The sequence below is a fragment of the Streptomyces sp. NPDC003284 genome (assembly GCF_053589675.1).
This window is the reverse complement of sequence record NZ_JBSFSI010000003.1, coordinates 626,657-683,500: the sequence shown is the minus strand read 5'-3', so window position 1 is coordinate 683,500 and position 56,844 is coordinate 626,657. Positions and strand designations below refer to the sequence as shown.

Below are 56,844 nucleotides of genomic sequence, written 5' to 3'. Positions count from 1 at the left end.
GCACGGCGCCGCGGTCGCCATAACGGAACGGCACGGCGGCGACGTACCCGCCGAGCACGCGCAGTTGCTGGCGCTGCCCGGCATCGGCGAGTACACGGCGGCGGCGGTCGCCTCCTTCGCGTACGGGCAGCGGCACGCCGTGCTGGACACCAACGTCCGCCGGGTGCTGGCCCGCGCCGTCACCGGGGTGCGCTACCCGCCGAACGCCACCACCGCCGCCGAACGGCGGCTGGCCCGCACCCTGCTGCCCGAGGACGAGCGCACCGCCGCCCGCTGGGCCGCCGCCTCCATGGAACTGGGCGCGCTGGTGTGCACGGCGAAGAACGAGTCGTGCCACCGCTGCCCGATCGCCGCGCACTGCGCCTGGCGGCAGGCGGGCAAGCCGGAGCACGAGGGGCCGCCGCGCCGGGGCCAGACGTACGCCGGGACGGACCGGCAGGTGCGCGGCAAGCTGCTCGCCGTGCTGCGCGAGGCCCGCACGCCGGTGCCGCAGGCGGCACTGGACCGGGTGTGGCACGAACCGGTGCAGCGGGCGCGGGCCCTGGACGGGCTCGTCGCGGACGGACTGGTCGAGCCCCTGGCGGGCGGCCTGTACCGGCTGCCGCTCACCTGACGGACCCCACCTGGCGGACCTCTCCCGACGGATCTCTCCCGGCGGACCCCGCCTGACGGTCCGTCACCGCACAGCCGCGTCACAGCCTCAGGGGGCGCCGCGGGTCTCTGTGTCACAGACCCGCGCGCCGATCTGGGGGGCAAATCACCCCATATCCACGCCAACCGGCCCGGTTCTCTACCCCGTTACGCCGTCCGTTACACAACCGACGTACAGCCGCGCGCTTTCCGCAGGCTGCTTCGGACAACGCCGTGACAAGCCCTCCGTAGCTTCATCTTCGTGCCCGACAGGCACCGGGCGGCTGCCGACCACAGCCCGCCCGCATCACAGGCTCGGGGTCCGGCGGGAAACAGGCCGGGAAACGGGGAGCGGAGGCGGTTGATCATGGCGCAGGGTGAGGTGCTCGAGTTCGAGGAGTACGTGCGTACCCGGCAGGACGCGCTGCTGCGCAGCGCACGCCGGCTGGTGCCGGACCCGGTCGACGCCCAGGACCTGCTCCAGACCGCGCTGGTGCGGACGTACGGCCGCTGGGACGGCATCGCCGACAAGCGGCTCGCGGACGCCTATCTGCGCCGTGTCATGATCAACACGCGGACCGAGTGGTGGCGGGCCCGCAAGCTGGAGGAGGTCCCCACCGAGCAGCTGCCGGACGCCTCCGTCGAGGACGCCACCGAGCAGCACGCCGACCGCGCGCTGCTCATGGACATCATGAAAGTTCTCGCTCCGAAGCAGCGCAGTGTCGTCGTGCTGCGACACTGGGAGCAGATGTCCACCGAAGAGACCGCCGCGGCACTCGGCATGTCAGCGGGAACGGTCAAGAGCACGCTGCACAGGGCGCTCGCCCGGCTCCGCGAGGAGCTGGAGGCCCGCGATCTGGACGCACGCGCGCTGGAGCGTGAGGAGCGGGAGCGTTGCGCGGCCTGACCGGCAGGGCTGGTACCGGCCCTGAGCCCACCGGGGCTCCAGGGACCCTCCAGGCGGTGAGTACGGCGGTGGCCGTGGTCACCGCCCTCGGGCTTTTGGTGTCCGCCTGCGGCACCGGCGGCACCGGCGCCCGCGACGAGGGACCCGCCGACGCCCCTTCGGTGGCGGGCACCCCGGCCGCGCCCTCGCCCAGCCCGAGCGAGACCCCGCGCGCGGTGGACGCGGTCCGGCTGATCAAGGACGACCCGAAGGTCTCGCCCGCCGTCAGGAACGGCCTCAAGCCGTGCGTCGCCGACGAGTACCCTGTCGACGTGTCGTACGGCAAGCTGACCGGCACCTCCGTCGAGGACATCGTCGTCAACGTGCTGACCTGCGGGGACGCGGTCGGGCTCGGTGCCTATGTGTACCGTGAGCGCAAGCCGGGCGACGGCTACGAGAACGTGTTCTCCGCCGAGGAGCCGCCGGTCTACGCCGAGATCGACCGCGGGGACCTCGTCGTGACCAAGCAGGTGTACGAGCGCGGCGACCCGGTCTCGAACCCCTCGGGCGAGGACGTCATCACCTACCGCTGGTCCGGCAGCGGGTTCACGAAGGCGTTCAGCACCCGCAACGAGTACAGCAAGACCGTCGGCGGGGGCGCGAAGGCGACGCCGCCCTCGGAGCCGGAACCGGAACCGGCCGAGCCGTAGCACCGGCGGCTCCGGTCGCGACGGCCCGCCGGCGGCGTGAACCGATCGGGCCGCCCGGTCCGAACACCCCGTGAACGCGGTGCCCCGGCGGCCCCGGCCCGTCGGCGGCGCCCGGCGGACCGGGGCCCGCCGGGCGGACCCCATGAACGCAGCACCGACCGGGTAGGCGCCGCACGGACCCGCTCCCCGCGGGACCGGCGCGGCACCGGCGGGCACGGCACCGCTGAACGCACCACCCGTCCGGTGCGTCCACCTCCGTGGACGCGCCTGAAGCACAGAGGACTGAGAGCACCGGGATGGCAGACCAGACCCATGTCCTGTTCGTCGAGGACGACGATGTCATCCGCGAGGCCACCCAGCTCGCCCTGGAGCGGGACGGCTTCGCGGTCACGGCGATGCCCGACGGACTGTCCGGCCTGGAGGCGTTCCGGGCGCGGCGGCCCGACATCGCGCTGCTGGACGTCATGGTCCCCGGCCTCGACGGCGTCAGCCTGTGCCGCCGCATCCGCGACGAGTCCACGGTGCCGGTGATCATGCTGTCGGCGCGCGCCGACTCCATCGACGTCGTCCTCGGCCTGGAGGCGGGTGCCGACGACTATGTGACCAAGCCGTTCGACGGCGCCGTCCTGGTCGCCCGGATCCGCGCGGTGCTGCGCCGCTTCGGGCACGCCGGCGGCGACCGCGCCGAGGCGGACGCGGCCGGGGTGGACGGCGCGGTGCTGACCTTCGGCGACCTGGAGGTGGACACCGAGGGCATGGAGGTGCGCCGGGCCGGGCTGCCGGTGGGCCTCACCCCCACCGAGATGCGGCTGCTCCTGGAGTTCTCCTCCGCGCCGGGCACCGTGCTGTCGCGGGACAAGCTCCTGGAACGCGTGTGGGACTACGGCTGGGGCGGTGACACCCGGGTCGTCGACGTCCATGTGCAGCGGCTGCGCACCAAGATCGGCCAGGACCGCATCGAGACGGTCCGCGGCTTCGGCTACAAGCTGAAGGCCTGAGCGGGGCGGGCATGCGGGGGAACACGCGGCGCCGGATTCCCGGGCGCCTGGAGCACGCGAAGATCCGTACCGGTCTGCGCTGGAAGCTGAGCGCGGCCATCGCGCTGGTCGGCGCGCTGATCGCCGTCGCGCTGAGCCTGGTCGTGCACAACGCCGCGCGGGTGTCCATGCTGGACAACGCGCGCGACCTCGCCGACTCACGGCTCGTGTACGCCCAGCCGCTCTACGAGCGTCCCGGGCACCGGCCGACCTCCACGATCATCAAGCTCGACGACCCGATGCTGCCGCCCGCGCTCCAGCAGAAGGTCCGGGAGGGCCGCCGGGCCACCTATGTCTCCGACCACCGGGGCGGGGTGCCGGACATCTGGGCGGCCATGCCGATCAAGGGCGGCCATGTGCTGTCCGTGCACACCCACTTCACCGACCGCAGCGCGAACATCCTCCGGGACCTCGACCAGGCCCTGGTCATCGGCTCGATCGCGGTCGTCCTCGGCGGCAGCGCGCTGGGCGTGCTCATCGGCGCCCAGCTCTCGCGGCGGCTGCGCAAGGCGGCCACCGCCGCGAACCAGGTCGCCAACGGCGAGCCGGACATCCGGGTGCGGGACGCCATCGGCGGTGTCGTACGGGACGAGACCGACGATCTCGCGCGTGCGGTGGACGCCATGGCGGACGCCCTCCAGCAGCGGCTGGAGGCGGAGCGGCGGGTCACCGCGGACATCGCGCACGAGCTGCGCACCCCGGTCACCGGGCTGCTGACGGCGGCCGAGCTGCTGCCGCCGGGACGCCCCACCGAGCTGGTCCTGGACCGGGCGAAGGCCATGCGCACGCTGGTCGAGGACGTCCTGGAGGTGGCCCGGCTGGACGGCGCCTCGGAGCGGGCCGAGTTGCAGGACCTCATGCTCGGCGAGTTCGTCGCCCGCCGGGTGGCGGCGAAGGACCCGGACGTCGAGGTGCGGGTGGTGCACGAGTCGATGGTCACCACCGATCCGCGGCGCCTGGAGCGGGTGCTGTTCAACCTGATCACCAACGCGTCCCGGCACGGCAGGCCGCCGATCCAGGTGACCGTCGAGGGCCGGGTCATCCGGGTCCGCGACCACGGTCCCGGCTTCCCCGAGGCGCTGCTCGCCGAGGGCCCGAGCCGGTTCCGCACCGGCAGCGCGGACCGCGCCGGGCGCGGCCACGGCCTCGGTCTGACCATCGCCGCCGGGCAGGCCCGGGTGCTGGGCGCCCGGCTCACCTTCCGCAACGTACGGCCCGCGGGCGCTCCCGAGCACGTACCGGCCGAGGGCGCGGTGGCCGTCCTGTGGCTCCCGGAACACGCGCCGACCAGCACGGGCAGCTACCCGACGCTGCCGGAGTGACCCACCGGTCCCCTCAACGGCGAAGGCCCCCCGGCGGACGGCCGGGGGGCCTTCGTACGGCATGGGCGGCGGCGCGTCCGGGCCGCCGCTGCCGCTACATCTGCGCCTCGACCGCCGTCTCGGCCGGGGCCGGTCCCGCGCCCTTGAGCGGCACCTCCTTGACGAACACCGCCGCGACCAGCGCGACGACGCCGACCACGGAGCCGAGCAGGAACGCCGAGTGCGTACCGGAGGACACCGCGTGCTGGTAGGCCTCTCGGGCGGCGGCCGGGAGCTTGGCCAGGCTCGCCGCGTCGAGCTGCGCGGACTTCTCGGTCATCTTCGAGCCCGCGGCACCGGCCCGCTCCGCCATCTCGTGCTGGACCCGGTTGTTGAACAGCGCGCCCATGATCGCCACGCCGAAGGACGAGCCGAGCGTACGGAAGAGGGTGGTGGACGAGGAGGCCACGCCCATGTCCTTCATCTCCACGCTGTTCTGCGCGACCAGCATGGTGATCTGCATCAGACAGCCCATGCCCGCGCCGAGGACGGCCATGAACAGGCCCGAGGTGAGCCGGGTGGTGCCGGTGTCCATCATGGACAGCAGATAGAGACCGACGACCATGAGGACGCTGCCGACCACCGGGAAGACCTTGTACTTGCCGCTGCTGGTGGTGACCCGGCCCGCGACCATCGACACCACCAGCATGGCGCCGAGCATCGGCAGCAGCAGCAGTCCGGAGTTGGTCGCGGAGGCGCCCTGCACCGCCTGCTGGTACAGCGGCAGGAAGAGCACCGCGCCGAACATCACGAAGCCGGTGACGAAGCCGATCAGCGACATCAGGGTGAAGTTGCGGCTGCGGAAGATGTGCAGCGGCACGATCGGCTCGGCGGCCCTGGTCTGCCAGAACACGAACCCGATGAGCGCGACCACGCCGATGGCGATGAGTTCCATGATCCGCGCGGACGTCCAGGCGTACTCCGTGCCGCCCCAGGTGGTGACCAGCACGATGGAGCTGATGCCGAGGGTGAGCAGCGCCGCGCCCACGTAGTCCACGCGTGCCTGCGCGCGCTTCTTCGGCAGGTGCAGCACGGCGCTCACCGCGACCAGCGCCACCGCGCCGAGCGGCAGGTTGATGTAGAAGGCCCAGCGCCAGCCCCAGTTGTCGGTGATGGTGCCGCCGACCAGCGGGCCGCCGATCATCGCCAGCGCCATGACACCGGCCATCATGCCCTGGTACTTGCCGCGCTCCCGGGGCGGGATCAGGTCGCCGATGATGGCCATCACGCCGACCATCAGACCGCCGGCGCCCAGGCCCTGGATGGCGCGGAAGCCGATCAGCTGGCCCATGTCCTGCGCCATGCCGCTGAGCGCGGAGCCGGCCAGGAAGATCACGATCGAGGTCATGAAGGCGCCCTTGCGCCCGTACATGTCGCCGAGCTTGCCCCACAGCGGTGTGGCCGCTGCGGTGGCGAGCGTATAGGCGGTCACCACCCAGGACAGGTGCTGGAGCCCGCCCAGCTCGCCGACGATCGTCGGCATCGCGGTGCCCACGATCATGTTGTCGAGCATCGCGAGCATCATGGCGATCATGAGCGCGAGCAGGACGACCCGCACGCTCCTCGGTTGTGGACCGGCGTCCGCGCCGGTCTTGGTGTCCGCTATCGCTGTGTCCGCCATCGTTCCCCAGCTCCCCCAGGTGCCTGCCTACTTACTTGCCGACCGGCAAGTTACTACACTCGGGAAGGTAGAGCTTCACTAGCCGGGCGTCAAGTAAGTTTCTGCTGGCTTGTCGGCAGGTAAGTTTCCCGGACAGCGCAAGGAGTACGAGGATGGGCGTCACGATGGACGGCACGAAGCAGCAGCGCCGCGGCAACACCCGCCAGCGCATCCAGGACGTGGCCCTCGAACTCTTCGCGGAGCAGGGCTACGAGAAGACGTCCCTGCGCGAGATCGCCGAGCGCCTGGACGTCACCAAAGCGGCTCTCTACTACCACTTCAGAACGAAGGAAGAGATCGTCGTCAGCCTCTTCGAGGATCTGACGCAGCCGCTCCAGGACCTGATCGTGTGGGGCCGGGAACAGCCGCGCACACTGGAGACCAAACAGGAGATCGTCCGCCGCTACAGCGCAGCGCTCGCCGGGGCATCACCGCTGTTCCGCTTCATGCAGGAGAACCAGGCGACGGTACGGGAACTGCGCATCGGCGAGAGCTTCAAGGACTGGATGCGCGACCTGCGGCACATCATCACCGACCCGGAGGCGAGCCTGACCGACCAGGTCCGCTGCATCAGCGCGCTCTTCACGCTGCACGCCGGCATGTTCGTGATGCAGGACATGGAGGGCGACCCGGAGGAGCGGCGCAAGGCCGTCCTGGAGGTCTCCATCGATCTGGTGACCCAGGCCCACCGGGGCACGCACGGCGGCTGAGCGGCCCGGACGGCGGACAGCACCGTGCCGCCCCGCCGCGGAAGCGACGGGACGGCACGGTGCTGAAACGTTCAGCCAGGCAGGCTCGGGGCCCGGCGGGCCCTCGGCCGGTGGCTCAGACCTTCACGCCGTGGGCGCGCAGGAAGACGACCGGGTTGACGGCGGAGCCGTAGTTCGGGGTGGTGCGGATCTCGAAGTGCAGGTGCGGGCCGGTGCTGTTGCCGGTGTTGCCGGACTTGGCTATGTGCTGCCCGGTGGTGACGACCTGGCCGACCTTCACGTCGATGCGGGAGAGGTGGGCGTACTGGGAGTACAGCCCGTTGGCGTGCTTGACGACGATGGCGTTGCCGTAGGCCGGACCGTCACCGCCGCCGTTGGGGCCGGCCTTGACGACCGTGCCGCCGTGCGCGGCGACGACGTTGGTGCCGATCGGCACGGCGAAGTCCTGGCCGCTGTGCTTGTGGGCCCAGTGGCTGCCGCCCTGGTTGAAGCTGGCGCTCAGGGTGTAGCTCTTGACCGGGTCGACCCAGGCCGCCGCCGACTTGGCGACGGTGGCGGTCGGGGCCGCCATCTCGGCGGCCGACGCGGCGCCCGCACCCACTGCGGCGGTCACTCCCAGGCCTGCGGCCAGGACGGCGGCACGGGTACGGAGCTTGGTCGCACGGGAAGAACGGACGGTGGCGCGCTGGAACATCGAAACCTCTGAGGGTGGGGGACATGTGGACCACCCGGGACGCAGGTGCTGCGCCGGGCGGGGCCCCACCTTGGTAACCCCGCCGGTCACCGGCCCTCAAACACCCCCACTACGACACGAACTAGTAACAGCGGGCAGTGATGCAGCTCTCTTGACACCTCGGGCATCTGGGACAAAACCGCTGTAAAACCCCCACACTCCTCCACCCTGATGGACGAAATGTCCGATTTAAGGGTGCCTGTCCCCTACTAGGCGCCTTAGTGCGGGAGAAAACGCCTGTGCCCCATGTCACCGGTGAACCCCCCTGGCGCCCCCTTTCCTGTGACCGGGCTCATGTGGTGCCCGTCTCAGCAGAGTTACCCGCAAGTAATCATTCGGTTCCCCTCCCGCCACCCGGGCGCACGAGCATGCTCCCAGCCCATCCCCAGCGCTGAGCACGCGAGAGGACCCCTCCATGACCCCAGGCACCTGGACGCGCCGCACCGGTACGACCGCCCTGGCCGCGGTCGCCGTCGCCGCACTGGCCGTCCCGGCGGGCGCCGAGGCCGCGGCCGGCGCCCCGGCGCCCGCCCCGGCCGCCACCACCACCGCGACCGCCCGCGCCGTGGCCGCCCCCGCGACCGCCTCCGCCGTGTCCGGGAAGGTCGACCACGCCACCTGGCAGCGGGACTGCCAGGCCGTGATGGACCAGGCCCTGCCCTATCTGAAGCAGCGCATCGCGCACGGCGCCCCCGGCGAGAAGCGGGCCGTCGTGTTCGACGTCGACAACACCACCCTGGAGACGGACTTCGGCTTCACCTGGCCCCAGCCCGCCAACAGGCCCGTGCTGGAGGTCGCCCGGTACGCCCAGGAGCACGGCGTCGCGCTGTTCTTCGTCACCGCCCGCCCCGGCATCGTCAAGGCCCCGACCCGGTACAACCTGGAGCACGACGGCTACCGCGTCGACGGCCTCGCCGTGCGCGGTCTGTTCGACCTGTTCAAGAACGTCGCCGACTACAAGACCGCCCAGCGCGCCGGCATCGAGGCCGACGGCTACACGATCATCGCGAACATCGGCAACAGCGCCACCGACCTGTCCGGCGGCCACGCCGAGAAGACGTTCAAACTGCCGGACTACGACGGCCAGTTGTCCTGATCCTCCGGCCAGGGCATAGGCTCCACCCGTTCGCGACATCACGGGGGGTGCGGCGGATGGAGCCCATGGCACTCGGCGGCAGACTGGCGTCCAGCCTGATCGCGCCGCTGGTCAGGAAGCTGTTCGTGGCGGACGGGCCGGGCGCCGCACTGGTGGACCGGCCCGTGCGGATGAGCGACCTCGTCTCCTTCCGCGGCGAGAAGCGCTCCCTGGGCGAGAAAGAGGTGCACAGGCTCGCCGGACGGCTGGTCGGCGGCGCCGCGGACCGGCCGGGCGAGCCGCCCTTCGAGCCCGCCGAGCAGGACGCCGTCACCGCCGCCCTGGCCGCGCGCCTGCTCGCCCTCGGCGACCTCGGCACGGACGACGTCCAGGCCGTACGCCTGGGCCACCGCGAACTCGCCCGGCGGCTGTCCGAGGCCGCCCCCGCCGCCCACGGGCTGTCCGCCGACGCCGCGTACTTCCTGGACAGCGCCACCGAATGGGCCTGCCTGCACATCCTGGAGTTCTTCACCCGCCGCTCCACCTTCGTCGCCCGCACCCTGGTGGAGCAGACCCGGACGCAGTCCGAGCTGATCGCCCGGATCGACGAGCTGATCGTCCGCACCCCGCGCCCCGACGCCCGCGACACCGCCTTCGAACGCCGCTACCTGCCCCACCTGGCCCAGCGGCACAACCACATCACCATCTACGGCATCGACCTGCGCGACTCCCCCGACCGCTGGCCCCTGGAAGTGGCCTATCTGAGCCTGGAGGCCACCGGCGCCCAGGAGGACGCACCGGTCCCGGCACCGGAGGAGCACGCGGTCGCCGACGCCGCCCGGCTGCCGGCCGAGGAGGCGCTGCGCACCGCCCCCCGCGTCCTGCTGCGCGGCGACGCCGGGTCCGGCAAGACCACCCTGGTGCAGTGGCTGGCCGTCACCGCGGCCCGCGACGGCGACCGCGTCCCCTTCGTGCTGCCTCTGCGCACCCTGGCCCGCACCGGCCCCCTCCCCGCCCCCGACGGCTTCCTGAAGGCGGCCGGCTGCCCGCTCGGCGAGCCGGAGGGCTGGGCCGAGCGCGTCCTCACCGCGGGCCGGGCCCTGGTCCTGGTGGACGGCCTGGACGAGATCCCCGCCGCCGACCGCCACCGCACCCGCGACTGGCTGAGCGCCCTGCTCGCCGCCTACCCCGGCAACCAGTGGCTGCTGACCTCCCGCCCCACCGCCGTACGCCCCGACTGGCTGGCCCAGGAGGGCTTCCGCGAACTCACCCTGGCCCCGATGCGCGAACCCGAGGTCGTCACCTTCGTCCACCGCTGGCACCAGGCCGCGCACGCCCCGGAGTACGCGGGCGCGCTCCTCGACTCCCTGCGCACCAAACGCGATCTCGCGCGCCTGGCCACCAACCCCCTCATGTGCGGCCTGATCTGCGCCCTGCACCGCGAGCGGCGCGGCTATCTGCCCACCGGCCGCAAGGAGCTGTACGACGCCGCCCTCGCGATGCTGCTGACCCGCCGGGACCGCGAACGCGGCCTGGCCGGCACGGACGAGGTGGACCTCGGCGAGGAGGCCGCCCTCGAACTCCTCCAGCGCCTGGCCTACGCACTGGTGCTGAGCGGCCGCACCGAGATGGACACCGAGACCGCCGAGGGCATCGTGGAGCGCCGCCTGCCCTCGCTCACCCTGCCCGCCGACCCCGCCACCGCCGCGGCCGTCCTGCGCACCCTGCTGCTGCGCAGCGGACTGCTGCGCCGCCCGGCCGAGGGCGCCGTGGACTTCGTGCACCGCACCTTCCAGGACTACCTGGGCGCCCGCCACGCCGTGGAGGAGGGCCACCTCGACCTGCTGGCCGACCGCGCCCACGAGACCCAGTGGGAGGACGTCGTCCGGATGGCGGTGGCCCACGCCCGCCCCCGCGAGCGCGCCTCGGTGCTGCGGCGGCTGCTCGGCCGGGGCACCCCGCGGCTGGCCCTGCTGGCGCTGGCCTGCCTGGAGCACACCCCGGCCCTGGAACCGAGGGTGCGCGCCGAGGTGGAGGCCCGCGCCGCCGCACTGATCCCGCCGCGCACCCCCGAGGACGCCAAGGCGCTGGCCGAGGCGGGCCCCCTGGTACTGGAGCTGCTGCCGGGGCCCGAGGGACTGACCGACGCCGAGGCACTGGGCGTCACGGTCACCGCGTCGGTGCTCGGCGCGGACGAGCCCGCGGGCGCCCTCGGTGTGCTGCGCCGCTTCCGCTCCCACCCGGACCTCGGCGTCCGGCGCCAGCTCGTCGGCACCTGGAGCCGCTTCGGCACCGAGGAGTACGCGGCCGAGGTCCTGGACCACCTCGACCGCGACGGCCTCCTGATCACCTGCGAGACGGACGCGCAGCGGGCGGCACTGGCCCGGATGCGGCCCTGGCAGCGGGTGACCTTCCGGGGCGCGCACCCGGCCGCGGAAATGGCCGCTGCCGTCCCCGGCCGCGACGGCGTACGCCTCCTCGATCTGTGCGACAACCCGCTGATCGACGACCTGGGCGCCCTGCTGCCGTTCTCCGGGCTCGACGGCCTGTGGCTCAGGGGCTGCGGCTGGGCCCACGGCCTGGACCGGCTCGCCCCGCTGCCCCTCACCGACCTCGCCTTCGGGGAGATCGCCGATCTGTCCGGGCTCGCCGCGCTGCGGCGGCTGCGGCGGCTCTCCCTGGACCAGCTCCTGCCCGACGGCGACCTCACCGGCGTACTGCCCGCGGGCGCCCCGCTGGAGCACCTGCACCTCGGCACCGTCGCCCTGATGCGCGGCCACGCCCTGCGCGGGCTGAGCGCCTGGCCCACCCTGGCCTCGCTCAGCCTCGGCGACCCGCACGGGTTCACCGGGGCCGACTGGCGGGAGGTGGCCGCGCTGCCCGCGCTGACGAGCCTCGTCCTGCGGCGGCTCACGCTCGAACACGGCCTCCGGACCATGCCGGAACTGCCCGGCGTACGGGACCTCAGGCTCACCTCGCGCCACGACGCGCACCTCCTGCGCGTCCTGGCCGAGCGGCTGCCGCACGTGCGCCGCGTCGTCTTCCGGTCCCGCTGGGACTACGCCGACCCGCGCGAGCTGCACGCCCGGCTCTTCCCGGCAGCCGAGATCACCTACCTGCGCTCCTGACCGCGCCCGCACACGGAAAGGGCCGGTGCCCGAAGGCACCGGCCCTTTCCGTCACGCGTCGTCCCGCGGGATCACGCGTCCTTGCTCAGGTTCGGCCCGGCTCCACCGGCCGCCTGCTCGATCGGCGGGGCGTCGGGCAGCGCCGACTTCTCCTCACCCCGGAAGGTGAAGGTCTTCTCGTCGCCCTCGCCCTCGGTGTCCACGACCACGATGTGACCGGGGCGCAGCTCGCCGAAGAGGATCTTCTCCGAGAGCGTGTCCTCGACCTCCCGCTGGATCGTCCGGCGCAGCGGCCGGGCGCCCAGGACCGGGTCGTAGCCCTTCTTGGACAGCAGCTCCTTGGCGGACTGGGACAGCTCGATGCCCATGTCCCGGTCCTTGAGGCGCTCGTCCACCTTGCCGATCATCAGGTCGACGATCCGCAGGATGTCGTCCTGGGTGAGCTGCGGGAAGACGACCACGTCGTCGACGCGGTTGAGGAACTCGGGCCGGAAGTGCTGCTTCAGCTCGTCCGAGACCTTGTTCTTCATGCGCTCGTAGTTGGTCTTCGTGTCACCCGTGGCCGCGAAGCCCAGGTTGAAGCCCTTGGAGATGTCCCGGGTGCCGAGGTTGGTCGTCATGATGATGACCGTGTTCTTGAAGTCCACGACCCGGCCCTGGGAGTCGGTCAGGCGACCGTCCTCCAGGATCTGCAACAGCGAGTTGAAGATGTCCGGGTGGGCCTTCTCGACCTCGTCGAAGAGGACGACCGAGAACGGCTTGCGGCGCACCTTCTCCGTCAGCTGGCCGCCCTCCTCGTAGCCCACGTAGCCGGGGGGCGAACCGAAGAGCCGCGAGACCGTGTGCTTCTCGCTGAACTCCGACATGTCGAGGGAGATCAGCGCGTCCTCGTCACCGAAGAGGAACTCGGCGAGCGCCTTGGACAGCTCGGTCTTACCGACACCGGACGGACCGGCGAAGATGAACGAGCCACCGGGACGCTTCGGGTCCTTCAGACCGGCGCGCGTACGGCGGATTGCCTTGGACAGCGCCTTGACGGCGTCGACCTGGCCGATGACCCGCTTGTGCAGCTCGTCCTCCATGCGCAGCAGACGCGAGGACTCCTCCTCGGTCAGCTTGAAGACCGGGATGCCGGTGGCCGTGGCGAGGACCTCGGCGATCAGCTCGCCGTCGACCTCGGCGACGACGTCCATGTCGCCGGCCTTCCACTCCTTCTCCCGCTTGGCCTTGGCGGCCAGGAGCTGCTTCTCCTTGTCGCGCAGGGAGGCGGCCTTCTCGAAGTCCTGCGAGTCGATCGCGGACTCCTTGTCGCGGCGCACGCCCGCGATCTTCTCGTCGAACTCGCGCAGGTCCGGCGGCGCGGTCATCCGGCGGATGCGCATCCGGGAACCGGCCTCGTCGATCAGGTCGATCGCCTTGTCCGGCAGGAAGCGGTCCGAGATGTACCGGTCGGCCAGCGTGGCGGCCTGCACCAGGGCCTCGTCGGTGATCGAGACGCGGTGGTGCGCCTCGTACCGGTCGCGCAGACCCTTGAGGATCTCGATGGTGTGCGGCAGGGACGGCTCCGCGACCTGGATGGGCTGGAAGCGGCGCTCCAGGGCCGCGTCCTTCTCCAGGTGCTTGCGGTACTCGTCCAGCGTGGTGGCGCCGATGGTCTGGAGCTCACCGCGGGCCAGCATCGGCTTCAGGATCGAGGCGGCGTCGATGGCGCCCTCGGCGGCACCCGCACCGACCAGCGTGTGCAGCTCGTCGATGAACAGGATGATGTCGCCGCGGGTGCGGATCTCCTTGAGCACCTTCTTCAGGCGCTCCTCGAAGTCACCGCGGTAGCGGGAGCCGGCGACCAGCGCGCCGAGGTCCAGGGTGTAGAGGTGCTTGTCCTTGAGGGTCTCGGGCACCTCGCCCTTGACGATGGCCTGGGCGAGGCCCTCGACGACGGCGGTCTTGCCGACGCCGGGCTCACCGATCAGCACCGGGTTGTTCTTGGTGCGGCGGGACAGCACCTGCATGACCCGCTCGATCTCCTTCTCGCGCCCGATGACCGGGTCGAGCTTGGACTCGCGGGCGGCCTGGGTGAGGTTCCGGCCGAACTGGTCGAGGACCAGGGACGTCGAGGGGGTGCCCTCGGCAGGGCCGCCGGCGGTGGCGGTCTCCTTGCCCTGGTAACCGGAGAGCAGCTGGATCACCTGCTGCCGCACCCGGTTGAGGTCGGCGCCCAGCTTGACCAGGACCTGGGCGGCGACGCCCTCGCCCTCACGGATCAGGCCGAGCAGGATGTGCTCCGTGCCGATGTAGTTGTGCCCCAGCTGGAGGGCCTCGCGGAGCGACAGCTCCAGGACCTTCTTGGCACGGGGGGTGAAGGGAATGTGGCCCGAGGGCGCCTGCTGGCCCTGGCCGATGATCTCCTCCACCTGCTGGCGGACCGCCTCGAGCGAAATCCCGAGGCTCTCAAGGGCCTTGGCGGCGACACCCTCACCCTCGTGGATCAGGCCCAGGAGGATGTGCTCGGTGCCGATGTAGTTGTGGTTGAGCATCCGGGCTTCTTCCTGAGCCAGGACGACAACCCGCCGCGCGCGGTCGGTGAACCTCTCGAACATCGTTAATCGCTCCTCAGAGCGGTCAGGCAGTGGGGGGAACTTCCCCTCCCTGTCCTTCCGCAGCTTAGTCCCGCAAGCGGGGACCGCTCATTCCAACTGCCGACACCGTCGATGGCCTCCTGACCCCGAACGCCGACATCTGCTCCAACCCGATGGTGCGAGACGATGTTCCCGCAGGCCAGGCAGTTACCCCAGTCGCCAGTACGCCGATGGCGAACGTGAGACTCCTCTGCCCGGGGTGCGGCCTGCGTGTCGCCCCCTCCCACTAGGGATGTCTTACCCGCGGGAACGGACACTCCATGCGGGACGCCCCGGTTCCCTCCGCTATGGGCGAACACCCTTGCGCGCCGTACCGCCGCCGGGCGACCCCGCTTCGGACACGCAGGGCGCACGAAGGGCGACCCACCGTAACCTCCGGGCGGGCCCGGCGGTTGGACCGGCATGGTCGGCAGCCTCTCCGCGATCCCGGTGATCCCAGCGATCCGAGCGATCCCCACGGCTCCCCTTCCGCTCCCGTCCCCTCGCCGGCCGCTCGGTCCCGCCGACCGGGCACGCCGCTGGTACGAGAACGAGCTGGGGTGGGCGACGGTGCCCGGAGCACCGGTACGACTTGTCGTGGGCCGCGGCTTCGACGTCCTGGACGTGCCGCTGGAGGCGGGCCGTGCGACGCTGCGCCGCCTGGGGACGTGTCCGGGCGCGCCCGCATCCCCGGTGGCCGTGCAGGGGGACCGGATGCGGCTGCTGGTGGCCGCGGGCAGCGCGGAGGAGCTGCCGGGGCTGCTGCGCTGGCTGGAGTGGGACGCGCTGGACCTGGACCTGGTGGGCCTCGGCGCGGGGGCGCTGATGGACGCGCCGCCGCTGCCCGGCGCCGGGGCGCGGACGTACCCGCAGGGGGCCGCCGAGTGGCTGCGGCCCCCCGAGTCCGGAGGCGAGGTCGAGTCCTCGCTGCCGACGATGTCGGCGCAGGGGGCCGGTGGGGGCGCCCCCGATCTCGTACGGCTGGTGCGCACCGCCGCTACGCAGTGCCACCGGGTCCGGCTGCGGCACACGCGGGGCCGGTCACCGGTCCGGTAGGTCTCGCCGGCGGTGACTAGCCGTTGGCCTTCTCGTACGCCTCGCGGATGGTCGCGGGGACGCGGCCGCGGTCGTTGACGTCGTAGCCGTTCTCCTTGGCCCACGCACGGATCTGCGCGGTGTCCTGGCTGCCGCCGGCCGCCGCCGCACGCGCCTTTCCGCGCCCGCCCGAAGCACGGCCGCCGGTACGCCGGCCGCTCTTCACGTACGGCTCGAGAAGGCCGCGGAGCTTGTCCGCATTGGCAGTGGTGAGATCGATCTCGTAGGTCTTGCCGTCCAGTGCGAACGTCACGGTCTCGTCCGCCTCGCCGCCGTCGAGGTCATCGACAAGAAGGACCTGAACCTTCTGTGCCACCGGATTTCCTTTCATCGATAACGTCAGGGCCGGGGTGGGTCGGCGTCCGCCGTTTCACCGTCCCCTGTTATATGCAGTACTGCAGTACGTCGGAAAGCAAACCGCTTTTGCGGGAAAAACACAAACCCCTGGGAGAGACCGGACCCTCATCCCCGCCCGGAAACATGCGCGTTTCGGACATAGGGAACGCGGGCATGGCCGGTCCGGCGGAATGCGGCTTCCACGGCTCGGCACCGCCGTCCTCTCCGGGCGCCGGTGTGGATCACAGATGCAGAAGCATCCGACTGTTGCCCAAGGTGTTCGGTTTCACTCGTTCGAGACCGAGGAACTCCGCGACGCCCTCGTCATAGGAACGCATCAGCTCGGCGTAGACATCCGTGTCGACAGGTGTCTCACCGATCTCCACGAAGCCGTGCTTCTCGAAGAAGTCGACTTCGAAGGTCAGGCAGAATACGCGGCGAACGCCGAGCCAGCGTGCGGTCTGGAGCAACTTCTCCAGCAGCCGGTGCCCCACACCGGCGCCCTTGAGTCCCGGCTTCACCGCGAGCGTGCGCACTTCCGCCAGGTCTTCCCACATCACGTGCAGTGCGCCGCACCCGACGACCTCGGCGTTGTCGTCCCGTTCGGCGATCCAGAACTCCTGGATGTCCTCGTAAAGCGTCACGGTCGCTTTGTCGAGGAGGATGCGTCCGCGGGCGTAGTCGTCGAGCAGTCGGCGCACCGCCGGGACATCGCTGGTCCGGGCCCGCCGGACGGTGATGGCTTTTGCGGTGACTTCGCGCTGCGCTGCGGGTCGCTTCGCCGGATGCTCTGCGGGTTGCTCTGCGGGCATGGGCGGACGCTATCGCCCGGTGCCGCCGGGTCCGGCGCCGGGGTTCCGGTCGCCGGTTTCACCGTCGGCTTCGCCATGGGTTTCACCGCCGGTTTCGCCTGCGGTTTCACCGGCGGCGGCTTCGGTGCCTTCCGTGCGCAACCCCGCCGCCGTGGCCTCCGGCGCGCCTTCGACGATCCGTACGGCGTCCCGCAGGGCCTGCCGCTGTTCCTCGCTCATCATGCCGAAGAAGGCGACGAGAGCGGCGGCGGCGTTGTCACTCTGGGACCAGGCGTCGTTCATCAGTGCGGCCGCGTAGGCGGCCCGGGTGGAGACGGCCTCATATCGATAGGCCCGGCCTTCCGCTTCCCGGCGCACCCAGCCCTTCTGATGGAGATTGTCCAAAACGGTCATCACCGTGGTGTACGCGATGGTCCGTTCCTGCTGGAGGTCTTCCAGGACTTCTCGAACGGTCACCGGGCGGTTCCACTTCCACACCCGTGTCATGACCGCGTCTTCGAGTTCTCCCAAGGGGCGAGGCACACCTCAGACCTTAGTGGGAGATGCGGTCAGAAGCGTGCCGAACATCCGATTACGCCAGGAAAGCGAACAAAAAGGGCGTACGACGGGTCGGGCCCGGAGCCGGACGCCGGGTCAGGCGTCGGGGGCGGAGGTCCCCGCGGAGGCGGCGTTCCCGCCGCCTCCCGTACGGGCCAGCGCGGCATCGACGGCCGCGTCCTCCTTGGCCTTGGCGGCACCGCCCTGGGTCTTCACGATCACCCTGACCAGGCCGATGAAGAACGCGGCCATCACGATCGGCGGAACGAGTGCGGAGACGTAGTCCATGGATCCAGAGTAGCCAGGAGCCGGGGACAAACAGGGGCGGGGTCGCCCGGATGGCTACACGGCGGCCAGACGGGCGACGAGCCGCTGGCCGGAGCCGGGGGACGGCGACGCCGGTCTGCGGCGCGGGAAGACCTCGCCGGGCGTCGGGACGGGGCGGCGGGCGGGCTTGCCGCCCCCGGGAGCGGGCGCCGGACCGGGCCGGGCGGGCTGCGCGGGCCTGGCGGGCTGGGCCGGGCTGGGCTGCGCGGGGGCGGGCCGCGCGGGAGCGGGCCCCGCGGGAGCGGGGCGCTCGCCCGGCTTGGGCGCGGGCCGCTTGGCGGGCCCGGGACTCGCTCCGCCGTCCTGGGCCGAACGGGCGGCCGGCACACCGGGCGCGGGCGCCTGGACGGCGGCGAGCGGGCCGAAGTCCCCGCGCGGGGCGCGGGAGGCCGGGACCGCCGGGGCGGCGCCGTGCCCGGCGCAGCGGCGCAGCAGGGCGGCGGCGGCCGGGGCGCCGCGCAGGGCGCCCAGGGCCGCGAGGTCGTCGGGGACGGGCCGGTATCCGGCGCCCAGGGCCTCGTCGAGGAGCGCGAAGTAGCCGGAAGCCGAGCCGGGCAGCGCGTCACGGTAGCGGGCCAGGTCGGCCACCAGGAACGCGCGCAGCCGGGCACCCTCGCGCATCGCCTCGTCGAGCGACTCGGCGAGGCGGAGGCAGTCCTGCACGTCCTCGGCGCGGGCGGGGCGGAGATGAAGGGCAACGGCGAGGGCGCGGCGGAGCACACGCAGCTCCTCCGCGCCGAACGCCATGCCGCCGCGGGTTCCATATGGCGTGGGCATGGGCCCGACGATACGCGCTAATCAGACAAATTCGACATAAGGCGCGTGCGTGGCGGGCGTGGCGTGCCGGGCGCGTGGCGCGGCCCGACAGGGCGCACGCGCGCGGGCGCGGGCGACCGCGCGTCGGGCTGGCGCGGGTGGTCGGGAGCCGGTCGGGGGTTCGGCCGGGACCGGTCCGGCCGGTGGGCGGGGGCAGTCAGGGAGGGGCCCCGGGGAGGGAAGGCGCTATGCGCGGGCGGCGCGACGCGGCGGGGCGTACGCGCGGGTGCGGGCGGCCGCGGGCCTGTCGGCTCGGGCGGCCGGCGCGTCCTGGGGAGGGCCCGGACCGCCGTACGCGCGCGGTGGCACGCGTACGGCGCGGCGTCACGCGGGGGCGTGCCTCACAGCCGGGACACGTTCCGCTCGTAGACCAGCCGCAGGCCGATCAGGGTGAGCCAGGGTTCGTGCTCGTCGATCACGGAGGACTCGCCGAGCACCATGGGTGCCAGGCCGCCGGTCGCGATCACCGTGACCTCGTCCGGGTCGTCGGCCAGTTCGCGGGCCATGCGGCCCACGACGCCGTCCACCTGCCCGGCGAACCCGTAGACGATGCCCGCCTGCATCGCCTCGACCGTGTTCTTGCCGATCACGCTGCGCGGCCGGGCCACCTCGATCTTGCGGAGCTGGGCGCCCTTGACGCCGAGGGCGTCCACGGAGATCTCGATGCCGGGGGCGATGACGCCGCCGATGTACTCCCCGCGCGCGGAGACCGCGTCGAACGTCGTCGCCGTGCCGAAGTCCACGACGATGGCCGGGCCGCCGTACAGGTCGACCGCCGCGACCGCGTTGATGATGCGGTCCGCGCCGACCTCCTTGGGGTTGTCGGTCAGGATCGGCACACCGGTCTTGACGCCCGGTTCGACCAGGACGGCCGGGACGTCGCCGTAGTAGCGGCGGGTCACCTCCCGCAGCTCGTGCAGCACCGAGGGGACGGTCGCGCAGATCGCGATGCCGTCGATGCCGTCGCCCAGCTCGTCGCCGAGCAGCGGGTGCATGCCCATCAGGCCCTGGAGCAGGACGGCCAGCTCGTCGGCGGTGCGGCGGGCGTCCGTGGAGATGCGCCAGTGCTCGACGATGTCCTCGCCGTCGAACAGGCCGAGGACCGTGTGCGTGTTGCCCACGTCGATGGTCAGGAGCATGCCTGCTCCGCTTCCGGCGCGCGCAGGTCCAGGCCGATGTCCAGGATCGGCGAGGAGTGGGTGAGGGCGCCGACCGCCAGGAAGTCGACGCCGGTCTCCGCGTAGGCGCGCGCGTTGTCCAGGGTGAGCCGGCCGGAGGCCTCCAGCAGCGCGCGGCCGTCGACGATGGCCACGGCCTCCTCGCACTCACCGGGCGTGAAGTTGTCCAGCAGGATCAGATCGGCGCCCGCGTCCACCACCTCGCGCAGCTGGTGCAGGGTGTCGACCTCGACCTCGACGGGCACGTCCGGGAAGGCCTCCCGTACGGCCGCGAAGGCCGCCGCGACGCCACCGGCGGCGACCACGTGGTTGTCCTTGACCAGGGCCGCGTCCGAGAGGGACATGCGGTGGTTGACGCCGCCGCCGGCCCGCACGGCGAACTTCTCCAGGGACCTGAGGCCCGGCGTCGTCTTGCGGGTGTCGCGCACCTTGGCCCGGGTGCCGTCCAGGGCGTCCGCCCACGCGCGCGTGGCGGTCGCGATGCCGGACAGACGGCACAGCAGGTTCAGCGCGCTGCGCTCGGCGGTCAGCAGGTCGCGCGTGCGCGTGGTGACCGACAGCAGCTTCTGCCCGGCCTCGACGCGGTCGCCGTCCTCGACGTGCCGCTCGACCTCGAACTCGTCCGTGCAGACCACCGAGAGCACCGCCTCGGCGACGCGCAGGCCCGCCACCACACCGGCCTCGCGGGCGGTGAGGTCGCCGGTGGCCACGGCCTCCTCGGGGATGGTCGCGACCGTCGTCACGTCCACGCCGTGGGCCAGGTCCTCCTGGACGGCGACGTTGGCGACGTCCTCGACCTCCAGGGGGTCGAGTCCGGCACCGGCCAGCAGTTCGGCGAGCGCGGGGTCGAGCCCGCACTCGTCGTAGCCGTCGTGGTCCTCGTCGGTGTCCGCGCCGCAGGCACAGCCGTCGCCGCAGCCGCCGTTCGGGGCGAGGGGAAGGTCTTCGGTGCTCACTTGTTCACTGCTCCTGGGGACGGCGGGGCCCGGTGGCCCCGGGACGGGTCGGGGGGAAGTCTGCGGTGTCCGTGGTGTGCACGACCGGCGAGCGGTCCGGGTTCAGCCGTACGACGTTGTGGCGCCGCCAGCGGGCGTCGTCGCGCTCGGCGTGGTCCTCGCGCCAGTGGCAGCCGCGGGTCTCCTCGCGGAGCCCGGCGGCGGCCACCAGGGCGCGGGCCACGCACAGGAGGTTGGTGGCCTCCCAGGTGTCGATGCCGGGCTCGGCGGTCTTGCCGTTCTCGTCGAGGGCGGAACGGGCCTCGGTGTGCAGCGCGTCCAGCCGGTCGGCGGCCGTGGCCAGGGAGGCGGCGGAGCGCAGCACACCGGCGCCCTCGGTCATGATCCGCTGGATCGCGAACCGGGTCTCGGGGGCGAGCAGCGGGTGCGCGGGCTGCCCGGGGTGCGGGACGGGCTCGGGCACGCGCGCGTGCAGAGCGCCCTCCGACCGCTCGCGGGCGATGTCGGCGGCGATCCGCTCGGCGTAGACCAGTCCCTCCAGGAGGGAGTTGGAGGCGAGCCGGTTGGCGCCGTGCACGCCGGTGCAGGCGACCTCCCCGCACGCGTACAGGCCGGGCACGGTGGTCCGGCCGCGGGAGTCGGTGCGTACGCCCCCGGAGGCGTAGTGGGCGGCCGGGGCGACGGGAACCGGTTCGGTGACCGGGTCGATGCCGTGGGCCCGGCAGGCGGCCAGGATCGTGGGGAAGCGCCGCTCCCACATGGCGGCGCCGAAGTGCCGGGCGTCGAGGAACATGTGCTCGGTGCCCAGTTCCTGCATCCGGCGCGTGATGCCCTTGGCGACGATGTCCCGGGGCGCCAGCTCGGCCAGCTCGTGCTGTCCCAGCATGAAGCGCACGCCGTCGGCGTCGACCAGGTGGGCGCCCTCGCCGCGGACCGCCTCGGAGACCAGCGGCTGCTGGCCCTCGGCGTCCGCGCCGAGGAAGAGCACGGTCGGGTGGAACTGCACGAACTCCAGGTCGGAGACCTCCGCACCCGCGCGCAGGGCGAGAGCCACACCGTCACCGGTGGACACGGCCGGGTTGGTGGTCGCGGAGAACACCTGACCCATGCCGCCGGTGGCGAGGACCACGGCGGGCGCGTGCACGGCGCCCACGCCGTCGTGCTGGCCCTCGCCCATCACGTGCAGGGTGACGCCCGCGCTGCGGCCCTCGGCGTCGGTGAGCAGGTCCAGGACGAGGGCGTTCTCCACGGTGCGGATCCCGCGCGCGCGGACCGCCTCGACCAGCGCCCGGGACACCTCGGCGCCGGTGGCGTCGCCGCCCGCGTGCACGATGCGGCGGCGGTGGTGGCCGCCCTCGCGGGTGAGCTGGATGCCGCCCGCGTCGTCGGTGTCGAAGCGGGCCCCGGTGGAGATGAGCCGCCGGACCGCGTCGGGGCCCTCGGTGACAAGGATCCGTACGGCCTCCTCGTCGCACAGGCCGGCCCCGGCGACCAGGGTGTCGTCCAGGTGCTGCCCGGGGGTGTCGCCCTCGCCGAGGGCCGCGGCGATGCCGCCCTGGGCCCAGCGGGTGGACCCGTCGTCCAGGCGGGCCTTGGTGACGACCACCGTGGTCAGCCCGGCGGCCTCGCAGCGCAGGGCGGCGGTGAGCCCGGCGATGCCGGAGCCGACGACCACGACGTCCGCGGCGACGGACCACCCGGGCGCGGGCGCGTGCAGGCGTATGCCGGTGCTGGTCACAAGGCGGCTCCAAGGGTTGCCGGGTCCCCGGGGGCGCCGAAGGCCAGGGGGATGTTGTCGATCAGCCGGGTCGCCCCGACCCGGGCGGCGACGGCGAGGACGGCCTCGCCGGTGAAGCCGTCGCCGATCTCGGTGAAGTCGGCCGGGTCGACCAAGGCCAGATAGTCCAGTTCGAGCGGCGGATCGAGGCGGGCGGCCTCGTCGAGGACCAGCCGGGCCGCCGCGCGGACGGCGTCGGGCGCGCCGGGTGCCGCCTTGGCGACGGCGGCGGCGTCGGCCGCGGCACGGGACTCGCCCAGCGCGCTCAGCGCGTCGGCACGCGCGCGCGTGGAGGGCACTTCGCGGGCGCGGGCGCGCAGCGCCTCCTGGGCGGCGTGCCGGTCGCGTCCGGCGAACAGGGCCTGGGAGAGCGCGAGGGCGGTGCGCCGCTCCTGCGGGGAGAGGTAGCGGTTGCGGCTGGACAGGGCCAGTCCGTCGTCCTCGCGGACGGTGGGGACGGCGGTGATCTCCACGCCGAAGTTCAGGTCGCGCACCATGCGGCGGATCAGCGCGAGCTGCTGGGCGTCCTTCTGCCCGAACAGGGCGACGTCCGGGCGGGTGAGGTGCAGCAGCTTGGCGACGACGGTGAGCATGCCGTCGAAGTGCCCGGGGCGGGAGGCGCCCTCCAGGCGTCCGCCCATGGGCCCGGCGGTGACGCGCACCTGCGGCTCGCCGCCGGGGTAGACCTCGCCGGCGGAGGGCGCGAGGACGACGTCGGCGCCCGCCTGCTCGGCGAGCTTGACGTCCGCCTCCAGGGTGCGCGGATAGCGGTCCAGGTCCTCGCCCGCGCCGAACTGGAGCGGGTTGACGAACACGGTGACGACGACCTCGCCGCCGTCGCCCGCGCTCCGGCGCGCGGCGCGGATCAGGGCGGCGTGCCCGTCGTGCAGGGCGCCCATGGTCATCACGACGGCGCGGCGGCCGGTGCGCACGCGCGCGTGCAGCTCGTCGGCGGTGCGCAGCAGGGCTGTGGTCATCGGGCGTCTCCGTTCCCGGGCGCCGGGGTCACCGGGCGGCCCTCCTCCGCGGCGGTCCGCGCCGTCCGGTTCGCCGAGTGCCCCGCGCGGGTCATCGGGCATCACCCTCGTCGTCACCGGCGTCGGTGCCGCCGGGGCGCGCGGTCCCTTCGGCCAGGACGTCGAGCAGATCCTCGGCCAGCTCCGGCTTGAGCAGCCCGTGGGCGAGGGCGCGGTCGGCGGTGGCGCGGGCCATCGCCAGATAGCCCGCGACGGTCTGCGGGGCGTGTCGGCGCAGCTCGTCGACGTGCGCGGCGACCGTGCCCGCGTCCCCGCGCGCGACCGGGCCGGTGAGGGCCGCGTCGCCGGAGCGCAGGGCATTGTCCAGGGCGGCGCCGAGCAGCGGGCCGAGCATCCGGTCGGGGGCGGTCACACCGGCCGCGCGCAGCAGCTCCATGGACTGCGCGACCAGCGTCACCAGGTGGTTGGCGCCCAGGGCGAGGGCCGCGTGGTAGAGCGGGCGCATCTCCTCGGCGATCCACTCCGGTTCGCCGCCCATCTCGATGACCAGGGCCTCGGCGGCCATCCGCAGCTCCTCGGGCGCCGTGACGCCGAACGAGCACCCGGCCAGCCGCTGCACGTCCACGGGGGTGCCGGTGAAGGTCATCGCCGGGTGCAGGGCCAGCGGCAGCGCGCCCGCGCGCCGGGCGGGGTCCAGCACCCGCGTGCCGTACCGCCCCGAGGTGTGCACGAGCAGGTGGCCGGGGCGTACGGCGCCGGTCTCGGCGAGGCCCGCGACGAGGGCGGGCAGGGCGTCGTCGGGGACGGTCAGGAGCACCAGGTCGGCGCGCCGCAGGACCTCGGCGGGCGGCACCAGGGGGACGCCGGGCAGCAGGTGCCCGGCCCGCCGCCTGGAGGCGTCGGAGACGCCCGAGGCGGCCACCGGACGGTGGCCCGCGAGCTGGAGGGACGCGGCGAGCGCGGGACCCACCCGGCCGGCGCCGACGACGCCGACGGTGAGCCGCGCGGGGCGGTCCCTGGGGTCTGGCTGTTGGCTTGTACTCACGCGGCAGTGGCCTTCCCGTTCCAGTCCGCTCCGGGTACCGGACGATTTCTCGTCATGTTAACGCTATCCGTCCGGGAGGCGTCCGTTCGTCCACAGGCTGTGGGTCACACCACGGCCCGCGGCACGCCCGCGCGGCCGGCGGTGAAATCCGGGTGCCCCGTGCGAGCGGCGCGGGGGATGATCCACGGCATGGACGACACGGCGGACCAGGACCAGCACCAGGACCGGCACCAGGACCGGCACCACGGCCGGGCGGACGGCACGGGCCGGACGGATCATCAGGAGGACCCGGCCGAGAACCCGGCCGCGGCCGAGGAGCGGCGCACGCGGTTGCGCGAACGGCGCCTCGCCGCCTACCGGAGCGCGGAGCGCGTCCTGTCGCGCCCCGCCTATCTCGGCACGCTCCGGGAGCGGCTGGCGGACCTGGAGCAGGCACGGGACGTCCACGACCTCGACGAGACGTCGGACATGTACGGCAGCGGTGTCGTCGAAACCCTGGAGGAGCGGACGGCGGCCCTGCTCGGCAAGGAGGCCGCCGCCTTCTTCCCGACCGGCACGATGGCCCAGCAGGTCGCGCTGCGCTGCTGGGCGGCCCGCACCGGCGACCGGGCCGTGGCCCTGCACGCCCTGGCCCACCCCGAGGTGCATGAACGCCATGCGTTCAGCCAGGTCAGCGGGCTGCGCCCGGTCCGGGTGACGAGCGAGCCCCGGCAGCCGACCGCCGACGAGGTGCGCGGCCTGGACGAGTCCTTCGGGACGCTGATGCTGGAGCTGCCCCTGCGGGACGCCGGTTTCGTGCTGCCCACCTGGCAAGAGCTGACGGACGTCGTCGCCGCGGCCCGCGAGCGGGACGCCGTGGTGCACTTCGACGGCGCGCGCCTGTGGGAGGCCACCGAGCACTTCGGGCGGCCGCTGGCGGAGATCGCGGACCTGGCCGACAGCGTGTACGTGTCGCTCTACAAGTCCCTGGAGGGCCTCGGCGGCGCGGTGCTCGCCGGGCCGGCCGAGCTGGTGGCCGAGGCGAAGACCTGGCGGCACCGGTACGGCGGCACGGTCTTCCAGCAGTTCCCGACCGCGCTGTCGGCGCTGGCCGGGCTCGACCGGGAGCTGCCCCGCCTGCCCTCGTACGTGCGGCACGCGCGCGTGGTGGCCGCCGCGCTGCGCGAGGGCTTCGCGGCGGCCGGGGTGCCCTGGTTCCGCGTGCACCCCGAGGTGCCGCACACCCACGAGTTCCAGGTCTGGCTGCCGTACGACGCGGAGGTGCTCGCCGAGGCGGCGGTGCTCCACGGGGAGGCGACGCGGACGCTGCTGTTCGCCCGCCCCTGGGACCGCGGCGGCCCCGGGCTCGCCTTCACCGAGGTCACCGTGCGCGCCGCGGGCCTGGAGTGGACGGCGGACGACGTGCGGTCGGCGGTCGCCGGCTTCGCCGCGTGCCTCGCCGAGGCGTGCGCCCGGACCTGACCCGGCGCACCCACGAGGCCGGGGCGGGTGGAACGGGCGGGCCCTCTCCGGCGCCGGAGACGCCTCCGGTGGCGGCGTCCCGGCGCGGTGCGGCGGCGGCCGCGGTCCGGTGCGGTGCGGCTCAGCACCCCGTGGCGCGGGGCCGCCGCGCCTGCCGGTGCCGCCACCGGTCCAGGGCCAGGCGCAGCCGCCCGTGCGCCGGACGGCCCGCGAGCACCGCGCCGAAGCGCCGCCGCTCCCGCAGTTCACGCACCATCTGCCAGTCGTTGAGGCCCGGCGCGGGGGGTTCCGGCTCGCCGTGGCGGCGGGCGCGGTGGACGTCGAGGAAGTACTGCTCGGTGAGGCTCATGGCCGTATCGCCCTCTCGGGACGGGTGGATGGAAGAGGCTCCGCGGCTGCCCCGGTGCCTCCACCCTGCGCCGCCGCCCGGCCGAAGTCCCGCCGATTGACGGCGGCCGTCAATCGGGGTCCGCGTTGTCGGTGGGCGCGTGCACCATGGGGGCATGAGCGTGCGCATCGACATCACGGGGCTGCGGCCGGAGGGGATCGCCGTCGTGCCCTCTCCCCTGGCCGAGCTGGGCATGGCGCTGCACGCGCTGTCCGAGCCGGCGCACCACCCGGGCCTCCAGGGCTGGGTCACGGGCGTCACCGCCCGGCTCGACCCGCATCTGGCCGACCGGATGTGCGAGGCGGACTTCCTGTGGCGTACGACGTTCTCCGACCTCTTCCTGCCCTTCGCCGGGCTGCCCGGCGCGAGCGGACTGCCGGGGCAGACGCTCGCCGAGGAGCTGGACCTGCTGGACAAGCTGTCCGACGAGCAGTTCGTGGACGCGGCCCTGGAGTTCACCTGCGCCCTGCCCTACAGCGGGCCGGGCCCCGGCCCGCTGGGCGATGCGCGGCTGCGCCGCCGCGCGCTGGAGCTGGCCGCCGCGCGCGGGCCGCAGCAGGTGCTCTTCAGTGAGCGGCTGCTGGCCGACCCGCCCCACATCAGGCGCTGGCTGCGGCAGTTCCTCCAGGACTGCGACGAGGCGTTCTTCGCGGAGACCTGGGCCCGGCTGCGCCACCAGCTCGCGGCGGACGCGCGGCACAAGACGGAGCTGCTGCGCCGCCGGGGCCTGGCCGACGCGCTGACCGCGGTGTCCCCGGCGGTCGCGCTGGACGAGGCCGCGGCCCGGATCACGGTCGACAAGCTGGGCGACGGGCGCACGGCCACGGCGGGCGGCGGTCTGCTGCTCGTCCCGACGAGCCTGGGCTGGCCGCACCTGATGGTGCTGCACCGCCACGCCTGGCAGCCGGTGCTGCACTACCCGGTCGGCTCGCCCGAACCGGCCGCGCCGCCCTCCGTGGAGCAGCTGACGCTGCGGATGTCCGCGCTGTCCCACCCGGTGCGGATGCGGCTGTGCCGCAGCCTGGCCCGCAGCGCGTTCACCACCGGTGAGCTGACCCAGGCGCACGGCATGACCGCCCCGGAGATATCCCGGCATCTGAGCGTGCTGAAGAAGGCCGGTCTGGTCACCACCCGGCGCCGCGGCCGGTACGTCTACCACCAGCTGGACGTGACGATGGTGGCCCGGCTGGGCAGCGACTTCCTGGAGGGGATCCTGCGCTGACCCGCGCGCCCGGGGACCCGGGGCGCGTCCGCGGCCCCGGGCGGGGCGGTGCGGGTCTCAGCCGTGGCCCCCCGCGTGCGGGTCTCAGCCGTGGCCGCCCGCGCGGACGAGCCCCGTCTCGTAGGCCAGGACGACCACCTGCACACGGTCACGCAGGCCCAACTTGGTGAGGATGCGGCCCACATGGGTCTTCACGGTCGCCTCGGACAGCACCAGCCGGGCGGCGATCTCGCCGTTGGACAGGCCCTGCGCGACCAGGATCATGACCTCGCGCTCCCGCTCGGTGAGCCGCTGGAGCTCCTTGTGCCGGGGCTCCTGGCCGCCGGAGGGCAGCATCGGCGCGAACCGGTCGAGCAGGCGCCGGGTGGTGGAGGGCGCGACGACCGCGTCACCGCTGTGCACCGCGCGGATCGCGGCGAGCAGGTCACCGGGCGGCACATCCTTGAGCATGAACCCGGAGGCACCCGCCTTGAGCCCGGAGAAGGCGTACTCGTCCAGGTCGAAGGTGGTCAGGATCAGCACCTTGGGCGGGTTCGGCTCCGCGCAGACACGGCGGGTGGTCTCCACCCCGTCCAGCTTCGGCATCCGGACGTCCATCAGCACCACGTCGACCGCGGTGGCCCGCAGCACCTGGAGCGCCTCGACGCCGTCACCCGCCTCCGCGACGACCTCCATGTCCGGCTGGGCGGCCAGCACCATCCGGAATCCGGTGCGCAGCAGCACCTGGTCGTCGACGAGCATCACGCGGATCGTCATCGGGGTTCCTCTTCGTCTTCGTCATAGGAGCGTCGTACGGGCGGCACAGCGGCGCGAGCGGGCGGGCAGCGGGTCGCGGCCGGTCGGGCGGTGCACCGGCGCACAACGGCGTGACAGGTGTCACCGGCAGTGTGCGTCGGCTTCAGTGCGCCGGTTTGAGCGGCAGCAGCGCACTGATACGGAAGCCTCCACCGGGGCGCGGTCCCGCGTCCAGCGTGCCGCCGACCATACCGACGCGCTCGCGCATCCCGATCAGGCCGTGCCCCTGCCCGTCGGCGCCGCCCTCCTCGTACAGCTCGTGCGGGGCGCCCTTGCCGTCGTCCTCGACCAGCAGTCCCAGACCGTCGTCGAAGTACACCAGGCGCACGCTCGCGCCCGCGTTCGGTCCGCCGTGCTTGCGGGTGTTGGTGAGGGCTTCCTGCACGATCCGGTACGCGGTCAGCTCGACGCCGCTGGGCAGCGGACGCGGTGTCCCCTCGACCCGGAAGTCGACCGGCAGCCCGGAGCCCCGGCACTGCTCGACCAGGTCCTCGATCTGCTCGGCGTTGGGCTGCGGCACGTACTCGCCGCCCTCCTGGTGCTCGCCGGTGCGCAGCACGCCCAGCAGGCGGCGCATCTCGGCGAGGGCCTGGCGGCCGGTGGAGGAGATCGTCTCCAGGGCCTTCTTGGCCTGGTCGGGCGCGGCGTCCAGGACATAGGCGGCGCCGTCGGCCTGGACCACCATCACCGACACGTTGTGCGCGACCACGTCGTGCAGCTCGCGGGCGATGCGGGCGCGCTCGGCGGCGACCGCCACCTTGGCCTGCGCCTCGCGCTCCTTCTCCAGCCGGGCGGCCCGCTCCTCCAACTGCGCGAAGTAGGCGCGGCGGGTGCGCATGGAGTCGCCGAGCACCCAGGCCAGGGCGAACGGCACGGTCGTGAAGACGGCTATCGCCACGTTCCCGGCGACGCTGGAGTTCTCCTGCGGCCAGCGGATCTGGGCGAGCGTCGCCGCGGACATCCCGCCGGCCAGGGCGAACCGGGAGGCCCAGCGGGCGCCGATCGCGGCGACCGTGTAGATGATCACCAGCATGGCGAAGTCGGCGACCGTGGTCTCGATGTCCAGCACCAGCTGGGCCGCGCCCGTCGCCGCCGCCAGCAGCACCATCTTCTCGGGCATCCGGCGGCGCAGCGCGACCACCACGCTCAGCACCACGGACACCGCGAGCGCCGCGGGGAGCGTCCCGTGGTGGCCCGGCGTCCCGTCGACACTCACCGCACCCAGGCCGGAGAACCCGAGCAGGACGAGGGCCCAGAAGCCGTCGACCCATGTCGGGTGCCTGCGGAGAAAGTCGTAGAGACGCTGCACGTAACCCAGAGTAGGGAAACGTGAGTGGTGCACGGGTCAACCGGAGGGCCGATCCGCACCCCCCGGGCGTACTCCCCAAGGTGGAGGTCGTGATCGCCTGTACGCCTACGCTGGCGAGGTGGCCGACGACACAGCGCGGGAACGCCCGCGGGAGCACCCGCGGGAGAGCGGGCGGGAGTGGCGCGGCTGGCGCGCGGCGGCCCGGGACGCCCTGTACGGGCCGGGTGGCTTCTACCGGCGGCCCGAGGGACCGGCCGGGCACTTCCGCACGTCCGTGCACGCCTCGCCGCTGTTCGCGGCCGCCGTGGCACGGCTGCTGTGCCGCCTCGACGAGGCGCTGGAGCGGCCCGGGGTGCTCGGCTTCGTCGACATGGCGGCCGGTCACGGGGAGCTGGCCGCGGGGGTGCTGGCCGCGCTGCCCGCCCCGGTGGCCGCCCGCACCCGGGTGTACGCGGTCGAGGTCGCCGGCCGCCCGCCGGGACTCGATCACCGGATCGAGTGGCTGAGCGCCCCGCCCCGGCACGTCACCGGGCTGCTCTTCGCCAACGAGTGGCTGGACAACGTGCCGGTGGAGGTGGCGGAGACCGACGCGGCGGGTGTGCCCCGGCGCGTGCTCGTCCGGCGCGACGGCACGGAACGGCTCGGGGAGCCGGTGGCGGGCGCCGAGGCCGCCTGGCTGGCCCGGTGGTGGCCGCTGCCTCCCGAGGAGGGCCTGCGCGCGGAGATCGGCCTGCCCAGGGACACCGCCTGGGCCGAGGCGGTCTCCTGCCTCGACCGGGGGCTGGCGGTCGCCGTGGACTACGCGCACCGCTCGGGCGCCCGGCCGCCGTTCGGTACCCTCACCGGCTTCCGGGACGGACGGGAGACCCGGCCCGTACCGGACGGCACCTGCGATCTCACGGCGCACGTGGCCCTGGACGCCTGCGCCGCGCACGCCGCGCACCTCTCGGGCACGCGCCCCGCGCACACCCCTGACGCGCTCCCCCGCGCACGCCTGCTCACCCAGCGCACCGCACTGCACGCCCTCGGTCTCACCGGCGCACGCCCTCCGCTGGCACTGGCCTCCACGCGCCCCGCGGAGTACGTGCGCGCCCTCGCGAGCGCCGGGGAGGCCGCGGAGCTCACCGCGTCCGGCGGACTCGGCGACTTCGGCTGGCTGCTCCAGCCGGTGGGCCTCCCCCGGGCGCGGGCCGCCCTACTTGTCGATGTCCCCGACCACGAAGAACATTGACCCCAGGATCGCCACCATGTCGGCCACCAGCGTGCCCGGCAGCAGCTCGGCCAGCGCCTGGATGTTGTTGTACGAGGCGGAGCGCAGCTTCAGCCGGTACGGGGTCTTCTCGCCCTTGCTGACCAGGTAGTAGCCGTTGATGCCGAGCGGGTTCTCGGTCCAGGCGTAGGTGTGCCCCTCGGGCGCCTTGAGGACCTTCGGGAGCCGCTGGTTGACCGGTCCCGGCGCGAGACTGGCCAGCCGGTCCAGACAGGCGTCGGCGAGGTCCAGGGCGTTGTGGGTCTGCTCCAGCAGGCACTCGAAGCGGGCCAGGCAGTCGCCCTCCTGCCGGGTGACCACCTTCAGGACGTCCGCCAGCTCTCCGTACGCCAGATACGGCTCGTCGCGGCGCAGGTCGAGGTCGACGCCGGAGGCGCGCGCGATCGGCCCGCTCACCCCGTAGGCGTGCACGGCGCGCTGCGACAGCGTGCCCACGCCCCGGGTGCGCCCCCGGAAGATCTCGTTGCCGAGCACCAGGTCGTCGAAGACGTCCATGCGCGAGCGCACGGCGGCGACAGCATCGCGCGCACGCGTGGGCCACCCGGCCGGGATGTCCTCCTTGAGGCCGCCGACCCGGTTGAACATGTAGTGCATCCGGCCGCCGGAGATCTCCTCCATCACGTTCTGGAGGATCTCGCGCTCCCGGAACGCGTAGAAGACCGGGGTGATGCCGCCGAGCTCCAGCGGATAGGAGCCGAGGAACATCAGGTGGTTGAGCACCCGGTTCAGCTCCGCGAGCAGCGTGCGCGTCCACACCGCCCGCTCGGGCACCTCCATGCCGAGCATCCGCTCCACGGCCAGGACCACGCCCAGCTCGTTCGAGAACGCCGACAGCCAGTCGTGGCGGTTGGCCAGCATGATGATCTGCCGGTAGTCCCGCGCCTCGAACAGCTTCTCGGCGCCGCGGTGCATATAGCCGATCACCGGCTCCGCGCTCCTGATGCGCTCGCCGTCCAGCACCAGCTTCAGCCGGAGCACCCCGTGCGTGGACGGGTGCTGGGGACCGATGTTGAGCACCATGTCGGTGCTCTCCGCGGCACCGCCGATCCCGACCGTCGTCTCCGTCGTAGGAGTCATGGACCCAGTCTCCCCTACGTACGCTTGCCTCATGGAGACGGGGAGTCCGGAGAACGAGCGGGCGGCCGGGGCCGAGCCGGGGTGGACGGCACTGCCGCCCGGCCTGCTGCGGATGCGCCGCCTGCTGCTCGTGGTGTGGCTGGGAACGGCGGCGGTGGCCGTGGGCTGGGTGCTCGGCGCGATGGCGGGACCGGCCTGGGCGGCGTTCGCGCTGGTGCCGCTCGCGGCGGCGGCCTGGGGCTGGGTGCTGCTGGGGCGCAACTGGCGCTCCTGGCGCTACGCCGAGCGCGCCGACGACCTGCTGATCGTCCGGGGCGTGCTGTGGCACGAGGAGACCGTCGTGCCCTACGGCCGGATGCAGCTGGTCGAGGTCACCTCGGGCCCGGTCGAACGGCATTTCGGGCTGGCCACCGTGCAACTGCACACGGCGGCCGCCGCCACCGACGCGACGATCCCCGGCCTGGACCCGGCCGAGGCCGAACGGCTGCGCGACCGGCTCACCGAGCTGGGCCAGGCCCGATCGGCGGGACTGTGACGGCGCCGGAGGCGGACGCCACCGAGGACGCGGGCACCGCGGGAGGGCCCGCCGCCGCGCGGCCCGTCGTCGAGCGGCGGCTGCACCCGGTGACCCCGCTGCGCCGCGCCTGGGCGCCGGTCGCCGTGCTCGCCGGCTGGGCCGTCCACGACCCCGGCCAGGCGCAGCAGCAGCTGACCCGGCTGACCACGGCCTGGCTGCTGGCCGGCCTCGCCGTGCTCCTCCCGGCGGCGGCCCTCTACGGCTTCCTGTCCTGGTGGTTCACGCACTTCGCGGTGACCGACACCGAACTGCGCATCCGCACCGGACTGCTGTTCCGCCGCACCGCGCACATCCGCCTGGAGCGCATCCAGGCCGTCGACGTCACCCGGCCCCTGCTCGGCCGCCTCGCGGGCGTCGCCAAGCTGAAGCTCGACGTCATAGGGACCGACAAGAAGGACGAACTGGCCTTCCTCGGCGAGGACGAGGCCCGCGCGCTGCGCGCCGAACTGCTCGCGCGCGCCGCCGGATTCTCCGCCGACACCGCCCAGGAGGTCGGCGAGGCACCCGCGCGGGAGCTGGTCCGCGTCCCCGCGCGCGTGATAGCCGTCTCGCTGCTGCTGATGGGGGCGACCTGGGGCTCGCTCCTCGCCGCCGTCGTCGTGCCGTCCCTGCTGTGGCTGGCCACCCACAGCCTGTGGACGGTCCTGGCCACCGCCCTGCCGCTGCTCGGCGGGGCCGTGACGAGCAGCGTGGGCCGCTTCGTCGCCGCCTACGACTGGACGCTGAGCGAGTCGCCCGACGGGCTGCGCATCGACCGAGGCCTGCTGGACCGCACCCACGAGACCGTGCCGCCGGGACGCGTGCAGACCGTACGGATCGTGGAACCGCTGCTGTGGCGGCGCTGGCGGGCGCCCGGCGCGGGCGGACCCGGCACCGGGCGCGGCTGGGTCCGGGTGGAGCTGGACGTGGCCGGGTCCTCGAACTCGGTGCTGCTGCCGGTGGCTCCCCGGGAGATCGCCGAGTCTGTGATCTCCCGGGTGCTGCCGGGCGTCGCCGTGCCGGAGACCTCGTCCCTGGCCCGGCCGCCGCGCGGTGCCCGGTGGTGCGCGCCGGTGCGGTGGCGGGGGTACGGGGTCGCCGTCACCGGCACGGTGTTCGCCGCCCGGCACGGGCTGCTGCGGCGGCGGCTCGCGCTGGTCCCGCACGCCAAGGTGCAGAGCGTACGGCTCACCCAGGGGCCCTGGGAGCGCCTCTGGGGCGTCGCCGACATCCAGGTGGACACCGGCGCGAACAAGACGGTGACGGCGCGGCTGCGGGGCACCGGTGAGGCGGAGCGGCTGCTGCGGACGCAGGCCGAGCGCTCCCGTACGGGACGGCGGGACGCCCGGCCGGACCGGTGGATGGAGCGGGACGGGCAGGCGGACCCGGCCAGGTAGAGGTAACAAGAGGTAGTAGAGGTAACAAGAGGTAGAGGTAAGGGGCACGGTCTAAAGGACCGTGCCCCTTACCGATGTGCCGATGCTCGCTCTTCGACGTGGGTCCGCCCTCAGGACGCCGCCGTGCGCAGGTCCAGGACGTCGAGCTGCTCGGTCTCGTCGTGGGCGGTGAGGTCGATGACCTGGTTCGCCGCCTCGGCCCCGGCCGCCGCGTCGGCGCGCTCGTGCCCGGCCCCGGTCCCGGCCCTCCCGGACTCGGAATCGGACCTCCCGGACTCGGACCTCCCGGAATCGGCCTCGGACTCAGCCTCGGCCTCGGCCTTGTGCAGGGCGAGCGCCTCCGGGCCGACGACGTCCGCCAGGTCCTCGTTCTGGACGGCTTCCAGGGCGGCGGGCGGCGCGCCCTTCTTCGTACCGAAGAAGTCGAACCCGCCCGCGGTCACCTGGCGCCGTGCGGGCGCGGGCGGCACGACGGCCACCGCGGTCGGCACGGCGAAGTGTCCGGCGGGGTGCTGCGGCCTGCCGCCCGGCGCGGCCGCGTCGGCGGCACCGGCGTCGTCGGCGCCATCGGTCCGCCCAGCGGCGTCCGTGGGCCCGGCCTCGGCGGACCGGGCCGTCCCCGCCTCCCCCTCCGGCCCGTCCGCCGTCTCCCGCGCACGGGCCGCGCCCGCCTCGGCGTCGGCGTCCGGGGCCGCGTCCGCGCGCCCGGCCCGCTCGCCGCGGTCGGCACCCTCGCCGCGGTCGGCACCCTCACCGCGGTCGTCACCGTCGACAACGTCGTCATCGGCGCCGTCGGCGTCATCGGGACCAGCGCTGCCATCGGCGCCAGCACCGTCACCGGCGTCGCGGTGATCCCGCGCGCCGCGCTCGCCGTCCGTGCCGAGCCGCGCCAGCGCCGCCCCGGCCCGCGCGAACAGCTCGGAGCCCTCGGGGGAGAACACGGCGGGAGCCACGCCCACCCGCTGCTCCTCCGGCTCCTGCGGCGCCTGCGCCTGGGCGCTCGGGCCCGCGGGCAGCGCGGGGAGATCCGTGGCCGCCTCGAGCTCCAGCAGGCGGCGGCCCTCCAGCGCGCTCGCCCGCTCCGTCTCGGCCGTGGCGTAGCGCCGCAGCAGGGCCGCGTGCTCGTTGCGCAGCCGCGCCAGCTCGGACCGCTTGGCCCGCAGCTTCTGTTCCAGGCGGGAGCGCAGTCCGCGCGACTCCTCCAGGTCCGACTCGAGTTCGGCGACGCGTTCCTCGAAGCGCCACTCGTCGCTCGCACGCGCGCGCGTGAGGTCGGCCACCCGGCGGCCCGCCTGGGTGTCCCAGCGGCGCAGGACGACCGCACCGGCGACCGCCGTCACCGCGGCGGCCGCCGCGAGAGACCGCAGCACCACCGGTGCCGTGAACACCCAGGGCCCCAGGGCGCAGACGACAGAGACGCCGGCGATCGCCGTGGGGGGCAGCAGCCTGTGCAAGGGAGGGGAATGGCGGTGACGTCCACGTGGCATGGCCAGAAACTTACCGCGCGTAGGCGAATCATGGTGGGCCGCCCCGCAAAAAGGCGGCCATACCGAAATCTTCACAGCACATCAGGAGTTCGGGCCGGGCGCGGGGCGAGTTCGGCCGAACTCCGGAGCAATTCCAAGATCATTCATCGGTGCCTCTCCAGGGCACCTCGCACAGCCCCGTCTCAGCGCTCCGCGAGCCGCGCGCTGACCCACTGAAGGGTCGGCGGGATCTCGCGCCGCCAGGTGTTGAAGTTGTGGCCGCCGCTGTCCAGGATGATCGACGAGACACGGGTCTTCTTCGTCGCCTTGACCGCGTCTATGAACCTGATCGTCGACCGGTAGTTGCTTTCGCCGTGCTTGCTGCTGGTGACGAGCAGCGAAGTGTCGGGAGCTGCCTGGTGCTTGATGAACCACGCCAGGTCGGCGCGATTCTTCAGCTGCTCGTTCCCCTGGAACAGATCACCGGTCGTCGGGTCGATCGGCGCCTTGTAGTAAGGCGACAGACCGGCCCCCGCGCCATACACCTCGGGGTGGTGCATGGCGAGTTTCAGCGCGCAGTATCCGCCCGTGGAATCACCGATGATGCCCCAGCCGCCCGGCTTCTTGCCGACCCGGTAGTGCGCGGCCACCGCGTCCGGCAGATCGCGGCCGAAGAACGTCTCGGTCTGCGGGCCGCCCGGGATGTCCACGCACTCGGTGTCGCGCGGCGGCGCGACCGTCGGCCGCAGCATCACCAGGATCATCGGCTCCATCCGGCCCTGCTTGGCCAGTTGCTGTGCCGTGCGCGGGTAGTCGAGCTTGCTGACGAGCGCCTGGGCGGTGCCCGGGTAGCCGGTGAGGACCACGGACGCGGGGAACGTACGGGTGCGGTACTGCGGCTGGAAGTACTCCGGCGGCAGGTATATGAACGCGGGCGAGGCGATGTGGGACGTACGGCCCACGATGTCGACCTTCTGTATCTGCCCCGTCAGCTGCGGCCGGGATCCGCCTGCCATCTGCACCTGCTGGGTGCCGACCACACGCAGCGGCCCGGTCGCACCGCCCGCCATATGGTCGACGACCACACCCTGGTCCGTCTCCTGACCGAACAGGTCGGCCCAGCTGGCGTAGAAGCCGAAGGCCTGGTTGGCGGCGAGGCCGACGCAGGCGAAGATCGCTGCCTGGGTGGCCGCCAGAATGCCGATCCGGCCGCTGACCGCCCGCCAGTTGCGCCGCGCCAGCCGTGGCCACAGCCACACCGTGGCGACGAACAGCAGTACGGCGAACAGCACCGCCAGTACCAGCACCTTCTTGCTCGTGAGACCCATGAGCTCTTTCCTGCCTGCATTCCATGCCCGGGTCCGGCCGACGCCTCGACGGCGTCGGCCGGACCCGGGCTTTCCCTGGCCTTTGACCCGGATTCCGGGTGGGGAGTGAACCTTCCTGCCCCAGACACCGTCCTAGAGGGCGCAATGTCGCCGGATGCCCGGATCGGCACCGGATTCAAGGTCTCTCGCAGAACTATGGGATGCGATGTCTGTCAGGATAGATGGGGAAAAGCCGGGCGGGGTTCCGAGCGGATCAGGCCGGGTACGGCGCATACTGCGCGGTCCACGCCCTGAGGCGGTCCCCACGCTGATCGGCCGGGCCTGCGCGGTCGTGGGCCTGCTGGACATCGCCGCGGGCGTCTTCCCACGCTTCCGGCACAGCCGGATGCACGCCTGGGCCGAGGTGCTGCCGGGCTCGTTCGGACCGTTCGCCGCGGCTCTCTCGCTCAGCGCCGGCGTGCTCCTGCTGCTGCTCGCGCACGGCCTGCGCCGGCGCAAGCGCCGTGCCTGGCGCGCCGCCGTGGCGCTGCTCCCGGCGGGCGCCGCGGCCGAGTTCGTCTACCGGCACTCCGTGGTCGGCGTCGTCATCGCCCTCGCGCTGCTCACCCCGCTGGTGCTCCACCGCAAGGAGTTCTCGGCGCTGCCCGACCCGCGCAGCAGGTGGCGGGCGCTGACCAACTTCGTGCTGATGAGCGCCGGTTCGCTGGCGCTGGGCATGCTCATCGTCAGCGTCCACACGGACCGCATGGTCGGCGACCCGAGCGTCGCGGACCGGCTCACCCACGTCGTCTACGGCCTCGTCGGCTTCGAGGGCCCCGTCGACTACCAGGGCAACACCTCCTGGACCGTCGCCTTCTCCCTGGGCGCGCTCGGCTGGATCACCGCGGTCACCACGATCTACCTGGCCTTCCGCCCCGAGCACCCGGCGGCCCGGCTGACCGAGGAGGACGAGGTCCAGCTGCGCGCGCTGCTGGCCAAGCACGGCCGCCGCGACTCCCTCGGCCACTTCGCGCTCCGCCGCGACAAGGCCGTCGTGTTCTCCCCCAGCGGCAAGGCCGCGGTGACCTACCGGGTGGTCTCCGGTGTGATGCTCGCCAGCGGCGACCCCATCGGTGACGTCGAGGCCTGGCCGGGCGCCATCGAGCGCTTCATGGACGAGGCCAAGGCCCACTCCTGGACGCCCGCCGTCATGGGCTGCTCCGAGACCGGCGGCGAGGTCTGGACCCGCGAGACCGGTCTGGACGCCCTGGAACTGGGCGACGAGGCGGTGGTCGACGTCGCGGATTTCTCACTCGCCGGACGCGCGATGCGCAACGTCCGCCAAATGGTCAAGCGCATCGAACGGGCCGGCTACGAAACCCGGGTACGGCGTATCCGTGACCTCGGCGACGCCGAGCTGGAGCGCATCCGGGAGGCCGCCGAGGACTGGCGCGGCACCGACACCGAGCGCGGCTTCTCCATGGCGCTCGGCCGCATCGGCGACCCCGCCGACGGCGACTGCCTCATAGCCACCGCGCACAAGCAGGACGACGAGCCGGGCGAGTTCGGCGACCTGAAGGCGATCCTGCACTTCGTGCCGTGGGGCGAGGACGGCGTCTCCCTCGACCTGATGCGGCGCGACCGCTCCGCCGACCCCGGCATGAACGAACTGCTGATCGTCGCGGCGCTCCAGGCCGCCCCCAAGTTCGACATCAGCCGGGTCTCGCTCAACTTCGCGATGTTCCGCTCGGCCCTCGCGCGCGGCGAGAAGATCGGCGCGGGCCCGGTGCTGCGCGCCTGGCGCGGACTGCTCGTGTTCCTGTCCCGGTGGTTCCAGATCGAGTCGCTGTACAAGTTCAACGCCAAGTTCCAGCCCCGCTGGGAGCCGCGGTTCGTCGTCTACCGCTCCTCCTCCGACCTGGCCCGCATCGGCTTCGCCGCCATGCAGGCCGAGGGCTTCGTCACCCTGGCCCTGCCCGTGCCGCGCTTCCTGCGCCGTCGCAAGGCAGGACAGCGTCCGTGCGCCCACGGAGTGGCCGAACGGGACGTGCGCGCGGCCTGACCCGCGCACGCCCCGCGCCCACGCGCCCCGCGGCCCGAGCGGTCGCCGCCTCCCGACCGGAGGCGGCGACCGCTCGGGCCGCTCCCGTACCGGCCCCCGGCCAGCCGGGCCAACGGGATCGGCCCCGGACCCGGGGCCTACGCTGAACGTATGAGCAACCAGAGCGGGCGCGGCCGAGTGGCGGGCCTACCGGCATGGGACCGCTGCGCGGTCATGGGGGTCGTCAACGTGACACCCGACTCCTTCTCCGACGGCGGCCGCTGGTTCGACACGACGACCGCCGTCAAGCACGGCCTCGACCTGGTCGCCCAAGGGGCCGACCTGGTCGACGTCGGCGGCGAGTCGACCCGCCCCGGCGCCCCCCGCGTCGACGAGGACGAGGAACTGCGGCGCGTCCTGCCGGTCGTCCGGGGCCTGGCAGCCGAGGGCGTCGTCCTCTCCGTGGACACCATGCGGGCCCGCGTCGCCGAGCAGGCGCTCGCGGCCGGCGCCGCCCTCGTCAACGACGTCAGCGGCGGCCTCGCCGACCCCGCGATGATCCCCGCGGTCGCGGACGCGGGCGCGCCCTTCGTCGTGATGCACTGGCGCGGCTTCCTCCAGGGCGGCAACGTCCGGGGCGTCTACGCCGACGTCGTCACCGAGGTCGCCGACGAGCTGCACGCGCGCGTGGAGGCCGTCCTGGAGGGCGGCATCGCCCCCGACCGCGTCGTCGTCGACCCCGGCCTCGGCTTCTCCAAGGACGCCGAGCACGACCTGATGCTCCTGGCCCGTCTCGACCGGATCCTCGGCCTCGGCCACCCCGTCCTGGTCGCCGCCTCCCGCAAGCGGTTCCTCGGCCGCGTCCTGGCCGGACCGGAGGGCGCGCCGCCGCCCGCCCGCGAGCGCGACGCGGCCACGGCCGCCGTCTCCGCGCTCGCGGCGCACGCCGGAGCGTGGGCGGTCCGCGTGCACGAGGTACGCGCCACAGCGGACGCGGTACGGGTCGCACGCGCCGTGGAACAGGCGCGCACGACCGGCGGCACCGCCCCGGCGGACGCCCCTGCGGACGGCCCGGCCGGCTCCCCCGAAGGAGCCCGGTGAGCGCTCCCCACACGGACGTGGAACAGGTGGAAGCGGCCAACACCGCCTTCTACGAGGCACTGGAGCAGGGCGACTTCGAGGAGCTGACCTCCCTCTGGCTCACCCCGTCCGACCTGGGCGTCGACGAGGAGTACCACGACCCGGCGGACACCGGTGTGATCTCCTGCGTGCACCCCGGCTGGCCGGTGCTCACCGGCCGCGGCGAGGTCCTGCGCAGCTATGCGCTGATCATGGCCAACACCGACTACATCCAGTTCTTCCTGACCGATGTGCATGTCTCGGTCACCGGCGACACCGCCCTGGTGACCTGCACCGAGAACATCCTCAGCGGCGGTCCGGCGCCCGCCGCCGGTGACGAGCTGGGCCCGCTGGTCGGACAGCTCGTCGTCGCCACCAACGTGTTCCGGCGCACCCCGCTCGGCTGGAAGCTCTGGTCGCACCACGCCTCCCCGGTTCTGGCCGAAAACGACGGCGACGAGGAGGAGGGCCCGCCCGCGTGAACGGGTAGGCGACGGGCACCGACGCGGAAGTGGCCGGAATCACGGGTCCGGCGGCGTGGGCGGCCACCGGCCGGTGAGCAACCGGGTTCTCCAGGGGAAACACCGGGTGAAAGCTCCCGGGCCCGGCTCGCCCCGGCGCCCCCGTGTCCCGGCGGTGTCGGCGCCCGCAGGTAGATTCGTCCGAGGCCGGTGTACCGCCCGCACGCGGTACGACCCGGCCGTCACCGACGATTGCAGGAGTGATTCGCGTGGATCGTGTCGCGCTGCGCGGCCTGAAGGCCCGCGGGCACCACGGTGTGTTCCCCAAGGAGCGCGAGGACGGCCAGACCTTCCTCGTCGACATCGTCCTGGGGGTGGACACCCGGCAGGCCGCGGCCGACGACGACCTGGCGAAGACCGTGCACTACGGCATCGTGGCCGAAGAGGTCGTGGCCGTGGTGGAGGGCGAGCCGGTGAACCTCATCGAGACCCTCGCCGAGCGCATCGCCCAGACCTGCCTGAAGCACGAAGGCGTCCTGGAGGTCGAGGTCCGCGTCCACAAGCCGGACGCCCCGATCACGGTCCCCTTCGACGACGTGACCGTCACCATCACCCGGAGCCGAGTATGACCCGACCTTTCCTCCAGGGTCACAGCGACCCGACCGTCCAGCCGGTGCCCGCCTCCGTCGTCGAGCAGGTCGACGCGGCCGACACCACGCTCAGCAACCCGAAACGCGCCGTGCTCTCCCTCGGCTCCAACCTCGGCAACCGCCTGGAGACCCTCCAGGGCGCCGTCGACGCCCTGGAGGACACCCCGGGCGTCCGCATCAAGGCCGTCTCCCCGGTCTACGAGACGGAGCCGTGGGGCGTCGAGCCCGACACCCAGCCCTCGTACTTCAACGCGGTGGTGGTCCTGAAGACGACGCTGCCGCCGTCCTCCCTGCTGGAGCGGGCGCACGCCATCGAGGAGGCCTTCCACCGGGTCCGCGACGAGCACTGGGGTCCGCGCACCATCGACGTCGACATCGTCTCCTACGCCGACGTCGTCTCCGACGACCCGCTCCTCACCCTCCCCCACCCCCGCGCCCACGAACGCGCGTTCGTCCTCGCGCCGTGGCACGACGTGGACCCCGACGCCCAGCTCCCCGGCCGGGGCGACGTGGCGGGCCTGCTGGGCGCCGTCACCCGCACGGGTGTCGCACCGCGCGCGGACCTGGAACTTCGACTGCCCGAGTAGTCGTTAAGGTCGAGGAAGATCCCGGCGCCCGGTCCGGGGACGGCACCGCCGCTCCCCCGGCCGGCCCGGGACGAACCGCCGACGCCCGACCGCGGTCCGGGGGAGCTGAAGGGACACCGTGAAAGAGCTGCGCATCAGGGTGCTGGCGGGCGTGTTCGTCGTCGCCGGAGTGCTGTCCTGGGCAGGCGCCCGTCTGTGGAACGCGGTGGGAACCCTGCCCAGCGTCCCCCTGGCCGCCCCCATCGTCCTCGCCCTGATCGCCGTGGTCCTGGTGTCCACGGCCCTCTCGCTGCGCGCCCGCCTCAAGGCCCAGCGCGAGCGCCGCCCCGGCGCCAAGGGCGTCGACCCGCTGATGGCCGCCCGCGCGGTCGTCTTCGGCCAGGCCAGCGCCCTGGTCGCCGCCCTCGTCGCCGGGATGTACGGCGGCGCCGGCGTCTTCCTCCTGGAACTGCTCGACATCCCCACCCGCCGCGACCAGGCCATCTACGCCGGGGCCTCCGTCCTGGCCGGCCTCGCCGTGATAGCGGCGGCCCTCTTCCTCGAACGCGTCTGCAGACTCCCCGAGGACGACGACCAGAACCCCCAGGGCGCGGAACCGGCGGCCTGAGCCACCGAGGGCTCCGCCGCGCGCCCCGGGCCGGGCGTGCGGGGGGCTTCGTCGGCCCTCAGCGCGCCATGATGAGGCTCATCGCCTCGTTCCGCGTCGCCGCGTCCCGCAGCTGGCCCCGGACCGCCGAGGTGATGGTCTTCGCACCGGGCTTGCGGATGCCCCGCATCGACATGCACATGTGCTCGCACTCCACGACGACGATGACGCCCCGCGGCTCCAGTATCTCCATCAGCGAGTCGGCGATCTGGGTGGTGAGCCGTTCCTGCACCTGCGGACGGCGTGCGTAGACGTCCACGAGACGGGCCAGCTTGGACAGACCGGTGATCTTCCCGCTGGTGGACGGGATGTACCCGACGTGCGCGACCCCCCGGAACGGCACCAGATGGTGCTCACAGGTCGAGAACACCTCGATGTCCTTGACCAGCACCATCTCGTCGTGGCCCAGGTCGAACGTCGTCGTCAGGACATCCTCGGGCTGCTGCCACAGACCCGCGAATATCTCCTTGTACGCCCGCGCCACCCGCCCCGGGGTGTCGCGCAGGCCCTCACGGTCCGGGTCCTCGCCGACCGCGATGAGGAGTTCGCGTACGGCGTTCTCGGCGCGCTTCTCGTCGAACTCGCCGATGGCGCCCTCGCCGTCCAGCGTCACGGGGTCGGTCATGTGAAGCCTCGTTCCTGTCTGTCTCAGCCGCGGGCATGCGAAATGCCGCGCCCCCCAGGCTAGAACCTGGGGGGCGCGGCATACATTCCGGGGCCGGTGGGCCCGGTCAGTTGTCCGGGCGGTCCTCCGGGGCCTGCTCCGTCGCCGGGGCGGGCTCCGTGGCGGTGGACTTCACGGTGCTGATCGCCGCCGTCGCGCCGTTCGCCCCGTTGGTGAGGGCCAGCTCCTTGGGAGAGAGCACCGGCGGACGGGTGGACGGGGTGCGGCGGGAGGATCCGGTCCAGGCGGGCCGCGGGGGACGCTTGACGATGGGGGCGAAGACCTCGGCGATCTCCTCCTTGCCCAGCGTCTCCTTCTCCAGCAGGGCCAGGACCAGGTTGTCGAGGACGTCGCGGTTCTCGACCAGGATCTCCCAGGCCTCGTTGTGCGCGTTCTCGATGAGCTGCTTGACCTCCTCGTCCACCAGCGCGGCGACCTCTTCCGAGTAGTCGCGCTGGTGAGCCATCTCACGGCCGAGGAACGGCTCGGTGTTGTCGCCACCGAACTTGATCGCGCCGAGGCGCTCGGTCATGCCGTACTGCGTGACCATCGCGCGGGCCGTGGAGGTGGCCTTCTCGATGTCGTTGGCAGCGCCGGTGGTCGGGTCGTGGAAGACCAGTTCCTCGGCCGCGCGGCCACCGAGCATGTAGGCCAGCTGGTCCAGCATCTCGTTGCGCGTGGTGGAGTACTTGTCCTCGTCCGGGAGCACCATCGTGTAACCGAGGGCCCGGCCGCGGGACAGAATCGTGATCTTGTGGACCGGGTCGGAGTTCGGCGAGGCCGCCGCGACCAGGGCGTGTCCGCCCTCGTGGTACGCGGTGATCTTCTTCTCCTTGTCCGACATGATCCGGGTCCGCTTCTGCGGGCCCGCGACCACACGGTCGATCGCCTCGTCCAGCATCTTGTTGTCGATCAGCTTCTGGTCGCTGCGGGCCGTGAGCAGCGCGGCCTCGTTCAGAACGTTGGAGAGATCGGCACCGGTGAAGCCGGGGGTGCGGCGGGCGACCGCGGCCAGGTCGACGTCCTTCGCGACCGGCTTGCCCTTCTGGTGGACCTTGAGGATCTCCAGACGGCCCTGCATGTCCGGGCGGTCGACGGCGATCTGCCGGTCGAAGCGGCCGGGGCGCAGGAGGGCCGGGTCGAGGATGTCGGGCCGGTTGGTGGCGGCGATGAGGATCACGCCGCCCTTCACGTCGAAGCCGTCCATCTCGACGAGCAGCTGGTTCAGGGTCTGCTCGCGCTCGTCGTGACCGCCGCCGAGGCCGGCGCCGCGGTGGCGGCCGACCGCGTCGATCTCGTCGACGAAGACGATCGCCGGGGCGTTCGCCTTGGCCTGCTCGAACAGGTCACGGACCCGGGAGGCACCGACACCGACGAACATCTCGACGAAGTCGGAACCGGAGATCGAGTAGAACGGCACGCCCGCCTCGCCCGCGACGGCACGCGCGAGCAGGGTCTTGCCGGTTCCGGGCGGGCCGTAGAGCAGGACGCCCTTGGGGATCTTCGCCCCGACGGCCTGGAACTTGGCCGGCTCCTGGAGGAACTCCTTGATCTCGTGGAGCTCCTCGACCGCCTCGTCGGCGCCCGCGACGTCGGAGAACGTCGTCTTCGGGGTGTCCTTGGTGATGAGCTTGGCCTTGGACTTCCCGAAGTTCATGACCCGGGAGCCGCCGCCCTGCATCTGGTTCATCAGGAACAGGAAGACGACCACGATGAGGACGAAGGGCAGCAGGGAGAGCAGGACACCGAGGAAGGGGTTCTGCTTGGACGGCGAGACCGTGTAGCCGTCCGGGATCTGCTTGTGCTGGTACTTGTCCTGCAACGTGTTGGCGAGGGCTGCGCCCTGGTCGCCGATGTAGCTCGCCTGGATCTTGGAGCTGCCGGAGACCTTCTGGCCGTCCTTGAGCTCGACCTTGATGGTCTGCTCGTCGCCGGTGGTCAGCTTGGCCTGCTGGACCCGGTTGTCATTGATCGCTGCTACGACCTGGCCTGTGTCCACCGTCTTGTAGCCGCCGGACGAGCCGACGACCTGCATCAACACGACCACGGCAAGGACGGCCAGCACGATCCACATGACCGGCCCACGGAAGTATCGCTTCACGTCCATCCATACGGAGCGATGACGCCCCGTCCCTCCTGCCATAGTGAGTTTGATAAGACAGTTCTTCTGACGGTACCCCAGCATCGTGGCGAGAAGCCGCACGGGAGAGCTGGCGTTCCCGTCTGCATGCTCCAACGGCTCCGGGGCCGCCGGGGTTCCCGATCACCGTACGGGCTGCGCCCTTATGGGTCAGCCGCCGTAGACGTGGGGGGCGAGCGTACCGACGAACGGCAGGTTGCGGTACTTCTCGGCGTAGTCGAGGCCGTAGCCGACGACGAACTCGTTGGGGATGTCGAAGCCGACCCACTCCACGTCGATGGCGACCTTCGCGGCGTCCGGCTTGCGCAGCAGCGTGCAGACCTTGAGGGAGGCCGGCTCGCGCGAGCCCAGGTTGGACAGCAGCCACGACAGGGTCAGGCCGGAGTCGATGATGTCCTCGACGATCAGGACGTGGCGGCCCTTGATGTCGGTGTCGAGGTCCTTGAGGATCCGCACCACGCCGGAGGACTGGGTGCCCGCGCCGTAGGAGGACACGGCCATCCAGTCCATGGTGAGCGGGGTGGACAGCGCCCGTGCCAGGTCGGCCATGACCATGACCGCGCCCTTGAGGACGCCGACGATCAGCAGGTCCTTGCCCGCGTACTCCGCGTCGATCTTCGCGGCCAGCTCGGTCAGCTTGGCGTCGATCTCTTCCTTGGTGATGAGCACCTGCTGGAGGTCGGCACCCATGTCTTTCGCGTCCACCCGCATCACTTTCGGTCGGTCGTCCCGCATTGACGGCTCGCGGCTGCTGTGGGCCTCCCGGCGGGGAGACCTGCCGCCGGGAGCCTCCCCGGAGGGGAGACCGGCGCCTCCCCCGGGGGGAAGGTTTCAGCCTTGCCGAATGACCAGTCTGCCACCCTGCCGCCGGGCGACGACTTTGCCCGGGAGGTTGATGGCTCCCTGGCCCCGCCAGCCGGTGATCAGCCGGTCCACTTCCTCGATGTGGCGGGCGAACAGGGATCCGGCCGGTGCCCCGGCGTCGATGGCGGCGCGCCGCAGCACCCGGCGGCGCACGGCGGGCGGCAGGTCGTGCAGCTTGGCGCACTCCAGGCAGCCCGCTTCGTCGCGGGCGACGGCCTCGGCCTGGCCGGCCCAGGCGTCGAGCGCGTCGGCGTCGTCGCGGGAGAGCTGGGCGGTGCGGGCCAGGGCCTCGACGACGCCCTTGCCGAGGGCCTTCTCCAGGGCGGGCAGTCCCTCGTGGCGCAGCCGGGAGCGGGTGTAGGCGGGGTCGGTGTTGTGCGGGTCGTCCCAGACGGGCAGCGACTGGACCAGGCAGGCCTTGCGGGCGGTCTGCCGGTCGATGTGCAGGAACGGGCGCCGGTAGCGGCCGCCGGCCCCCGAGACCGCGGCCATGCCGGACAGGGAGCGGATGCCGGAGCCGCGGGCGAGGCCGAGCAGGACCGTCTCGGCCTGGTCGTCGCGGGTGTGGCCGAGCAGGACGGCGTGGGCGCCGTGGCGGTCGGCCGCGGCGTCCAGGGCGGCGTAGCGCGCGTCACGGGCGGCGGCCTCGGGCCCGCCGTCGCGGCCGACGCTGACGGCGACGGCGTCGACCGGGTCGAGGCCGAGTTCGCGCAGCCGCTGGGCGACCTCGGCGGCGCGCAGGTCCGAGCCGGACTGGAGGCCGTGGTCGACGGTGACGCCACCGGCGCGGACGCCGAGCTTGGGCGCCTCGAAGGCGAGGGCGGAGGCGAGCGCCATGGAGTCGGCGCCGCCGGAGCAGGCGACCAGCACGAGCGGCGCGGGCGTACGGGCGGCGCTCGCGCCGTGCGGGGCGCGGGGCGCGCGGGGCGTCCGGCTGGGGGTGGGCACGCCGGGCGCGGGGCGCTCGGGCAGCTGCGCGGGGCGCGGGGCGGGCGCGGTGTGCTGCGGCTGTCCGCCGTACGCCGCCTGCGCCGCGTGCGCGGTCTGGAGTTCGGGGCGGGGCGGCCCGGCGGGGGGCGGGGCCGGGGACTGCTCGTCGAGGATGTCGTTCAGGACGCGGCGGACCGCCAGGCGTATCGCCGCGACCGCAGGATGGGGACCCATGTCCGGTTCCCTTCACGGAGTTTTCGGGGGGTGAGCCCGAGCAGGTCACTCAGAGTGTGACGATGGTGACAGAAACGGGCCGTTCCCCGAGCATCGCACGCCTACCCATCGCTCACGGTCCCTCGGACGGGTGATTGGAGGGGCGTTCGCCTGCCGTCGGCCGGATCCGGTTCACCCCGTCCGCGTCCGGTTCACGACTCGGCCTTGCGGTGCACCCGCGCGACCCAGTCCGCCGGTTTGGCGATCTCCGCCTTGGTGGGCAGGGTGTTGGGCGAGGTCCAGACGCGGTTGAAGCCGTCCATGCCGACCTGGTCGACGACCGCGCGGACGAACCGCTCGCCGTCCCGGTACTGACGCAGCTTGGCGTCCAGGCCGAGCAGCTTGCGCAGCGCCGAGTCGAGCCGGGAGGCGCCCTTGGCGCGGCGCTGCTGGAACTTCTCGCGGATCTCGGCGACGCTCGGCACGACCTCGGGGCCCACCCCGTCCATCACATAGTCGGCGTGGCCCTCCAGGAGGGACATCACGGCGGTGAGCCGGGCGAGGATCTCGCGCTGCGAGGGGGTCTGGACCAGTTCGACCAGGGAGCGCCCGCCGTCGTCCTCCTCGCCCTCGGGGCGGCCGCCGACGAGCGACTGCGCGGCGTCCCGGATCCGTTCGAGGAACGCGGTGGGGTCGACGTCGGTCTCGGACAGGAACGACTGGATTTCACCCTCCAGGTGGTCGCGCAGCCAGGGCACCGCGGTGAACTGCGTGCGGTGCGTCTCCTCGTGCAGGCAGACCCAGAGGCGGAAGTCGTGCGGTTCCACGTCGAGTTCGCGTTCGACGTGGACGATGTTCGGGGCGACCAGGAGGAGCCGGCCGCCGCCGTCGGCGCCCCCGGGCAGGTCGCGGACGGCCGGGGCGAAGGTCTCGTACTGGCCGAGCACCCGGGAGGCGAGGAACGAGAGCAGCATGCCCAGTTCGACACCGGTGACCTTGCCGCCGACGGCGCCGAGGACGGCGGTGCCGGGGTTGCTGCCGCGCCGTTCCTGCATCTTGTCCAGCAGCGGCCTGAGCAGTTCGCGGAAACCGGCGACGTTGGCCCGGATCCAGCCGGGGCGGTCGACGACCAGGACCGGGGTGTCGTGGGTCTCCTCGGTGCCCAGCCGGGTGAAGGCCCGCACGTGCTCCTCGGAGACCTTGGCGTGCCGGCGCAGCTCCGCGACGATCGCGCGGGCGTCGTCGCGGCTCACCTCGGGGCCCGGCCGGACCAGCCTGGTCGCGGTCGCCACCGCGAGATTCCAGTCGACCATCCCGGGACTTGCGGCACCACCGATGCTCGTCATGTGTCAACGGTACGTGAGCGCCGCCACTCGGGGCAGGGCGGCGGACGGCACCGGGCGCCGGAGCCCGGCCCCGGGCCACCGCCTCCGGGGTCCGCCCGGCGTCCGCCCCGAGGGGCGGCCCGGGGATCGGCCCGGATCCGTGCGGGCCCCGGCGGGCGTCCCGGACGGCGGGGCTCAGCCACGGCCGCAGCCGCTGCGGCCGCCGCGGGCCATCGGCCACCGTGTTGCCGCGACACGGTCCAGGGCCGGGCGAGCGGACGCCGCCCGGGAGGCAGAGCGAGGGACGCCTCCGGTGACGGAGCGCGGCCCCGGGCGCCGCGTCCGGGGTCCGCCCTGGGGCCCGTCCGGTGCCCGCGCGGGGCCCGGCGGGCGTCCCGGACGGCGGGGCTCAGCCACGGCCGCAGGCCGTCCTGTCGCCGCGACACGGCCGAAGGCCCGGCGAGCGTCGCCGCCCAGGAGGCAGAGCGACGGACGCCCCCGCTGCCGGAGCGCGGCCGCGGCCCGCCACGTCCAGGGGCCGTCCAGGGCCGTCCGGTGCCCGCGCGGGGCCCCGTCGGCCGTCCCGGACGGCGTGCCGGGCGTACGGGGTTCAGCCGCAGCCGCAGGCCGCCAGGGTCGTCGCGACATGGTCCAGGGCCGCCTGGGCGGCCTGCGGGTCGGTGGTGCCCTCGGCGAGGAAGGCGAAGGCCAGCAGCCGGCCGTCACGGTCGACGGCCGTGCCCGCCAGCGTGTTCACACCGGTCAGGGTGCCGGTCTTGGCCCGGACGATCCCGGCGGCGCCGTCGCCGGTGTAGCGGTCGGCGAGGGTGCCCGTGAACCCGGCGACCGGCAGTCCGGTGAGGACCGGCCGCAGCCCGGGGCGGGCGGGGTCGGCGGCGGTGCGCAGCAGGCCGGTGAGCAGGTTCGCGGTGAGCCGGTCGGCGCGGTCCAGGCCGCTGCCGTCGTGGAAGGCGGTGCCGGCCAGGGGCAGGCCGAGCGCCTTCAGCCGGGCGGCGACGGCGCGGGCGCCGCCCGCGAAGTCGGCCCGCTGGCCGGAGGCCCTGGCCGTCTGCCGGGCGAGCGCCTCGGCGATGTCGTTGTCGCTGTTGGTGAGCATCCGTTCGACCACGTCGGACAGCGGGGGCGAGGACACGGTCGCGAGGGTCCGCGCGCGGCCGGTCGCCTTGGAGGGGCCGGGGGCGGTGGTCCGGACGCCGTGTTCGTTCAGGAAGCGGCCGAAGGCGCGGGCGGCCTCGGCGGCCGGGTCGGCGACACGGTCGGCGGGGCCGCTGGCGGAGTCGTCGGTACGGCCCTCGTCGGCCATGAGCGCGCTGACCCGGGCCAGGTTCTCGTTCACGCCGATGGGGTGCAGATCGGCACCGGCGTACAGGGTGGTGTCGTACGACAGGGTGACCTGGTGCACCCCGCGTCCGGCCAGGGCTTTGGCCGTGGCGTCGGCGAGGGCGCGCAGGCTCGCGGCGCCCTTGGCGTCCTTGCGGGCGGTGAGGGTGGGGTCGCCGCCGCCGACGAGGACGAGTTCCCCGGTGTCGGGCTCCAGGGCGGCGCGGGTGGTGAGGCGGTGGTCGGGGCCGAGGGCGGACAGGGCGGCGACGGCGGTGGCGATCTTGGTGGTGGAGGCGGGGGTGAGGCCGTTTCCGGCGCCCTGCCCGTAGAGCTGCCGTCCGGTGGTGATGTCGACGACGGCGGCGGAGCGGCCGGTGCCGAGCGCCGGGTTCTCCAGGAGCGGGCCGAGGACGGGGGCGAGGGCCGGGCCCTCGGCCGCCGGCCGGACGGCGCCGCCGGTGCCGCCGAGGCCCGCCAGGACGGCGGCGGCGCTGGGCGCGGCCCGCGGGGAGTCCGCCGCCGCGCCGCCGGGCCGCACACCCCGGGACATATCGGAACCGCGGCCGTGATCTGCGCCACCCGCGCGCTCCAGGGCCACGGCCCGATCCCGCTCGGCCGTACGCTGACCGGTGGAGTCCCAGGGACCGGCGGCAGTCACCACCCCCGCGGCCAGCGCCAGCCCGGCGGTGGTCGCACCGGCGGTGTACCGCCACGTCCTGGGCCGCCCCTGCCGTGGCCCGGTGGCCTGCGCGAACCGTGCGATCCACGGCCGCGCGGTCCGCGCGGCCCCGGCCAGGACCGGCCCCGTGGACCGTGCGACCCGCGCGAGGCGCGGCCGCAGGGACCGCGTCAGGCGTGCCAGCCGCTCTTCCGCGGCCCGCCAGCCCCTCAGCTCCGGCACGACCACCAGCCCCTTTCGCGATCACACACCTGCGTGAGGGACACTTAATCACCAGAACTATGTGCTGATCATGGAGGAGCCACCGGTGGAGTTCGACGTCACGATCGAGATTCCGAAGGGTTCGCGGAACAAGTACGAGGTGGACCACGAGACCGGTCGTATCCGCCTGGACCGTCGACTCTTCACTTCGACCAGCTACCCGGCGGACTACGGCTTCGTCGAGGACACCCTCGGCGAGGACGGCGACCCGCTGGACGCGCTGGTCATCCTGGACGAGCCGACCTTCCCCGGCTGTCTGATCAAGTGCCGCGCGATCGGCATGTTCCGGATGACGGACGAGGCCGGCGGCGACGACAAGCTGCTGTGCGTGCCGGCGTCCGACCCGCGCGTGGAGCACCTGCGGGACATCCACCACGTGTCGGAGTTCGACCGCCTGGAGATCCAGCACTTCTTCGAGGTCTACAAGGACCTGGAGCCGGGCAAGTCGGTCGAGGGCGCCAACTGGGTGGGCCGCGCCGACGCCGAGGCGGAGATCGAGCGCTCCCGCAAGCGTTTCGAGGAGCACGGCGGTCACTGACCGCACCGCGCCCAGGGGCCGCGTCCACCTCGCGAGAGGTGACGCGGCCTTCGGCATACGTGCGCGGGTACCCGCGCATACTGAGGCTTACGGAAGGTGTCGTTCAGGGAGCGTTGCCCAGTGACGGACGCGGAGGACCGCAAACCGCAGTCGGACGAGGCGAGGAGTGACTTCGTGTCCTCCCCCGCGCGTCCCGCGCAGGCGTCGGTGACGCAGACGACGCAGCTGATCCCGGTGGTCCGGGCGGCCCCGGTGACCGCCGTGACACCGGTCGACAACGAGTCGTCGACGACGTCCGAGTTCGCGCTCCCGCAGGGTCTGGCCGCGCCCCGGCCCGCAGGCGAGTCCGAGACGACCTCGGAGTTCGCCCTGCCGGACGGCCTGGCGGTGCCCGAGGCACCGGCCGCCGAGCCCGAGGGCTCCGCGTTCAGCACCCCGCACACCTACACCGCGCGCGAGGCGCCGTACGCCTTCACGCCGCCCCGGGGCACCCCGGCGGTCAGTCTGACCAAGGACGCCCCCTGGCAGGACCGGATGCGCACGATGCTGCGCATGTCGGTGACCGAGCGGCCCGCGCTGGAGCAGGTGCACAAGGCGGAGGAGGGCGGTCCGGCCGTCCCGCGCGTCCTCGACCTGTCGCTGCGTATCGGCGAACTGCTGCTCGCGGGCGGCGAGGGCGCCGAGGACGTGGAGACGGCGATGTTCGCGGTCTGCCGCTCCTACGGCCTGGACCGCTGCGAGCCGAACGTCACCTTCACCCTGTTGTCCATCTCCTACCAGCCGTCCCTGGTGGACGACCCGGTGTCGGCCTCCCGCGTGGTGCGCCGCCGCGGCACGGACTACACCCGGCTCGCGGCCGTCTTCCAGCTCGTCGACGACCTCAGCGACCCCGAGACCCATGTGTCCCTGGAGGAGGCCTACCGGCGCCTCGCGGAGATCCGCCGCAACCGGCACCCCTACCCCGGCTGGGCGCTGACCGGCGCCGCCGGGCTGCTGGCGGGCGCGGCCTCCGTGCTCGTCGGCGGTGGTCCGCTGGTCTTCGTGGTGGCCGCGCTCGGCGCGATGCTCGGCGACCGGCTGGCCTGGCTGTGCGCCGGGCGCGGGCTGCCGGAGTTCTACCAGTTCACGGTCGCCGCGATGCCGCCGGCCGCGATCGGCGTCGCGCTCACGGTGGCGGACGTGGACGTGAAGGCGTCCGCGGTCATCACCGGTGGCCTGTTCGCGCTGCTGCCGGGGCGGGCGCTGGTGGCGGGCGTGCAGGACGGGCTGACCGGCTTCTACATCACCGCCTCGGCCCGGCTGCTGGAGGTCATGTACTTCTTCGTCGGCATCGTCACCGGTGTGCTGCTGGTCCTGTACTTCGGGGTGAAGCTGGGCGCCCAGCTCAACCCGGACGCGGCGCTGGTGGGCAGCCAGCGGCCGGTGCTCCAGATCGTCGCGTCGATGCTGCTGTCGCTCACCTTCGCCGTGCTGCTCCAGCAGGAACGGTCCACCGTCCTGTGGGTGACGCTCAACGGCGGGGTGGCCTGGGTGGTGTACGGCGCGATGCACAACGTGGGCGAGATCTCGCCGGTCGCCTCCACGGCGGCGGCCGCGGGCCTGGTGGGACTGTTCGGGCAACTGCTGTCCCGCTACCGCTTCGCCTCCGCGCTGCCGTACACCACGGCCGCGATCGGGCCGCTGCTGCCCGGTTCCGCCACGTACTTCGGGCTGCTGTCGATCGCGCAGAGCCATATCGACAAGGGGCTCGTCTCCCTGGCCAAGGCGGTCTCGCTCGCCATGGCCATCGCCATCGGGGTGAACCTCGGCTCCGAGATCTCCCGGCTCTTCCTGCGGCTGCCGGGGGCGGGCAGCGCCGCGGGCCGCCGGGCGGCCAAGCGGACCAGGGGCTTCTGAGCCCGGCCGGGCCGCGCGACGGCTCAGGGGGCGCGGTAGTACCCCTGGTCCTGGTCGTACGGGTACTGCCGCTGGTCGTACTGCGGGTCGTACTGCTGCTGCTCCTGCTGGTCGCCGTAGGGCTGGGGCTGCTGGGGCTGCTGCGGCTGCTGGGGGTGACCGTAGGGCTGCTGGTGCTGCTGCGGGTACGCGCCGCCGGGGTGCTGCTGCCCCTGGTCGTAGCCGTACGGCTGCTGGGGCGGCTGGGGCTGGTGCTGCTGCGCGTGCTGCTGCTGGGGGCGCTGCTGCTCGTACGGCGGTTCGATGCGGCGGAGCTGGGTGGTCGCGTCGTCCAGGACCGGCTGCTGGAACTGCTGCCCGTACGGCTGAGGCTGCTGGGGCTGCCGCGCGTACTGCTGCTGGTGGGCGGCGACGGGCTCGGGGGCCGCGGCGGCGGGCTGCGGCTCGTTCTTCGCCTTGGCGCGGGCGCGCAGGAACTCGATGGCGATCGGGACGACCGAGACGAGGACGATCAGGATGAGGATCGCCTCGATGTTCTCCTTCACAAAGTCGATCTTGCCGAGCCAGGAGCCGAGCAGGGTGACGCCCGCGCCCCACAGCACGCCGCCGATGACGTTGAAGGTGACGAACGAGCGGTACCGCATGCCGCTGACGCCCGCGATGATCGGCGTGAACGTCCGCACGACCGGCACGAAGCGGGCCAGGACCAGGGACTTCGGGCCGTACTTCTCGAAGAACTCGTGCGCCTTGACGACGTTCTCCTGTTTGAACAGGCGGGAGTCGGGGCGGTTGAACAGGGACGGACCGACCTTCTTGCCGAACATGTAGCCCGCCTGGTCGCCGAGGACGGCCGCGAGGCAGATCAGCGCGACGGCCGCCCACAGCGGGAAGTCCAGCTGGTGCGAGGTGATCAGCAGACCGCAGGTGAACAGCAGCGAGTCACCCGGCAGGAAGAAGCCGATGAGCAGGCCCGACTCGGCGAAGACGACCAGCAGCAGCCCCCAGATGCCGTAGGTGTCCAGCAGGTAGTTCGGATCCAGCCAGCTCGGGCCGAGGGCAAGCGTCGTCACGGTTCCGGGCTCCTGAGGGGGTGAGGACGGTCGGCGGCGGGTCGGCCTCCGGGTACTGCCGCACAAAGTATCAACGGATGGTGTACGCCCCGGGTTCCGCCGGATCCCGCGCGCAGCCCCCCGGCGGGACCGGACCGCCGCCCCGGGACACGGACGTAAGGGGCACCCGCCATGGGCGGACGCCCCTTACCGTCAGCCCTCGTGACCGTCAGCCCTCGTGCCGGGCCGCGTTCGCGAGGATCGCCTCCTTGAGGTGCTCGGCGAGCCCCGGCCGCATCGCGTCGTAGTACGCCGTGAAGCGCTCGTCGGCGACGTACATCTCCGCCAGGCAGCGGTGCATCTCGTACGGGCAGGTGAAGAACCATGTGCCGATATGCCGCCGGTGCTCCTCCGCCAGATCCATGGCCGCCGGACCGGCCGGCGGCTCCCCGGCGGCCGCCAGCGCGGTGTACCGCTCCTCCCAGGCGTCCGCCTCGGCCTTGATCCGCTTCCAGTCCTCCTTGGTGTAGCGGGCGGCGCGGCGCCGCGACTCGGCGTACGCCTCGGTGCCGCCCCAGCGCTGCTCGGTCTCCTCCGCGTACTGCTCGGGGTCCTTGTCCCCGAACACCTCGAAACGCTCCTCGGGCGTGAGGTCGATTCCCATCCTGCGTGCCTCCATGGCCTGCTCCACGGCCGCGGCCATCCGCTGTAGCTTGTCGATCCGGGCGGTCAGCAGCTCGTACTGGCGGCGCAGATGCGCGCGCGGGTCCGCGTCCGGGTCGTCGAGCAGTGCCGCGACCTCGTCGAGCGGGAAGCCGAGCTCCCGGTAGAACAGGATCCGCTGCAACCGGTCGAGGTCGGCGTCGTCGTAGCGCCGGTGCCCCGCGTGGCTGCGCCCGCCCGGGACGAGCAGGCCGATGTCGTCGTAGTGGTGCAGGGTGCGCACCGTCACTCCGGCGAAACCGGCGACCTGGCCCACGGTGTAGCCCACTTCCGCTCCCTTCTCGGTACGCGCTCCACGGTGCGTCCTCACGCCGCGTGAGGTGCAAGCCCGTGACGGCCGCCGGACGCCGTGCGCGCGTTCCTCCGGTTTCCTCCGGATACGCCCGCTTATCGTGTGCCCGTGGTCCAGGACACCGAGCGGCAGCCGGCCGCCGCACCGGCCGTACCGTCGGCACCGGCCCGCGCGCTGCTGCCCCTGATCCTGCCCGCCCTCGTCGCCGGGTTCGGGTGCAGTCTGCTCCTCCTGCTGGTGAGCGGGGTGGCGGAGCGGTTGCAGGGCGCCCTGTGGGAGGACCTGCCGGACGCGCTCGGCATCGGCCGGTACTCGGCGGTGTGGATGCTGGTCGTGCTCACCGCGACCGGTGTCCTGGTCGGACTGGTGGTGTGGAAGGTGCCGGGGCACGCGGGCCCCGACCCGGCCACGCTGGGCCTGTCGGCCGCCCCGGTGGCGCCGGGCGTGCTGCCGGGCCTGCTGCTGGCGACGATGCTGATGCTGGCCGGCGGGCCGAGCCTCGGCCCGGAGAACCCGATCATCGCGGCCAACGTGGCGCTGGTCTTCTGGCTGGGCCGCAGGCTGCTGCCCCGGCTGCCGCGGGCGCTGTGGCCCGCGCTGGCCGAGGCGGCGACCATCGGCGCGCTGTTCGGGACCGCGGTGGCCGCCGCGCTGGTCATCTCCGAGGCCCTGGCCGGGCGGCCGATGCGCGGGGCGCTGTGGGACAACCTGTTCGCGCCACTGGCCGCGGGCGCCACCGGTGCCATGACCACGACGCTGGTCGCCCACCCCACCTTCGACCTCGGGCTGCCGCCGCTCGGCCGCCCGCACGCGGGCCAGGTGCTCGCCGCGCTCGTGATCGCCTCGGCGGCGGCCCTGCTCGGCCTCGCCGCCGTGTACGCCTTCCCGTACGTCCACCGGGTCTTCGCCCGGCTCGGGCACCCGATGATCGCCCTGCCGGCCGGTGGGCTGGTGCTGGGGCTGCTGGGCGTGCTGGGCGGCCCTCTGACGCTGTTCAAGGGACTCTCGGAGGTCGCGGAGCTGGCCCGCGCTCCCGGGGACCGGACGGCGGGGCAGTTCGCGACGCTGGCCGTGGTGAAGCTGGCGGCGCTGCTCGTCGCCGCGTCCTGCGGCTTCCGCGGCGGCCGGATCTTCCCGTCCGTCTTCATCGGCGCCGCGCTCGGGCTCACCGCGCACGCCCTGGTGCCCTCGGTGCCGCCCGCGCTCGGTGTCGCGGCGGGCGTGCTCGGCATGCTGCTGGCGGTGACCCGGCAGGGCTGGGTGAGCCTGTTCACGGCGGCCGTCCTCGTCTCCTCGCCGACCCTGCTGTCCCTGCTCTGCCTCGCCTCGCTGCCCGCCTGGCTGCTGGTGACCGGCCGCCCGCAGATGCAGCTGCGCGCGGACGGGACGGCGGCCCGCTGACCGCCGTCCCGCACCGCCCCCGCGGCCGCCCGGCGGCTCAGCGGCTCAGGCCCCGGAAGCGGCGCAGCGCCAGCGGGAGGAACACCGCGAGCAGCCCGAGCGGCCACAGGACGGCCGGGAGCACGTGCCCGGACTCGCCGCCCGGTCCGCCGACGAGGTCCCGTACCGCCGTCGCCGTGTGGGACATCGGGTTCCACCGCACGAGCGTGCCCAGCCAGCCGGGCATGGAGTCCGGGGCGGCGAACGCGTTGGACAGGAAGCCCACCGGCCACACCAGGATCTGCACCGCCTGGACCAGTTCGGGCCGCCCCGCCAGCAGCGCCAGGTGGATGCCGGCCCACAGCATGGCGAAGCGGAACAGCAGCAGGAGCC

General features: G+C 73.2%; 51 protein-coding genes (2 of these 51 only partly in view). 23 read left to right on the top strand and 28 right to left on the bottom strand.

From position 1 onward, the window contains the following. From ACWDYF_RS10015 to cseC, 5 genes are all read left to right on the top strand, one after another. Positions 1-613: the 3' portion of an HhH-GPD family protein gene (locus ACWDYF_RS10015; protein ID WP_381740743.1), read on the top strand. The gene continues 443 nt to the left of window position 1, outside the view; only the last 613 of its 1,056 coding nucleotides appear in the window; its start codon lies off the left edge, out of view; its stop codon occupies positions 611-613. Positions 614-997: 384 nt separating this feature from the next. Further along, positions 998-1,537, top strand: coding sequence for a SigE family RNA polymerase sigma factor (locus tag ACWDYF_RS10010; protein ID WP_018568846.1), 540 nt, complete (start codon positions 998-1,000; stop codon positions 1,535-1,537). Beyond that, positions 1,525-2,226, top strand: coding sequence for a hypothetical protein (locus ACWDYF_RS10005; protein WP_381740745.1), 702 nt, complete (start codon positions 1,525-1,527; stop codon positions 2,224-2,226). Before ACWDYF_RS10010 ends, ACWDYF_RS10005 begins: the two co-directional genes overlap by 13 nt. 296 nt (positions 2,227-2,522) lie before the next feature. Continuing rightward, complete coding sequence (cseB, locus tag ACWDYF_RS10000) at positions 2,523-3,224, top strand: two-component system response regulator CseB (RefSeq protein WP_018568848.1); 702 nt, start codon at positions 2,523-2,525, stop codon at positions 3,222-3,224. Between the two features lie 11 nt (positions 3,225-3,235). Continuing rightward, entirely contained in the window at positions 3,236-4,585 is a 1,350-nt protein-coding gene (gene cseC / locus ACWDYF_RS09995; protein WP_381740747.1) for a two-component system sensor histidine kinase CseC, read from the top strand. 94 nt (positions 4,586-4,679) lie between these two features. Here cseC and ACWDYF_RS09990 read toward each other — a convergent pair whose 3' ends face one another. Then, positions 4,680-6,245: an MDR family MFS transporter gene (locus ACWDYF_RS09990; RefSeq protein WP_026252691.1), complete on the bottom strand. Its 1,566-nt coding sequence runs from the start codon at positions 6,243-6,245 to the stop codon at positions 4,680-4,682. A gap of 152 nt (positions 6,246-6,397) precedes the next feature. On the opposite strand from ACWDYF_RS09990, the gene ACWDYF_RS09985 reads away from it, so the two are divergent. Continuing rightward, positions 6,398-6,994 (top strand): TetR/AcrR family transcriptional regulator, encoded by a 597-nt coding sequence (locus ACWDYF_RS09985; RefSeq protein ID WP_389473162.1) that lies wholly within the window; start codon positions 6,398-6,400, stop codon positions 6,992-6,994. A 115-nt stretch (positions 6,995-7,109) separates the two neighbouring features. Here ACWDYF_RS09985 and ACWDYF_RS09980 read toward each other — a convergent pair whose 3' ends face one another. Continuing rightward, positions 7,110-7,688, bottom strand: coding sequence for a M23 family metallopeptidase (locus ACWDYF_RS09980; protein WP_018568852.1), 579 nt, complete (start codon positions 7,686-7,688; stop codon positions 7,110-7,112). A gap of 454 nt (positions 7,689-8,142) precedes the next feature. Between ACWDYF_RS09980 and ACWDYF_RS09975 the strand changes: the two genes are divergently transcribed. Next, complete coding sequence (locus tag ACWDYF_RS09975) at positions 8,143-8,823, top strand: HAD family acid phosphatase (RefSeq protein WP_389473165.1); 681 nt, start codon at positions 8,143-8,145, stop codon at positions 8,821-8,823. 56 nt (positions 8,824-8,879) lie between these two features. Further along, positions 8,880-11,930 carry an NACHT domain-containing protein gene (locus ACWDYF_RS09970; RefSeq protein WP_389473167.1) on the top strand — a complete coding sequence of 1,017 codons (3,051 nt, stop codon included), beginning with the start codon at positions 8,880-8,882 and terminating at the stop codon, positions 11,928-11,930. Positions 11,931-12,001: 71 nt separating this feature from the next. On the opposite strand, the gene ACWDYF_RS09965 is transcribed toward ACWDYF_RS09970, so the two are convergent. Continuing rightward, positions 12,002-14,527 (bottom strand): ATP-dependent Clp protease ATP-binding subunit, encoded by a 2,526-nt coding sequence (locus ACWDYF_RS09965; protein ID WP_018568855.1) that lies wholly within the window; start codon positions 14,525-14,527, stop codon positions 12,002-12,004. Positions 14,528-14,968: 441 nt separating this feature from the next. Between ACWDYF_RS09965 and ACWDYF_RS09960 the strand changes: the two genes are divergently transcribed. Further along, positions 14,969-15,601: an SCO3374 family protein gene (locus ACWDYF_RS09960; protein ID WP_389473170.1), complete on the top strand. Its 633-nt coding sequence runs from the start codon at positions 14,969-14,971 to the stop codon at positions 15,599-15,601. A 16-nt stretch (positions 15,602-15,617) separates the two neighbouring features. Here the strand turns inward: ACWDYF_RS09960 and ACWDYF_RS09955 are convergent, their stop codons facing one another. The 10 genes from ACWDYF_RS09955 to ACWDYF_RS09910 form a co-directional block, all read right to left on the bottom strand. Next, positions 15,618-15,956, bottom strand: a complete 339-nt coding sequence (locus ACWDYF_RS09955) for a histone-like nucleoid-structuring protein Lsr2 (protein ID WP_018568857.1) — start codon at positions 15,954-15,956, stop codon at positions 15,618-15,620. A gap of 262 nt (positions 15,957-16,218) precedes the next feature. Continuing rightward, positions 16,219-16,788: an amino-acid N-acetyltransferase gene (locus ACWDYF_RS09950; protein WP_078509999.1), complete on the bottom strand. Its 570-nt coding sequence runs from the start codon at positions 16,786-16,788 to the stop codon at positions 16,219-16,221. A gap of 9 nt (positions 16,789-16,797) precedes the next feature. Next, positions 16,798-17,274 carry a BlaI/MecI/CopY family transcriptional regulator gene (locus tag ACWDYF_RS09945; RefSeq protein ID WP_381741030.1) on the bottom strand — a complete coding sequence of 159 codons (477 nt, stop codon included), beginning with the start codon at positions 17,272-17,274 and terminating at the stop codon, positions 16,798-16,800. A 147-nt stretch (positions 17,275-17,421) separates the two neighbouring features. Beyond that, on the bottom strand, positions 17,422-17,613 hold the full coding sequence (locus ACWDYF_RS09940) for a hypothetical protein (protein ID WP_381740758.1): 192 nt from the start codon (positions 17,611-17,613) through the stop codon (positions 17,422-17,424). A gap of 54 nt (positions 17,614-17,667) precedes the next feature. Next, the gene (locus tag ACWDYF_RS09935; protein WP_389473173.1) at positions 17,668-18,429 is read right to left on the bottom strand and encodes a serine/threonine-protein kinase; all 762 of its coding nucleotides are present in this window, start codon (positions 18,427-18,429) and stop codon (positions 17,668-17,670) included. Between the two features lie 380 nt (positions 18,430-18,809). After that, complete coding sequence (locus ACWDYF_RS09930; RefSeq protein ID WP_018568862.1) at positions 18,810-19,607, bottom strand: type III pantothenate kinase; 798 nt, start codon at positions 19,605-19,607, stop codon at positions 18,810-18,812. Next, on the bottom strand, positions 19,598-20,602 hold the full coding sequence (gene nadC, locus ACWDYF_RS09925; RefSeq protein WP_381740761.1) for a carboxylating nicotinate-nucleotide diphosphorylase: 1,005 nt from the start codon (positions 20,600-20,602) through the stop codon (positions 19,598-19,600). Before nadC ends, ACWDYF_RS09930 begins: the two co-directional genes overlap by 10 nt. 4 nt (positions 20,603-20,606) lie before the next feature. After that, positions 20,607-22,340, bottom strand: a complete 1,734-nt coding sequence (locus ACWDYF_RS09920) for an L-aspartate oxidase (RefSeq protein WP_381740763.1) — start codon at positions 22,338-22,340, stop codon at positions 20,607-20,609. Further along, the gene (gene panC, locus ACWDYF_RS09915; protein WP_389473176.1) at positions 22,337-23,356 is read right to left on the bottom strand and encodes a pantoate--beta-alanine ligase; all 1,020 of its coding nucleotides are present in this window, start codon (positions 23,354-23,356) and stop codon (positions 22,337-22,339) included. The genes ACWDYF_RS09920 and panC overlap by 4 nt, the downstream gene beginning before the upstream one ends. Before the next feature lie 91 nt (positions 23,357-23,447). Continuing rightward, entirely contained in the window at positions 23,448-24,401 is a 954-nt protein-coding gene (locus tag ACWDYF_RS09910; RefSeq protein WP_389473178.1) for a Rossmann-like and DUF2520 domain-containing protein, read from the bottom strand. A 177-nt stretch (positions 24,402-24,578) separates the two neighbouring features. Here ACWDYF_RS09910 and ACWDYF_RS09905 point away from each other — a divergent pair, with 177 nt between their 5' ends. Further along, positions 24,579-25,862: a threonine aldolase family protein gene (locus ACWDYF_RS09905; RefSeq protein ID WP_389473180.1), complete on the top strand. Its 1,284-nt coding sequence runs from the start codon at positions 24,579-24,581 to the stop codon at positions 25,860-25,862. Positions 25,863-25,983: 121 nt separating this feature from the next. Here ACWDYF_RS09905 and ACWDYF_RS09900 read toward each other — a convergent pair whose 3' ends face one another. Further along, complete coding sequence (locus tag ACWDYF_RS09900) at positions 25,984-26,211, bottom strand: hypothetical protein (protein WP_389473182.1); 228 nt, start codon at positions 26,209-26,211, stop codon at positions 25,984-25,986. Between the two features lie 154 nt (positions 26,212-26,365). Between ACWDYF_RS09900 and ACWDYF_RS09895 the strand changes: the two genes are divergently transcribed. Continuing rightward, positions 26,366-27,472, top strand: a complete 1,107-nt coding sequence (locus ACWDYF_RS09895) for a DUF5937 family protein (RefSeq protein ID WP_381740771.1) — start codon at positions 26,366-26,368, stop codon at positions 27,470-27,472. An 84-nt stretch (positions 27,473-27,556) separates the two neighbouring features. On the opposite strand, the gene ACWDYF_RS09890 is transcribed toward ACWDYF_RS09895, so the two are convergent. After that, a complete protein-coding gene (locus ACWDYF_RS09890) occupies positions 27,557-28,228 on the bottom strand; it encodes a response regulator (protein ID WP_018568870.1) in 672 nt (223 codons plus the stop codon). Positions 28,229-28,370: 142 nt separating this feature from the next. After that, positions 28,371-29,576, bottom strand: a complete 1,206-nt coding sequence (locus tag ACWDYF_RS09885) for a sensor histidine kinase (protein WP_018568871.1) — start codon at positions 29,574-29,576, stop codon at positions 28,371-28,373. A gap of 118 nt (positions 29,577-29,694) precedes the next feature. Here ACWDYF_RS09885 and ACWDYF_RS09880 point away from each other — a divergent pair, with 118 nt between their 5' ends. Further along, the gene (locus tag ACWDYF_RS09880) at positions 29,695-30,807 is read left to right on the top strand and encodes an SAM-dependent methyltransferase (protein ID WP_389473185.1); all 1,113 of its coding nucleotides are present in this window, start codon (positions 29,695-29,697) and stop codon (positions 30,805-30,807) included. On the opposite strand, the gene ACWDYF_RS09875 is transcribed toward ACWDYF_RS09880, so the two are convergent. Continuing rightward, positions 30,772-31,923: an NADH-quinone oxidoreductase subunit D gene (locus tag ACWDYF_RS09875; protein ID WP_389473187.1), complete on the bottom strand. Its 1,152-nt coding sequence runs from the start codon at positions 31,921-31,923 to the stop codon at positions 30,772-30,774. The two genes, ACWDYF_RS09880 and ACWDYF_RS09875, sit on opposite strands and share 36 nt — an antisense overlap. Before the next feature lie 31 nt (positions 31,924-31,954). Here ACWDYF_RS09875 and ACWDYF_RS09870 point away from each other — a divergent pair, with 31 nt between their 5' ends. Both ACWDYF_RS09870 and ACWDYF_RS09865 read left to right on the top strand, forming a co-directional pair. Then, positions 31,955-32,458 (top strand): PH domain-containing protein, encoded by a 504-nt coding sequence (locus tag ACWDYF_RS09870; protein WP_389473189.1) that lies wholly within the window; start codon positions 31,955-31,957, stop codon positions 32,456-32,458. Beyond that, positions 32,455-33,876, top strand: a complete 1,422-nt coding sequence (locus ACWDYF_RS09865; RefSeq protein WP_389473191.1) for a PH domain-containing protein — start codon at positions 32,455-32,457, stop codon at positions 33,874-33,876. Before ACWDYF_RS09870 ends, ACWDYF_RS09865 begins: the two co-directional genes overlap by 4 nt. 110 nt (positions 33,877-33,986) lie before the next feature. On the opposite strand, the gene ACWDYF_RS09860 is transcribed toward ACWDYF_RS09865, so the two are convergent. Further along, a complete protein-coding gene (locus tag ACWDYF_RS09860; RefSeq protein ID WP_389473193.1) occupies positions 33,987-35,363 on the bottom strand; it encodes a hypothetical protein in 1,377 nt (458 codons plus the stop codon). A 182-nt stretch (positions 35,364-35,545) separates the two neighbouring features. Continuing rightward, positions 35,546-36,670, bottom strand: coding sequence for an alpha/beta hydrolase (locus tag ACWDYF_RS09855; RefSeq protein ID WP_389473195.1), 1,125 nt, complete (start codon positions 36,668-36,670; stop codon positions 35,546-35,548). Between the two features lie 205 nt (positions 36,671-36,875). Between ACWDYF_RS09855 and ACWDYF_RS09850 the strand changes: the two genes are divergently transcribed. The 6 genes from ACWDYF_RS09850 (at position 36,876) to ACWDYF_RS09825 (ending at position 42,114) form a co-directional block, all read left to right on the top strand. Continuing rightward, positions 36,876-38,711, top strand: a complete 1,836-nt coding sequence (locus ACWDYF_RS09850; protein WP_381740785.1) for a phosphatidylglycerol lysyltransferase domain-containing protein — start codon at positions 36,876-36,878, stop codon at positions 38,709-38,711. A 150-nt stretch (positions 38,712-38,861) separates the two neighbouring features. Beyond that, positions 38,862-39,791 carry a dihydropteroate synthase gene (gene folP, locus ACWDYF_RS09845; RefSeq protein WP_389473197.1) on the top strand — a complete coding sequence of 310 codons (930 nt, stop codon included), beginning with the start codon at positions 38,862-38,864 and terminating at the stop codon, positions 39,789-39,791. Beyond that, positions 39,788-40,291, top strand: coding sequence for a nuclear transport factor 2 family protein (locus ACWDYF_RS09840; RefSeq protein ID WP_018568880.1), 504 nt, complete (start codon positions 39,788-39,790; stop codon positions 40,289-40,291). Before folP ends, ACWDYF_RS09840 begins: the two co-directional genes overlap by 4 nt. A 248-nt stretch (positions 40,292-40,539) precedes the next feature. Then, positions 40,540-40,899 carry a dihydroneopterin aldolase gene (gene folB, locus ACWDYF_RS09835; RefSeq protein WP_018568881.1) on the top strand — a complete coding sequence of 120 codons (360 nt, stop codon included), beginning with the start codon at positions 40,540-40,542 and terminating at the stop codon, positions 40,897-40,899. After that, a complete protein-coding gene (folK, locus tag ACWDYF_RS09830) occupies positions 40,896-41,507 on the top strand; it encodes a 2-amino-4-hydroxy-6-hydroxymethyldihydropteridine diphosphokinase (protein ID WP_381740789.1) in 612 nt (203 codons plus the stop codon). Before folB ends, folK begins: the two co-directional genes overlap by 4 nt. 118 nt (positions 41,508-41,625) lie before the next feature. Then, positions 41,626-42,114 (top strand): DUF3180 domain-containing protein, encoded by a 489-nt coding sequence (locus tag ACWDYF_RS09825; protein ID WP_389473204.1) that lies wholly within the window; start codon positions 41,626-41,628, stop codon positions 42,112-42,114. A gap of 58 nt (positions 42,115-42,172) precedes the next feature. Here ACWDYF_RS09825 and folE read toward each other — a convergent pair whose 3' ends face one another. The 6 genes from folE to dacB form a co-directional block, all read right to left on the bottom strand. Then, positions 42,173-42,778 (bottom strand): GTP cyclohydrolase I FolE, encoded by a 606-nt coding sequence (gene folE, locus ACWDYF_RS09820; RefSeq protein ID WP_018568884.1) that lies wholly within the window; start codon positions 42,776-42,778, stop codon positions 42,173-42,175. 106 nt (positions 42,779-42,884) lie between these two features. Next, entirely contained in the window at positions 42,885-44,924 is a 2,040-nt protein-coding gene (gene ftsH / locus ACWDYF_RS09815) for an ATP-dependent zinc metalloprotease FtsH (RefSeq protein WP_018568885.1), read from the bottom strand. A 183-nt stretch (positions 44,925-45,107) separates the two neighbouring features. Continuing rightward, positions 45,108-45,668 (bottom strand): hypoxanthine phosphoribosyltransferase, encoded by a 561-nt coding sequence (gene hpt / locus ACWDYF_RS09810; RefSeq protein ID WP_037873829.1) that lies wholly within the window; start codon positions 45,666-45,668, stop codon positions 45,108-45,110. Between the two features lie 120 nt (positions 45,669-45,788). Next, on the bottom strand, positions 45,789-46,985 hold the full coding sequence (gene tilS, locus ACWDYF_RS09805) for a tRNA lysidine(34) synthetase TilS (protein WP_381740793.1): 1,197 nt from the start codon (positions 46,983-46,985) through the stop codon (positions 45,789-45,791). A 191-nt stretch (positions 46,986-47,176) separates the two neighbouring features. After that, positions 47,177-48,277, bottom strand: a complete 1,101-nt coding sequence (locus ACWDYF_RS09800) for a zinc-dependent metalloprotease (protein ID WP_018568888.1) — start codon at positions 48,275-48,277, stop codon at positions 47,177-47,179. Positions 48,278-48,899: 622 nt separating this feature from the next. Next, positions 48,900-50,540: a D-alanyl-D-alanine carboxypeptidase/D-alanyl-D-alanine endopeptidase gene (gene dacB / locus ACWDYF_RS09795; protein WP_389473207.1), complete on the bottom strand. Its 1,641-nt coding sequence runs from the start codon at positions 50,538-50,540 to the stop codon at positions 48,900-48,902. Positions 50,541-50,619: 79 nt separating this feature from the next. On the opposite strand from dacB, the gene ACWDYF_RS09790 reads away from it, so the two are divergent. Together ACWDYF_RS09790 and ACWDYF_RS09785 are read left to right on the top strand one after the other, a co-directional pair. Beyond that, the gene (locus ACWDYF_RS09790) at positions 50,620-51,111 is read left to right on the top strand and encodes an inorganic diphosphatase (protein ID WP_018568890.1); all 492 of its coding nucleotides are present in this window, start codon (positions 50,620-50,622) and stop codon (positions 51,109-51,111) included. A 120-nt stretch (positions 51,112-51,231) separates the two neighbouring features. Then, a complete protein-coding gene (locus ACWDYF_RS09785) occupies positions 51,232-53,007 on the top strand; it encodes a threonine/serine exporter family protein (protein ID WP_381740797.1) in 1,776 nt (591 codons plus the stop codon). A gap of 23 nt (positions 53,008-53,030) precedes the next feature. Here ACWDYF_RS09785 and ACWDYF_RS09780 read toward each other — a convergent pair whose 3' ends face one another. Both ACWDYF_RS09780 and ACWDYF_RS09775 read right to left on the bottom strand, forming a co-directional pair. Further along, a complete protein-coding gene (locus ACWDYF_RS09780) occupies positions 53,031-54,077 on the bottom strand; it encodes a DedA family protein (RefSeq protein WP_381740798.1) in 1,047 nt (348 codons plus the stop codon). A 208-nt stretch (positions 54,078-54,285) separates the two neighbouring features. Next, the gene (locus ACWDYF_RS09775; protein WP_037894206.1) at positions 54,286-55,047 is read right to left on the bottom strand and encodes a MerR family transcriptional regulator; all 762 of its coding nucleotides are present in this window, start codon (positions 55,045-55,047) and stop codon (positions 54,286-54,288) included. Positions 55,048-55,179: 132 nt separating this feature from the next. Between ACWDYF_RS09775 and ACWDYF_RS09770 the strand changes: the two genes are divergently transcribed. Further along, positions 55,180-56,472 (top strand): ion channel protein, encoded by a 1,293-nt coding sequence (locus ACWDYF_RS09770; protein WP_389473211.1) that lies wholly within the window; start codon positions 55,180-55,182, stop codon positions 56,470-56,472. A 37-nt stretch (positions 56,473-56,509) separates the two neighbouring features. Here ACWDYF_RS09770 and ACWDYF_RS09765 read toward each other — a convergent pair whose 3' ends face one another. Beyond that, positions 56,510-56,844, bottom strand: the final stretch of a protein-coding gene (locus ACWDYF_RS09765) for an ABC transporter permease (protein WP_389473252.1). Its footprint extends 394 nt past the window's final position; the window shows 335 of its 729 coding nt (coding positions 395-729); its start codon lies beyond the right edge, outside the window; it ends in the stop codon at positions 56,510-56,512.

Coding starts and splice junctions, on each gene's coding strand:
- ACWDYF_RS10010 (WP_018568846.1), top strand. CDS start 998: ATGGCGCAGGGTGAGGTGCTCGAGTTCGAGGAGTACGTGCGTACCCGG.
- cseB (WP_018568848.1), top strand. CDS start 2,523: ATGGCAGACCAGACCCATGTCCTGTTCGTCGAGGACGACGATGTCATC.
- cseC (WP_381740747.1), top strand. CDS start 3,236: ATGCGGGGGAACACGCGGCGCCGGATTCCCGGGCGCCTGGAGCACGCG.
- ACWDYF_RS09990 (WP_026252691.1), bottom strand. CDS start 6,245: ATGGCGGACACAGCGATAGCGGACACCAAGACCGGCGCGGACGCCGGT.
- ACWDYF_RS09985 (WP_389473162.1), top strand. CDS start 6,398: ATGGGCGTCACGATGGACGGCACGAAGCAGCAGCGCCGCGGCAACACC.
- ACWDYF_RS09980 (WP_018568852.1), bottom strand. CDS start 7,688: ATGTTCCAGCGCGCCACCGTCCGTTCTTCCCGTGCGACCAAGCTCCGT.
- ACWDYF_RS09975 (WP_389473165.1), top strand. CDS start 8,143: ATGACCCCAGGCACCTGGACGCGCCGCACCGGTACGACCGCCCTGGCC.
- ACWDYF_RS09970 (WP_389473167.1), top strand. CDS start 8,880: ATGGAGCCCATGGCACTCGGCGGCAGACTGGCGTCCAGCCTGATCGCG.
- ACWDYF_RS09965 (WP_018568855.1), bottom strand. CDS start 14,527: ATGTTCGAGAGGTTCACCGACCGCGCGCGGCGGGTTGTCGTCCTGGCT.
- ACWDYF_RS09960 (WP_389473170.1), top strand. CDS start 14,969: ATGGTCGGCAGCCTCTCCGCGATCCCGGTGATCCCAGCGATCCGAGCG.
- ACWDYF_RS09950 (WP_078509999.1), bottom strand. CDS start 16,788: ATGCCCGCAGAGCAACCCGCAGAGCATCCGGCGAAGCGACCCGCAGCG.
- ACWDYF_RS09945 (WP_381741030.1), bottom strand. CDS start 17,274: ATGACACGGGTGTGGAAGTGGAACCGCCCGGTGACCGTTCGAGAAGTC.
- ACWDYF_RS09940 (WP_381740758.1), bottom strand. CDS start 17,613: ATGGACTACGTCTCCGCACTCGTTCCGCCGATCGTGATGGCCGCGTTC.
- ACWDYF_RS09935 (WP_389473173.1), bottom strand. CDS start 18,429: ATGCCCACGCCATATGGAACCCGCGGCGGCATGGCGTTCGGCGCGGAG.
- ACWDYF_RS09930 (WP_018568862.1), bottom strand. CDS start 19,607: ATGCTCCTGACCATCGACGTGGGCAACACGCACACGGTCCTCGGCCTG.
- panC (WP_389473176.1), bottom strand. CDS start 23,356: ATGACCACAGCCCTGCTGCGCACCGCCGACGAGCTGCACGCGCGCGTG.
- ACWDYF_RS09905 (WP_389473180.1), top strand. CDS start 24,579: ATGATCCACGGCATGGACGACACGGCGGACCAGGACCAGCACCAGGAC.
- ACWDYF_RS09900 (WP_389473182.1), bottom strand. CDS start 26,211: ATGAGCCTCACCGAGCAGTACTTCCTCGACGTCCACCGCGCCCGCCGC.
- ACWDYF_RS09895 (WP_381740771.1), top strand. CDS start 26,366: ATGAGCGTGCGCATCGACATCACGGGGCTGCGGCCGGAGGGGATCGCC.
- ACWDYF_RS09890 (WP_018568870.1), bottom strand. CDS start 28,228: ATGACGATCCGCGTGATGCTCGTCGACGACCAGGTGCTGCTGCGCACC.
- ACWDYF_RS09875 (WP_389473187.1), bottom strand. CDS start 31,923: ATGACTCCTACGACGGAGACGACGGTCGGGATCGGCGGTGCCGCGGAG.
- ACWDYF_RS09870 (WP_389473189.1), top strand. CDS start 31,955: ATGGAGACGGGGAGTCCGGAGAACGAGCGGGCGGCCGGGGCCGAGCCG.
- ACWDYF_RS09860 (WP_389473193.1), bottom strand. CDS start 35,363: ATGCCACGTGGACGTCACCGCCATTCCCCTCCCTTGCACAGGCTGCTG.
- ACWDYF_RS09855 (WP_389473195.1), bottom strand. CDS start 36,670: ATGGGTCTCACGAGCAAGAAGGTGCTGGTACTGGCGGTGCTGTTCGCC.
- ACWDYF_RS09850 (WP_381740785.1), top strand. CDS start 36,876: ATGTCTGTCAGGATAGATGGGGAAAAGCCGGGCGGGGTTCCGAGCGGA.
- folP (WP_389473197.1), top strand. CDS start 38,862: ATGAGCAACCAGAGCGGGCGCGGCCGAGTGGCGGGCCTACCGGCATGG.
- folK (WP_381740789.1), top strand. CDS start 40,896: ATGACCCGACCTTTCCTCCAGGGTCACAGCGACCCGACCGTCCAGCCG.
- folE (WP_018568884.1), bottom strand. CDS start 42,778: ATGACCGACCCCGTGACGCTGGACGGCGAGGGCGCCATCGGCGAGTTC.
- ftsH (WP_018568885.1), bottom strand. CDS start 44,924: ATGGACGTGAAGCGATACTTCCGTGGGCCGGTCATGTGGATCGTGCTG.
- hpt (WP_037873829.1), bottom strand. CDS start 45,668: ATGCGGGTGGACGCGAAAGACATGGGTGCCGACCTCCAGCAGGTGCTC.
- tilS (WP_381740793.1), bottom strand. CDS start 46,985: ATGGGTCCCCATCCTGCGGTCGCGGCGATACGCCTGGCGGTCCGCCGC.
- ACWDYF_RS09800 (WP_018568888.1), bottom strand. CDS start 48,277: ATGGTCGACTGGAATCTCGCGGTGGCGACCGCGACCAGGCTGGTCCGG.